Genomic DNA, 42,673 nt, shown 5'->3' with positions numbered 1-42,673 from the left:
CGATGGTACTGCACTGGTGACGGTGTGGGAGAGTAGGACGCAGCCGGACAACCATTCACGACAACCCCGCCAACACCGTTGGCGGGGTTGTCGCATTTCTGCGTCCATTCACGCCACCAGAGCGCCTTTCCCGACGGAAAGGCGCTCTTCTCAGTGTCCGAGCACCCCGGCGGGATCTCGGACGAGCTCGTCCAGGGCGAGCAGGGCGGCCCCCGTGGCTCCGGGCGCGGGGTCGTCCGACGCGATGACGACCCGAGGGCTGACCCAGCGCCCTGACAGCACCCGCCTGCCGAGGATCTCCTCGACTTCCGGGGTGAGCAGGTCACACACCTGCGCGAGGTGTCCGCCGAGGACGACGGTGGGGATGTCGAGGACGTTGACGACGCCCGCGAGGGCGACGCCGAGAGCCCGGGCTGCCGATCGGGTGGCCAACTGCGCCTTCTCGTCGCCGTCTCGGGCCCGGGCCGCCAGCTCGGACGGCGTGGTGGACGCGTCGAGTCCCGCGGCGTCGAGCATGGCGAGCCGGCCGGCATACTGCTCGAGGCAGCCGGTGGAGCCACAGCGGCAGGGGGGTCCGTCGGGGTCGACGCAGACGTGGCCGATCTCCCCGGCCCAGCCGTGGCGGCCGGTCATGACCTCGCCGTCGACGACGACCGCTCCGCCGATGCCCACCTCACCGCTGAGGTAGACGAAGTCCTGGGGCTGGCTGTCGTGCCCGGGCGCCGGATGGGCGTACGCGTGCGCGGCGAGGTCGGCCTCGTTGCCGAGGCGCAGGGGCAGGCCTCCGAGGACGGCCTCGAGCGCGACTCCGGGCACGACATCCTCCCAGCCGAGGTTGGGAGCGCTGAGCAGGCGACCGGCCTCGACGTCGACGATGCCGGGCAGCGCCAGGCCGGCGCCGACGACGTGGCAGCCGAGGGGAGCGCTCTCGAGGACCCGACCGGCCATCGTCCTCAGACGACGCAATGTGCTCCCGGGGCGTGAGCCTGCGAGGTCTGCGGTCAGGAGCCGCTCGGCGAGCACCGCCCCCGTCAGGTCGACGAGGCGTACCGCGAGGTGGCCGACGCCGACCTGGAGGCCGAGCGCGGCGAAGCGACCGGTCGACGCCCGGAGGGGGGTGGCCGGACGACCCGGGCGTCCCGGCCCGCCGACGACCGACTCGACCTCCTCGAGGATGCCGCCGGCGACGAGCTCGTCGACGAGGCGCGAGACCGTCGAGCGGGTCAGGGAGGTCGCGGCCGCGACGTCGGCGCGCGACGGTGGGGAGTCGGCGGCGAGGACGGTGCGCGCGACGAGGGCGAGGTTCGCGTGGCGCAGGCTCGCCTGGCGCAGGTTGGCCATGCCTTGACCCTAGCCGGTCCACGACGTAAGTTGCGTGACAAAACTAATCCCCTCGAGGAGTCGCAATGACGCGCCAGCCCACCCCCGACGACAAGTTCTCCTTCGGCCTGTGGACCGTCGGCTGGACCGGCACCGACCCCTTCGGCGGTCCGACGCGACCCGTCCTCGACCCGTGGGAGTACTCCGACAAGCTCGCCGAGCTCGGCGCGTGGGGCATCACCTTCCACGACAACGACGTCTTCCCCTTCGACGCCGACGACGCGACCCGCGCCCGCATCACCGGCCAGCTCAAGGACGCGACCGACCGCGCCGGCCTCACCATCGAGATGGTCACGACGAACACGTTCAGCCACCCCGTCTTCAAGGACGGCGGCCTGACGGCGAACGACCGCGGCGTCCGCCGCTTCGGTCTGCGCAAGGTGCTCCGGGCCGTCGACCTCGCTGCGGAGATGGGGGCCTCGACGTTCGTGATGTGGGGCGGTCGCGAGGGCAGTGAGTACGACGGGTCGAAGGACCTCCACGCCGCCTTCGACCGCTACAAGGAGGGCCTCGACACCGTCGCCGGCTACATCAAGTCCCAGGGCTACGACCTGCGGATCGCCTTGGAGCCCAAGCCGAACGAGCCGCGCGGCGACATCTTCCTGCCGACCGTCGGGCACGCTCTGGCCCTCATCGCCGAGCTCGACCACGGTGACATCGTCGGCCTCAACCCCGAGACGGGACACGAGCAGATGGCGGGTCTCAACTACACGCACGCGCTCGGTCAGGCGCTGTGGAGCGACAAGCTCTTCCACATCGATCTCAACGGCCAGCGCGGCATCAAGTACGACCAGGACCTCGTCTTCGGCCACGGCGACCTCGTCTCGGCCTTCTTCACCGTCGACCTCCTCGAGAACGGTTTCCCGGGCGTGCCCGACGTGCCGCGCTACACCGGCCCGCGGCACTTCGACTACAAGCCGTCGCGCACCGAGTACATGGACGGGGTGTGGGAGTCGGCCAAGGCGTGCATGGCGATGTACCTCCTGTTCGCCGACAAGGCCGCCGCCTTCCGCGCCGACCCGCGCACCGCCGAGGCGTGGGCGTATGCCGGCGTGCTCGACCTCGCCGAGCCCACCCTGGGTGCCGGCGAGTCGCTCGAGGACTTCCTCGCGACCGACGACGGCTTCGACGCCGAGAAGGCCGCCGAGCGCGACTACGGCTTCGTCCGGCTCAACCAGCTCGCCCTCGAGCACCTCGTCGGCTGAGCTGCCCGAGCGCCGTCGCTGGCAGCTGAGGCGTCCGTCGACGCGGCGGTCGACGGGTCAGCCGACGGGTCAGTCGACGCAGAGGCAGAAGGGGTGGCCGGCGGGGTCGAGGAAGACGCGGAACGACGTGCCCGGCTGGTTGTCGTGCTTGGTCGCACCAAGCGCGAACACCTCCGGCTCGGCCGCGTCGAGGTCCTCGACCATGACGTCGAGGTGCATCTGCTGCGGCACGACCTGGCCGGGCCACTGGGGCGAGCTGAAGTCCTCGACCTGCTGGAAGCAGATGCACTGGCCCGTCTCCGTGTCGCGGATCTCGCCCCACCCGTCGGACGCCTTGACCGTCCAGCCGAGCAGGGTGCCGTAGAAGGTGGCGAGTGCCTCCGCGTCGGGGCAGTCGATGACGAAGCTGGGATAGCGAGCGATGGCCATGGCGAGAACGCTATGACGTCTCCCGGACGAAAGGCGTCCGTATGCCGCGTGCTTCTTCCCCGTCCCACGCGTGGTCCGGCGTCAGCGGGCATCGCTACGCTCGACGCATGGAGCACCGCATCTTCACGACGTCCGTCGGGTCCGTCTACCCCCTCTACGTGAAGAAGCTCGAGCGCAAGGGCCGCACCAAGGCCGAGCTCGACGAGGTCATCGAGTGGCTCACCGGCTTCGACGACGAGGAGCTCGACCAGCACCTGGCCGCCGAGACGACCTTCGAGGGCTTCTTCGACCAGGCGCACCTCAACCCGAAGGCGTCCGCGATCACCGGCACGGTCTGCGGCATCCGCGTCGAGGAGGTCGAGGACCCGCTCATGCAGAAGATCCGCTACCTCGACAAGCTCGTCGACGAGCTCGCCAAGGGCAAGGCGATGGAGAGGGTCCTCCGAGCCTGAGGCACTGGGGCAGCGTGGCGGTGTGACCGTCTACGACGGCGCGCCGCGGCTCACTCGCGCCTCGAGCGCGTCGAGGACGAGGTCGAGGCCGTAGTCGAACTCGAGGCCGAAGTCGTAGCCCGGCAGCAGGACGTGGCCGGTCGTGAACTCGAGCAGGTTGGGGTAGTCGGCGGCGAGGTACTCCAGCATCATCGACTCGGCCACCTCGCCCACGGTCTCCGGGCCGTTGATCGGCAACGAGGCCTCGGACATGGCGAAGCCGTAGACGTAGGAGTCGATGAGGGCGTACGCGTGTGCCGTCAGCGCGAGCGAGAAACCGGCGCCGCGGAGGCAGCCGATGACGGCGTCGAGGTGACGCAGGGTCGCCGGCCCCGGGCTCGTGCGTGACTGGAGCAGCGGGATGGCCCACGGGTGGCGGCGCAGGACCGCGCGCGCGGACGCGCAGCGGCGGTGCATCTCCGCGCGCCAGTCCCCTTCAGTGGCAGGCAGATCCATCTCGCCGAAGACGCGGTCGACGATGCCGTCGATGATCTCGTCCTTGCCGCCGACGTAGTGGTAGATCGACATCGGCTTCGTGCCGAGCTGCTCGGCGACGGCACGGATCGTCAGCGAGCCGAGCCCGCCGTCGTCGGCGACGCGCATGGCCCCGTCGAGCACCCGGTCCCGGCTGAGCGGCGCGCGGGTCGCGGGCGCGGGGCTGCCGCCTCTGCTCGTCGTCACGTCGTGCCTCTCGTCGCTCGTGGCGCTGGCCCTAGCCAGCGTCGTACTAAGTACGCTACCGTGTTCGTACTAAGTACGACGCGACCGACGCGCCGCAGACGAGGGAGAAGCAGTCATGAAGGACCAACCGGCCACCGTCATCGGTGGGAGCGGGTCAGGTCAGTCGCACCGGGTCGCGGGCACGATGCAGGCCGTCGTCCAGGACGGCTACGGCACGTCCGACGTCCTGCGCGTCGCCGAGGTCGCCCGTCCCGTCATCGGGCCGCGCGAGGTGCTCGTCGAGGTCCGCGCCGCCGGTCTCGACCGCGGCACGTGGCACCTCATGCAGGGCAAGCCGCGGCTGCTGCGCCTCGTCTTCGGCCTCCGGTCGCCGAAGCAGCCCGTCATCGGCCGCGACGTCGCCGGCGTCGTCGTCGAGGTCGGCTCCGAGGTGACGACGTTCGCCGTCGGGGACAAGGTCTTCGGCGTCGCCCCCGGCTCGGTCGCCGAGTACGCGGTCGCCCGCGAGGACAAGCTCGCTCACCGCCCGGCCACCGTGACGTGGGAGCAGGCCGCGGTGGTCCCCATCTCCGGGGGCACCGCCCTGCAGGCCGTCGTCGACGCGGGCCGGGTGGCCGCGGGGCAGAAGGTGCTCGTCATCGGCGCCTCCGGCGGCGTCGGGTCGTATGCCGTTCAGCTCGCGAAGGCGGCCGGCGCCGAGGTCACCGGGGTGGCCAGCGCGGCCAAGGCCGACCTCGTCCGTGCCCTGGGTGCCGACCACGTGCTCGACTACGCCGTCGACGACGTCGCGGACGGGACGCGCCACTACGACCTCATCATCGACATCGCCGGCCTGTCCGAGCTCTCCCGGCTGCGGCGCGCGCTCACCCCGAGGGGCACCCTCGTGCTCGTCGGTGGCGAGGGCGGCGGCGACTGGACGGGCGGCACGATGGGCCGACAGCTCCGGGCGCGGCTGTCGTCGGCCTTCAGCGGTCAGCGCCTGACGAGCGTCATCGCGCAGGAGCGGGGCGCCGACTACGTGCGGTTGGCCGCGCTCCTCGAGTCGGGCCAGGTCGTGCCGAGCCTCGAGCGGGCCTACCCCCTGGCCGAGACGGTCGACGCGATGAGGCACCTCGAGGCCGGCCGGGTCCGCGGCAAGATCGCCGTCACGGCACGATCCGGCGCATGACGCAGTTGCCCTGGCCCTTGGCCCGGACGTAGTCGAAGCCGGCCCGCTCGTAGAGGGCCCGGGTCCCGTCGTAGAGGACCGACTTCTTCTTGCCGTCGTTGTCGTGCGGATAGCCCTCGACGACCCCGCCACCGGACGCGGCCACGAGGTCGAGGACGCCTCGCAGCACGAGGTCCGACAGGTGCTTCCGGCGGTGGCGCTTGTCGACGAAGATGCACGTGATCCGGTAGTCGGGCAGGAGGTCGAGCTCCTCCTCGTACTGCTTGCGGTGGTAGATGTTGGGCAGCTCTGCGGGAGAGCCGAACTGAGCCCAGGCCACGGTCTCGTCTCGGTCGAAGGCGAGGGCGGCGTGCGCCCGGCCCTCCTCGACGAGGCGCTTCTTGAGGTCCCGGTTCGCCTCGTACTCGCGCTCCTTCTCCCAGCTCATCGTGTGGAACCACGTGCACCAGCAACCACCGAAGACGCCACCGTGCCGCTCGATCATCGCGGCGTACGCGTCCCACGTCTCGGGTGTCAGCGCCTTGACCTCGTAGTCCGTCATCGTCCCCTCCTCGGTCGGTCCCTAGTCGTCCATGGCCTCGATGCCGAGCTCGGCGAGCTCGCCCATCCGGGAGCGGATGTGCTCGACCATCGCCGCCGGCGGAGGCTCCCAGCCGAGGATCTCCTCGACGACGCGTAGCGGCTCCGTCGTGCGGTAGGAGCGGGTCGGATTGCCGGGGAAGCGCTTGTCGGTGACGTTCGGGTCGTCCTCGATCGTGCCGACGGGCTCGACCCGGTAGACGCGCGGCGGCCCGTCGCCGCTGGCCAGCTCGGCGGCGAGCGGTGCGCCCTCGCGGCCGGCCGTGAGGTAGATGTGCTTCGACTGCCGGCCCGAGCCGTAGTTGGAGCGCCACCCCGGGGTGAGCAGCTCGCCGACGGCGACGTCGGCTCGCGTCCCGTGGAAGAAGGGGCCCGGGTCGTCGACGACGCGGGGCGTGGGCGGCGGGTCGCGGAGCAGGCTGTCGAGCCGGGTCATGAGGGCCGCGACCCGGGTGCGCCCGTGCGGCGCTCGCGGGTAGCGCCCGAGCACGTCGAGCAGCTCGGGCGTGGCCCGCTTCGCGGCAGCCGTCACGACGTACTCCGCGACGACGGGGTCATCGCCCCGGGCGAGCTCGGCCGCCCGGGCGGCGTGGGCCGCCGCCCCGAGGATGTGGCGCACCTGCGTCGCCTTGGCCAGCGGGTGGAGGTATGCCGCCGCGGAGGCGTCGCCCGCAGCGGTTGCCGCGTGCCGGGCGGGCTCGGTCGACGCCTCCTTCGCGGCACGGTGGGCGTCGGTGGCGGCCGTCCTCTGGAGGCGCGAGCGCGGAGCGCCGTCGACGAACGCGCGCGCTGCGTCGAGCGCGGCCGCCGGGCGCGGGTCGTCGGGCTCAGCCCGCTCGAAGAGGAGGAGGGAGGGCTCGGCGCACGACACGGCATACGCCACCACGGCGCGGAGCTCGTCCGTCGTCAGCTCGAAGTCACCGGTCTGCATCACTCCGAGTTTTCCACGGAGGCGGCCCGGGAGCGGGCGCTGCGGCCCGGCGTTCTCGATGTCGTGGCGGCGGGATGTCACATCCGGGGCGCGGCCGGTGTCTTCATGTCGACGCAACCCCGACGTTCCCCCGAGGAGGAACCATGACCACCAGGATCCAGCCGAAGCCGATCACCGGCGCGTACGGCGCTGTCGTGAAGGTCTTCAGCCGCAGGATGTTCGGCCAGGTGCCTGAGTCGCTCGGTGTCATGTGGCACCACGTCCCGGCGCTCAGGGCCGGCATGCGCTTCGGGCAGCAGCTGCAGAAGTGGGACGCCTGCGACGAGGGCCTCAAGTCCTTCGCCCACATGGCCGTGGCGTCGCTCGTCGGCTGCACGTGGTGCCTCGACTTCAACTACTTCATGGCCAAGAACCACGGCCTCGACGTCGAGCGGGCGCGGGAGATCCCGCGCTGGCGCGAGTCCGACGTCTTCACGCCGCTCGAGCGGGAGGTCATGGCGTACGCCGAGGCGATGAGCCAGACGCCGCCCACCGTCACCGACGAGATGGTCGAGAGCCTCGAGGGGCAGCTCGGCAACGCCGGGGTCGTCGAGCTGACGACGGTCATCGGCTACGCCAACCTCACGACGCGCTCGAACGTCGCCCTCGGGATCGAGTCGGAGGGCTTCGCGGCGGCGTGCGGTCTGGGGCCGATGGCCGAGCGCGCCGCCGTACGCTCGACGGCATGAGCCGAGACCCGTTCCTCGACCACCGCAGCCTGCTCTTCACGGTGGCCTACGAGATGCTCGGGTCGGCAGCTGACGCCGAGGACGTCGTGCAGGAGACGTGGCTGCGGTGGGCCGACCTCGGTGACGACGCGCGCGCCGTCGTGCGCGACCCGCGGGCCTACCTCGTGCGCATCGTCACCCGGCAGGCGCTCAACCGGCTGCGGACGCTCGCCCGCCGGCGCGAGGACTACGTCGGCGAGTGGCTGCCCGAGCCGCTGCTCACGAGTCCGGACGTCGCCGAGGACGTCGAGCTCGCCGAGAGCGTGTCGATCGCGATGCTCACGGTGCTCGAGACGCTGACCCCGACCGAGCGGGCGGTCTTCGTGCTGCGCGAGGTCTTCGACGTTCCCTACGACGAGATCGCCGAGGCCGTGGGCAAGGGGACGGCGGCGGTGCGCCAGGTGGCCCACCGCGCGCGCGAGCACGTGGCGGCCCGTCGCCCCCGGGTGGCCGTCGACCGGTCGGAGCAGGAGCAGGTGCTCGAGCGCTTCATGGCCGCGGTGACGAACGGTGACGTGCAGGCGCTCATGGACGTGCTCGCCCCGGACGTCGTCCTCGTCGCCGACGGCGGCGGGCTGGCGCAGGCCGCCCGGCATCCGGTCACCGGTGCCAAGAAGGTGGCGAACTTCCTGTCGGCCTTCCCCCGCGTCAGCGACGGTGCGCAGATCGCGACCCTGTCGCTCAACGGCGGGCGCGCGGTGCGGATCGACCTGCCGGCCTTCGGGACGACGGTCGTCAGCGTCGCCGTCGTGGACGGCCGGATCACGCACGTCTACGCGATGCGCAACCCGATGAAGCTCGAGCGGCTGGGGCAGGAGGCCGAGCTGACCCGCTGACCCCGCCTCACGGCATACGCGATCGGTGTCGGGCGCGTATGGCTTCGGGAGCGCTCGCTGCTGTCCCGGATGGGGCATGCTCGGTGCATGGTCGAGCCTGCTGACTGGTTGCTGACCCGGGCCGAGCGCGGCAACCCGACGACCCGGGTCGACGCGCTCCACGGTGACCGGGCGTGGTCCGAGGGCAACCACGTGCGTCCACTCATCCACGGCGCGACGTACTTCCGCGCGCTGCACGACGCACTCGAGGCGACGGGGCCGGGCGACCTCGTGCTCTTCACCGACTGGCAGGGCGACGGCGACGAACGGCTGACCGGCGAGCCCGGCAGCGAGGTGGTCGAGGTGCTCTCCCGCGCGGACCGGCGCGGCGTCGTCGTCTACGGGCTGGTGTGGCGCTCGCACCTCGACCAGACCGGCTTCTTCGCCACGGAGAACCGTCACCTCGGGGAGCAGCTGGCGAAGCGGGGTGCCAAGGTGCTGCTCGACATGCGGGTACGCACGGGTGGATCGCACCACCAGAAGTTCGTCGTCATCCGGCACCGTGACGACCCGACCCGCGACGTGGCGTTCGTCGGCGGGATCGACCTCGCGCACAACCGGCGGGACGACGCGACGCACGAGGGTGACCCGCAGCCCCAGCGCCTCGCCGACGAGTACGGCGCGCACCCGCCGTGGCACGACGTCCAGACGGCGATCCAGGGGCCGGCGGTCCACGACGTCGAGACGGTCTTCCGGGAGCGGTGGGAGGACCCGACGCCGTTGACGCGGGCCCCGTGGCGACGCGCGGCCGACCAGGCCCGAGGCCTGGCCAGCTCGCCGGCGCCGCTCCCCGAGCAGTGGCCGCCTCCGCCGCCCGCCGGAGACCACACGGTGCAGCTCCTCCGGACCTATCCCGACCTCAGGCACGGCCGCGACTATCCCTTCGCCCGGGGCGGGGAGCGCAGCGTGGCGCGCGGCTACGCCAAGGCCGTGCAGCGGGCGGAGCGTCTCGTCTACGTCGAGGACCAGTACTTCTGGGGCCACGACGTGGCTCGCGTCTTCGAGGAGCAGCTGCGGACGCAGCCGGGCCTGCACCTCGTCGTCGTCATCCCGCTCGTCCCCGACCTCGACGGGGTCAACCGCGTGCCGCAGCTGCTCGGTCGTGACCGCGCGATCGCCCGACTGAAGGCGGTCGCTCCCGGCCGGGTGGCGGCATACGGCCTCGAGAACCGTGCCGGCGTGCCCGTCTACGTCCACGCCAAGGTCTGCGTCATCGACGACACGTGGGCCGGCATCGGCTCGGACAACTTCAGCCGACGCTCGTGGACGCACGACTCTGAGCTGTCGGCCGTCGTGCTCGACGAGGCGTATGCCCGCGACCTGCGGCTCACGCTGGCCGCCGAGCACCTCGACCGGCTGAAGGCGGTGGGCGACCATGGTCTCGAGGCGGCGATGGACGACTGCCTCGATCCGGCAGGGATGTTCGAGGCCTATGCGAGCCGTGCAGCAGACCTCGAGGCCTGGCACGCGGGCGGCAGGTACGGCGCGCGACCGCCCGGGCGGTTGCGCCTGCTGCCGATGCCGCAGCTCACGGCCCGTCAGCGGGCGTGGGCGCCGCTGCCGCTCGACCTGATCCACGACCCCGACGGCCGGCCGAAGGCGCTGCGAGAGACCGACCGCTACTGACGTGGGTCGGTGCCGCCGCGGCGACGCCCCGGCGGGGACGCCCGGGGTCAGGCGTGACCGCTGAGCTGGCCGAGGCGGGTGGCGAGGGCGTCGACCATGGCGCCGGCGCGCTTCTCCGGGAGGGGCGACTTGCGGTCGCCGCCCTGGCTGGAGACGGGGAGCACGTCGATCGAGAGCTTGGCACCGCCGGCGAGGGCGCGCAGCGCGTCGACCTTGTCGCCGAACGGCGTGCCGCTGCCGGGCGAGTAGTAGTGAACGGCCTCGTCGACGTCGTCGGGGTAGAGGTCGGTCTTCGTCACGGCGATGATGAGCCAGATCGGCTTGCTGCGGCGGACGGCCAGCGAGGCGATGCGGTGCGAGGTGATGGTCCAGTCCTCGAGCTCGGCGGCGAGCTGCTCCTCGCGGGTCGCGGTGGCGACGCCGCTCGTGCCGCCGGCGCGGCGCGGGGTGGCGTAGCCGTTCGCGACGACGTGGATGAGGCCGTCGACCGGCTCGTCGTGGAAGACCTCGTCGAGGGCGGCGAGGCGGGTGGCGGCGTTGTCGCCGGGGACGACGAGGAAGCGGAAGCCGTGCAGCTTGGCGCCCTTGCGGGTGCGGCGCTCCATGGTGGCCGAGCCGACCTCGGCGGCGGCGTCGTCGGTCGAGCGGCGTGAGAGGCGGTCGACGAGCTGGCTCTTGCCGACGCCGGTCATGCCGGTCACGGCGACCATGGGGTAGCGGTCGCGCAGCAGCCGGCTCAGGCGCTCGGGGGCCTGGGCGAGAGCGGTCAGCAGACCGGTGGCGACGGTCGCGCCCAACGCGGTGCGACTCGACGTCGGCAGGATCGTCCTGATCCGGGATGAAGTCTGAGACACGGTGCCTCCTCGGCGTGCTGGTCTGGGGCCAGTTGACCCTAGAGCCTACGTTCCGTACCCCCGGTGGCGCTGTCCGCACCGGCGGGCAACGCGCAACACCCCGTCCTGGCGAGAGGACAGGGTGTTGCGTCTCCGACTCTAGCCGTACGCCGTGGGGTCGTATGCCGTGCCCTCGTATGCCGTGGGGGTCGTATGCCGTGGCCGCGGGTCACGTGGTGGGGTCGACGCGTGCGACGGGGGTCGCGAGCCGGCCGCGGAGGGCGCGGCCGACGGAGGAGCCGACGAGCAGGCCGAGCGAGATGGCGATGGCCACGCCGAGCAGGCCGAGGGCGACGTCGGTGGCGGACTCGCGGCCGGCGGCCAGCTCGGTGACGCCGACGAGGCCGAGGCTGCCCGGGACGAGGAGCCAGAAGGCGGGGAGGAAGAGGACGAGGCGCGGCAGCTGCGGGCGGCGCAGCTCGACGACGCTGGCGCCGAGGCTGGCCGCGATGGCGCCGACGAAGCCGCCCAGGGCGATCGACCCGAGCTCCTGGCCGGCGACCTGCGCGCCGAAGGCGAGGCTGAGCACGAGCAGCACCCAGCCCTGCATGCGCAGTGGGACGCCCTCCATGAGGCAGATGCTCGCGCCGATGAGGAGCAGGCCGACGACGGCTCCGGCCAAGCCGATCTCGTCGACGCGGAGGTTGACGAGGGTCTGGGTCGGGATCCGGAGCAGGGCGGTGGCCATGAGCAGGCCAAGGGCAAAGAGGCCGAGCTGGGTCAGGCCGTAGGCGAGTCGGGCCGAGCCGGCCTGCATGTGGCCGGAGGCGAGCTCGGACATGCCGTTGACGACGAGCGCGCCGGGCAGTAGGACGGCGAGCGGGGGCAGGACGGTGCGTAGCGGCCCCTCGAGCAGGCCCGCGTTGGCGGCGCCGAAGACGACGAGCGACACGGCGAAGGCGGCGAGGGTCGGGAGCAGCGCCTTGACGACCTCGTAGCGCTCGGCGAGCTGGACGAGGGCGAGGACGATGAGGGCGCAGGCCGCGGCCGCGGCGATGTTGGCCCAGCCGGGTTGCAGGATGAGGGCGATGCCGACGGCGAGGACGGGCCAGGCGAGGGCGACGAGCCAGGCCGGCTGCTGGACGGGGCGCCTGGCCGTGGCGGCGAGCTCGTCGCGGGCGGCGGCGATGGTCAGCACGCCGGTGACGAGCTGGTGGCGGATGAGACGGACGCTCGCCGACTGGTGCAGGCGCAGGCCGGGAGGGGCCGAGCGGAAGGTCGACGGGCCACCCGGGGTGAGGCTGACCATGAGGCCGGTCGGTCCGACGGCGGCCTGGACCTCGGGGAATCCGAGGCGGACGCTCACCTCGGCGAGCTCCTCCTCGATCTCCTGCACCGGCTGTCCGGTGGCGATCATGGCGGTGCCGAGCTCGGCCAGCAGGGCGCGGGTCTCGGTCTGCCGGTCCGCGTCGTCCTGCATGGTCGTCATCATGTCAGCGGTTGAGCCGCCCGGAAGAAAAGTCCGGGCGGACTGCATCCGGACGCATCCCCCGTGCGGAATAGGTGTTGATGGGTGACTCGCACCCACCAACAGAAAGGGATGTCTCATGAAGCGCATTCTCGCCACGGGGTCCATCGCCGTTCTCGCCATGGTCGGCTTCGCCGGCAGCGCCAACGCAGCACCGTCCACTTCGGCGTGCTTCGGCCAGGTGCACAAGACGGTGAACAGCGGCGGCGTCCCGGGATTCGAGAACGTGGGGCAGCTCGTTCAGGCCGTCGGCGGGGGCCAGGCCAAGAACGCAGTCGCGAAGTCTCTCTGCTGAGAGGCCGGCTCCTCACCACGTGATCGACAGCGGCGGCTCGGATCCTGACCCTCGGACCCGAGCCGCCCCTTCGCATGCTCACGCGAGGCGGTCCCAGAACCGGCGGAGGTGGGAGGCCAGGGCCTCAGGCTGCTCCAGCGGGACCAGGGTGCGAGCTCGCTCGACCGTCACCGCTGCGGCGTCGGGTGCCACAGCGGCGGCATCCTCGGCATTCTGCGGACTCCAGTCGCCGCGGTCGTCGGACGCCACGAAGAGGCTCGGGACCGTGAGGTCTGCGAGCTCAGCGGTGACATCGACCCGGTTGAGGATGAAGGAGCGGACGGCCAAGGCCATGCTGCGGCGGGTGGGCCGCGCCAAGGACTCCTCCACCACCTGACGCAGAGGCGCACGGTCTCGGGAGGCATCGGTGAGCATGGCCGCGAGGATCGCCGTGCGCACCGGCCCCACGGGACCTGCCGTGCGAAGGATCGGGAGCAGGAGCGTGATCTGCCGACGCAGCGGGGCGTCGACCGGCTGGGCCGGTGAGCTGACGGCCACGAGACTGCGGAGCAGCCCGGCTCGCGCGGCGAGCTTGAAGCCGACGTGCCCGCCGAAGGCGTTGCCGACCCAGTCGACCGGGCCGTCCACGCCGAGTCCGGCGAGCAGGTCGGTGGCCGCGTTTGCGGCGCCGGCGATGTCGCTGGCCTCGCGCAGGGGCTCGCTCAGGCCCAATCCGGGCGGGTCGACGAGCGCGTACCGGCGCCCCTGAGGCAGCAGCGGCAGCACAGGGTCCCAGGTGTGGCTGTCGACGAACATCGACGACCACAGCACGGTCGTGGGCCCGTCGCCGACGAGACGCACGTGAAGCCGGCCGAGCCGGGTGGGCACGAGGGCGGTGCTCCCGGCGAGCGTGCCTTCGCTGCCGGAGGCGGGGGTGTAGTGGTCCATCGAGTGCTCCTTGGGTGAGTTGATCTTAGTGAGACTGACATGAATATATTGAGGTTAGCATTGCTCGCATGAAAGATGGGGCGGCTCGTGCGTACCGGATGACGGCCCGGGCGGAGGCGGCCGAGCGGACCGGCCAGCGGATCATCGACGCGATGCTCGGCCTCTACGCCGACGTCCCGTACGACCGCATCCGGCTCGAGGACGTCGCCGCCGCGGCCGAGGTCACGGTGCAGACGGTGATCCGGCGCTTCGGCACGAAGCACGGGCTCCTGGCCGCAACGGTCGAGCGTGAGCTCTCGCGGCTCGCCGCCGACCGCGCGGCCGCAGTGGGGGAGAGCCCCGAGGGCACGCTGCACTCGCTGGTCCGCTACTACGAGAACCACGGCGCCCTCATCCTCAAGCTCTACGCCGAGGCGGGGCAGGCGCCCGGTGTGCCGGAGCTCGCCGCCCGCAGCCGCGGCTACCACGTGAGCTGGTGCCGCGAGGCCTTCGCCAAGCACCTCGAAGGCGTCCACGACAAGGCGGCTCGCACCCGACGACTGGCCCAGATCATCGCCATCTGTGACGCCACGACGTGGCGGATCCTCCGGTTCGACGGTGGACTCTCGGCCAGGCAGACCGAGGAGGCGCTCCGCGAGATGCTGCTCCCCCTGCTGCTGTCACGTGCTGCGTGACCGGCGCTCCCAAACGGTGTTCCGGCATCGGTGATTGGATCGGGGCATGCGCATCTTCTTCACCGGCGGCAGCGGCAAGGCCGGCAAGCACGTCTCGACGTTCCTCGCCGAGCAGGGGCACCAGGTCACGAACGCCGACCTCGTGCCGCTGCGGCATACGGCCGTCGACGACCTCCGCGTCGACCTGACCGACGCCGGCGAGGTCTACTCGGCGCTCGCGGGACTGGCGCGCTTCGACGAGCTGGACCTGCCGGCTAAGCCGGCCTACGACGCCGTCGTGCACTTCGCCGCAGTGCCGGCGATCCTGCTGACGTCGGAGGCGAAGACGTACGCGACGAACGTGCTCAGCACGTACAACGTGCTCGAGGCCGCGACGCGGCTCGGCGTGCGCAAGGTGATCTTCGCGTCGTCGGAGACGACGTACGGCGTCTGCTTCGCGCAGGGCGAGCGGCGGCCGCTCTACGTGCCGGTCGACGAGGAGCACCCGACGGTGCCGGAGGACTCCTACGCGATGTCCAAGGTCGCCAACGAGGTGACGGCGCGCTCCTTCCAGGCCCGCACCGGCTTCGACATCTACGGCCTGCGCATCAACAACGTCATCGAGCCGCACGAGTACGCCGAGATGTTCCCGCCGTTCCTCACGGACCCGGCGCTGCGGCGGCGCAACATCTTCGCCTACATCGACACCCGCGACCTCGGCCAGATGGTGCAGCGATGCCTCGAGGTCGACGGTCTGGGCTACGAGGTCTTCAACGTCGCCAACGCCGACATGTCCGTCGCCGCGACGACCGACGAGGTGCGCGAGCGCTTCTACGACGGGGTCGAGCTGCGGCGGCCGATGGGACGCAACGAGACCTTCTACTCCATCGACAAGGCGCGCGACCTGCTCGGCTACTCGCCGCAGCACTCGTGGCGCGACGTCCTGACGGACCCGCACGCGTCGTGAAGGCCGTCGTCTACGACGACTACGGGCGTATGCCGGAGCTGCGGGACGTTCCGGAGCCCGAGTGTCCGTCGGGCGGGGTCGTCATCGCTGTGAAGGCAACGGGCGTATGCCGTTCGGACTGGCACACGTGGAAGGGGCACGACCCCGTGTCGTTGCCGCACATCCCCGGTCACGAGCTGGCCGGTGTCGTGGCCTCGGTCGGGACTGGCGTGCGGGACCGGGCTGTCGGCGACCGGGTGACGGTGCCCTTCGTGTGCGGGTGTGGTGTGTGCTCGTGGTGCCTTGCCGGCGAGGCGCAGGTGTGTCCCGACCAGACGCAGCCGGGCTTCACGGGTCCGGGGTCGTTCGCCGAGCTCGTGGCGATCCACGGGGCCGACACGAACCTCGTGCGGCTGCCCGACTCGGTCGACTTCGTGACGGCCGCGTCGCTGGGGTGTCGTTTCGCGACGGCGTTCCGGGCTCTGACGACGCACGGTCGTCTTGAGTCTGGTCAGTGGCTGGCGGTGCACGGGTGTGGCGGAGTCGGTCTGTCGGCGGTGATGATCGCGGTGGCTCTTGGTGCCCAGGTCGTCGCTGTCGACGTGAATCCTGCTGCGCTGGAACGGGCCTCGTCGTTGGGCGCGTCTGCGGTTGTCGACGGCGGGGCTGTTGAGGACGTGGCTTCGGCGATCCGGGCGGTAACGGGAGGCGGCGCGCATGTCTCCATCGACGCCTTTGGCTCGCCCGAACTGGCGGTCGCCTCGGTGCGTAGCCTGCGTCGGCGTGGACGACACGTGCAGGCCGGACTGCTGCTCGGCCCGAACTCGACCGCGCCGCTCCCGATGGACCTCGTCATCTCCCAGGAGCTGGAGATCTACGGCTCCCATGGCATGCCTGCCCGCGACTACCCCGCGATGCTCGCCCTGATCGAGGCCGGCACGCTGCGCCCCGCCGACCTCGTGGGCCACGTCATCGGACTCGAGGAAGCCGGCACAGCTCTCGCCGCCATGGACCGCCCCTCGAGGGTGGGGATGACAGTCGTGAGCCTTGAGTCGTCCTCGCCCGGGAAGGCGTAGGCGCGTGGACGTCCGGGTCGGCCTGTGCGGTTGGACGGTCTCGCAGGCGTCGTACGTGCGGCGCTTCCCCGTCGTCGAGGTGCAGAACACGTTCTACGACCCGCCGGCGGACGCCGTGCTCACGCGCTGGCGGACCCAAGTACCGGACGACTTCGAGTTCACGATGAAGGCGTGGCAGATCGTCACCCACGAGTCCAACAGCCCGACCTACCGCCGATTGAAACAGCCTCTGCCGGACAGCGCCCACGGCCAGGTGGGAGGGTTCCGGACCACGCCTGAGGTCCTTGCGGGTTGGGAGCGGACTCTCGAGTGCGCCCGCCTGCTGCGGGCCACCGCTGTCTTGCTCCAGTGCCCGAAGAGCTTCCGCCCGACGGCGGAGAACGTCCAGCGCCTGCGTGGCTTCCTCTCGAAGGTGCAGCGGCCGGCCGGTCGGCTGCTGTGGGAGCCCCGCGGCGAGTGGCCCACGTCGCTGCTCAGGGAGCTGTGTGCCGAGCTGGACTTGGTGCATGTCGTCGACCCGATGCAGACCGAGACGGTGACACCGGAGCAGACCTACTACCGCCTGCACGGCACGACGGGATCGCGGCACGTACACACGGATGACGAGCTGCGTCGCTTGCTAGACCTGGTCGACGGCCGCCCACGGCCATACGTCATGTTCAACAACCTGCCCCGCACCGGCGACGCAGAACGTTTCCTCGACCTGCTCTCTGGCGAAGGTGCGTGAAAGCGCGATCTAAAGATGCGGCGAATGGACGCAACGCTTTGTGCGGTCGAAGTGCCCGGTTACCGGACGCTGCGGATGCCACCCGAAATAGCCGTCGGGGGCGGCTCGACGCTGGGATCTGCCCAGTCGAGTGCAGTGCGCACGGAGGGTTGGCCGAGCCCGGCACCCACCGTGAGAGGTCAACCGTGGCATCCCGGCTCCCGGCCGCCGCTGCTGCGCGAAGATGATGGACATGAGCCCTACTCGGCATGACGAGGTTGAGCGCAAATATGACGTCGACCCGACGATGGTGTTGCCGAACCTGGCCGAGGCCGAGGGCGTGGGCTTGGTCCCTCCGCCGGAGGAGTTCCGGTTGGACGCGGTGTACTTCGACACGGCGGGTCTGGATCTGGCCCGCCGAGGAGTGACCCTGCGACGACGCAGCGGCGGCGCCGACGCCGGCTGGCACCTCAAGCTGCCCGTCAGCGGGGACACCCGCACCGAGCTGCAGGTTCCACTCGGGCAGGCAGAGGAGACGGTGCCCGCCTCGTTGCTCACGCACGTGCGGGCCATCGTGCGGGACCGTCTGCTTGGTGCCGTCGCATCGGTGAGCACGACCCGTCGTGAGTATGTGTTGTGTGGCTCTGACGGCGCCGTCCTTGCCCGGGTATGCGACGACCATGTGCGGGCGCACAGATTGGTCGACCTGAGCCCGGAGCAGTCGTGGCGGGAATGGGAGGTCGAGCTCGACGGTGCGTCCCCGACATTGCTGGACGCCGTGGAGGCGCGCCTCGTGGCTGCGGGAGCCTCACCGGCGCGGGTGTCCTCGAAGTTCGCCCGCACCGTCGGTGAGCTCGCATCGGCTCTCCCGGCTCCGCCCTCGAAGGACGACCTGGCCGGAGGCACGGTAGGGCAGCTTTTCGTCGCGCTTCTGACGGAACAGACGGCCAAGCTGCAACTGCGGGACGCTGGCGTGCGGGCCGGGCAGGCCGGGTCGATCCATCGCATGCGGATTGCCGCGCGCCGGCTCCGGTCCGCGCTGACCAGCTTCGCCCCGATGCTCGAGCGTGCCGCGACCGATCCGGTCCGAGCGGAGCTGCGCTGGCTCGGTGAGTCCCTCGGGCAAGCCCGCGACGCGCAGGTCCTGCGTGAGCACCTGACGGGGGTGCTCGGACAGGAGCCCCCAGAGCTGGTCGTCGGCTCCGTCGCCGCGCGGATCGACGACGAGTTGAGCGCTGCATACAAGGCCGGACGCGAACGTGCCCTAGAGGCCCTCGAGAGCGAACGGTACCTTCGGATGCTCGACGCCCTCGACGACCTGGTCGGGGCTGCGCCGCTGAGCCCGGACGCCGACGCGGCCGCGGAGGAGGGCGTACGCCGGCTGCTGCGCCGCGACGTCAAACGGCTGGATCGGGAGGTTCGTGCGATCACGTCTGCGCCGGATCCCGAGGCCCGCGACGTCGCCTTTCACGAGGCGCGGAAGAAGGCCAAGCGGCTGCGCTACGCCGCTGAGGCCGCCACACCTGTCGTCGGCAAGCGAGCCCGCTCCCTGGCAGCCTCCGCCAAGAAGGTCCAGGAGGCCCTCGGGGTCCGTCAGGACTCGGTCGTCGCCCGTCAACGGCTACGTGAGTACGGGATGCAGGCCCACCTCGACGGCGACAACGCCTTCACCTTCGGCCGCCTGCATGCCCTGGAGCAGGCCCGCGCCGACCGAGCCACCGCTGACTTCGCCACCGCCTGGTCGACGTTCCACAAGAGGCAGATACCCCGCTGGGTGGGCTAAGGACATCGGCCGGTTCGAGTTCCAGGCTGGGGAGTGCTGCCCCGCTCCAGCGGCCGGACTGGCGTGCCTCTCCTGGCCCAGATGCTCGGTGATCTGTATCCCGCGGGACGCCGGCGATGCTCGTGCTCGTCTCGTTGACCACCCGAGTGTCGGCGTCAGGGATCTGGGGGAGACGTCTACGTCACGACGGCTCCCGGGGTGACGGATCGGCTCAGGGGGCCACGCGGCGCGTGTAGTAACCCGACGGTGCGACCATTCAGCTTCGACCGTTCCGGAAGTAGACCGTCCTCTTTGCTGGGTACCTTGAAGGCAAAGCTCGTGAGAGGACCAGAAGGATGAAGATCATCAGGCAGGTCACGGTCTTTGATGCGGCCGACATTGACGCCGAAAGCGCATTCTGGGCTGGCCTCGTGGGCGGGCACGTCTTCGGAGACAAGCAGTTCCACTGCGTCATCGACGAGGCCGGCAACTGGCGAATCGGCGTTCAGCACGCCCCGAACCACGTCCCACCGCAATGGCCCGACGGATCCCCCCAGCAGATGCACCTCGACCTGCACGTGGAGGAGCCAATTCAGGCTCATGAGCGAGCCATGGCGCTCGGAGCAAGCCTGCTCATGAAGGCTCCTGACCTCACGAGCGAAGAGGGACACCAGGTCTACGCCGACCCCGCGGGTCACCCGTTCTGCATCGGATGGGGTCACCCCTCGCAAGAGGTAATCGCGGCCTTCGTCGCCCAGAAACACGAGTGATCGAAGCTGAGCGGAGCTGCCGCTCACGGGAGGTCGCCTCGCGGCGGAGTGACGCAGATGGTGCAGCCGCTTTGCGTCGAGTGCACTCGGTGCTCGGCGGCGAACAATGCCTCGCGAAGGTCATCTGTACTGAGGTCGCCCCTGCTGTCGGTGGCGATTCAGAAGACGCCCCCGCCTCCTCCGGCGCGGATGTACCGAGGCGTCGAAGTGGTTGCGACCGCAGAGAACGCAGACCCGTTCGCGCATGCCCGCGACGGTGGTGGGCTGCCAGCGGTGGCGGCCGATAGTGCATCTCAAGCTCTTCTTCGTGTTCATGAGTTGAGAGTGCGCCGGGGGCTCGGGGATGTCTGTGCGCTGCGCGACATACAGGGCTAATCCCGGACTCGTGCCAGGGGAGATGCGCCTGCCAGGCGGCGAAAAGACGCACGCTGCTCCGTGCCCGTGCCGACGAGTGCAGACATCTGGTGAGGTCCGTGATCTAGCGGATCTGCCGGACTCGTCGGACGGGCCGTCGGCACCCGTGCCACGATGACGGTGTGACGTCCGCGGGCGAAGCGACACCGCCGGCCGCGCGGCAACCAGAATCCGCGGGACCGGATGCGGCGCGCCCCAGCGGCATCCACGGCCACCATCACAGCAGCGGCAGGACGTTTCCGCTGGCGCTTGGCGCGCTGGGCATCGTCTTTGGCGACATCGGCACGAGCCCGCTCTATGCGATGCAGACGGTCTTCAGCATCGAGCACAACACGGTGCGGGCCAACCGAAGTGATGTTCTCGGCGTGATCTCCATGGTCCTGTGGTCGATCACCCTCGTCGTGTCGATGAAGTACGTGTCACTCGCCATGCGGGCCGACAACGACGGGGAGGGCGGCATCCTCGCGCTCGTCGCGCTCCTGCGCCGCCACCTGCAAGGCACTCGTCGGCTCGCAGCGGTCATGGCGATGGGCCTGCTCGGCGCCGCCCTGTTCTACGGGGACGCGGTGATCACGCCCGCCATCTCGGTCCTGTCGGCGATCGAGGGACTCGAGGTCGCCAACCCCACCCTGGTAGACCTCGTGCTGCCGATTGCCCTCGTCGTGCTCTCCGGGCTGTTCGTCATCCAGCGTTGGGGCACGGGCGTCGTGGGCAAGGCCTTCGGTCCGGTGATGGTCCTCTGGTTCACGGTGCTTGCCATGCTCGGCCTGCCTCACATCGTCGCGAACCCCCTGATCCTCCAGGCCATCTCGCCGACGTACGCGTTCATGTTCGTCGCTCAGCACCCGTTCATCGCGTTCGTCGCGATGGGCGGGGTGGTGCTGACCATCACCGGCGCCGAGGCGCTCTATGCCGACATGGGTCACTTCGGCGCCCGCTCGATCCGCCTCTCCTGGTACGTCGTCGTCTTCCCCGCGCTCGCCGTCAACTACCTGGGGCAGGGTGCGATGATCCTCGCCGACCCGTCCGTCGTGTCGAACCCCTTCTTCCTGTTGGCCCCGTCGTGGGCCGCCCTGCCCCTCGTGCTGCTCGCCACGGTGGCCACCGTCATCGCCTCGCAGGCAGTCATCTCGGGCGCCTTCTCGGTGTCCCGGCAGGCCGTGCGACTGGGGATGCTGCCCCGGCTCGCCGTGCGGCACACCTCCCGTGAGGAGGGCGGCCAGATCTACGTGCCCGTCATCAATTGGATCCTCTTCGTCGGCGTGCTCGTGCTGACCGCGGCGTTCCGGAGCTCGAGCCGGCTCGCGGCGGCCTACGGGCTCGCGGTCACGGGCACCCTGCTCCTGACGAGCGCACTCTTCCTGCTGCTCGCGAGGTACGTGTGGCAGGTCCAGACGTGGAAACTCGTCGTGTACATCGTGCTCGTCGTCGCCGTCGAGCTGACCTTCCTCGGCGCCAACCTCACGAAGATCGTCAACGGCGGCTGGCTACCGCTCGTCATCGCGGCCCTTGTGGTCGCGATCATGACGACGTTCAGGCGCGGGACCGATGCGCTCCATGCCGAGGAACGAGACCTCGAGGGCCCGCTCCAGCTCTTCCTCAAGGTAGTTCGCGACCACCCCGAGCTCGTCCGGCGCGTTCCCGGGGTGGCCGTCTTCCCGCACCCCAATGCGACGACGACGCCGCTCGCCCTGCGGGCCAACGCCGACTTCAACCACGTCGTCCACGAACAGGTCATCCTCGTACAGATCGTCAACGAGAACGTGCCCCACATCCGCCACGTCGACCGCGTCGAGGTCGACGACCTGGGCGACGCCACCGACGGGTTCGTGCACGTCAAGGTGCACGTGGGCTTCACCGACAGCCAAGACATCCCCAAGGGACTGGCACTGGCCGTCGGAACATCGCGTGCGCTCGACGTCGATCTCGATCAGGCCCACTACTTCCTGTCGGTGCTGACCGTCCAGGCGACGGGCCACCGTGGGCTACGCACGTGGCGCAAGCGCCTCTACGCCTGGATGTACCACAACGCCGCGAACCGGACGGAGGTCTTCCACCTGCCACCCGAGCGCACCATCGTCATGGGCGCCCACATCGAGCTCTAACCGGAAGGTGGTTCGGGACACGGCGTGGTGGATGACCCCGCGTTGTCCCCGCATCCGCGCCGGGGTTCTGGTCCCGCGGCAGGGGCCGTATCGCGCCTTCTGGGGCCGCAGCACCTTTCCACCGTGCCGACACACCAGCCAGCAGGCCGAACACGCGTATCAGTGTGTGCCCCGCTAGCGGCGAACTGACGCAGACGGGTAGTCCTAGCGACCGCCCCCTCGCGAAGGTCGCGGTTTACCCGGTGAGGGGAGACCGCGCCAGCAGCGGCGCCTCTCAGACAGTCTGAGTCGTGGGCTGGGGTTGTACGTCTGTCTTTTCTACGAGCTGTTCGACGACTTCCTCAGCCAGGTTCTCGTGGCGGGCCGCTTGGGCTTCCTCGTGCTGCTTCACCTCGACACGAGCGGCCTGCCACGCGGACCAGTGGCCCGAGACGAGAGCCCACAACGACAGCGCTGACACGTACACCACGGAGTTGACCCAGTGCGTCACCAGCGACACCGGGATCATCACGAGCCAGAAGATGGTGAACCAGCCGTTGACCCGGCGCATGAAGACCGGGTCGCCCTGAACGCTGGCCCAGAGGGACTTGATGACCGTCACCGAATGCCTCCACTTCGCAAAGGGCTGCGCGGCCGCAGCGAGCAGAGATTAGGGCGAGATGCTGAGAGTCCGCTACATGTCCGTCTGGGAAGTCCGTCGCGTCTTGTTCGACCTGCAGAATGAGGTGCGGCCCGGCACGCGGCGATGGGACGCAGCCGCCTCGGCATTCACGGACCTTCTAGACGGGACCCGCTCCCGGGTCGAGCGGGCGATGTCGCGTCCCCCGGTTGAAGCATGGCTTGGCGCTGCGCGTCGTGATGTGTGGGGCCGACCCCGAAAAGGTTGGCGCCCGATGGGAGGGGTGGTCCGGGTGCTGACCAAGCGATGGATGATCGCAGGACTTGTGGCAGTCGCTGTCGTGCTGGTCGTTCTCGTGATCGTCTACGGCGGTGCCGGTGGCGGTGGTGGTGGGGAGAGCGGCTATTAAGCCGCCGCATGAACTCGCTCACGGCGTCAGCCCAGGATCGATACGGTCCTCGGTGCCTATGGAGCCCGACGTGTGGACGATCGCGGCTACTAGACGATTGTCGGTAGGGCCGGTGTCTGGCCAGACTCGGTCCAGGTGATCGGCGGGCAGCTCTCTTTGCGGCTGCCCACCAGCGTCACCGGTGTGGCTCTCTATCGGTCTGCGGCCCGCCGGTCACCGTGACGAGGCGTGGCTCAAGAAGGGACTGCCCTGCTCGTAGTAGCACTGCCCACCTCGTCGTCCACGTCGGCACGAGCACAGGTGGGAGCACGGGCATGGAACGGGTCATCATCGGGGTCGATCCCCACAAGCTGTCGGCGACGATCGAGGTCGTGGACGACCATGAGCGCCGGCTCGGTCACGGCCGGTTCACCACCGACAAGGCCGGCTACACCGCGATGCTGAGGTACGCGAAGGCGTGGCCGGCGCGGACCTGGGCGGTCGAAGGAGCGAACGGGGTCGGTCGCCCGCTGGCGCAGCGGCTGCTCGAGGCTGGCGAAGATGTCGTCGATGTCCCGGCGAAGCTCGCCGCGCGGGTCCGGCTGTTCGATACCGGTCACAACCGCAAGACCGATGCCCATGACGCGCACTCCATCGCGATGGTCGCGGTGCGCACCCAGGGCTTGCGGGTGCTGCGGCCGGACGGTGAGCTCGAGGCGCTGCGGATGCTGGTCGACCGGCGTGAGGCACTCAGCAGGCGGCGGGTGCAGACCGTGGACCGGCTCCAGGCGCTGTTGGCGGAACTGCTTCCGGGACAGGCGAAGAAGGATCTCACCACCGGGCAGGCCAAGCGGATGCTCGCCTCGGTCCGCCCGCGCGACATCGCTGGCAGGACCCGGCGCCGGATCGCGGCCGAGGAGCTCGCCGAGCTGGTCGCGGTCGAGTCCAAGATGGAGAAGGCCAACGCCGAGCTCAAGGCGATCGTCCTGGCCCGCGGGTCGCACCTGATGGACCTGCGTGGTGTCGGCCCGGTCGTCGCGGCGCGGGTGTTGGCGGACGTTGGGGACGTGGCCCGGTTCGCTGACCGGAACAGGTTCGCGTCGTGGACCGGCACGGCGCCGCTTGATGCCTCCTCGGGCGAGCATTCCCGCCACAGGCTCTCCCGGGCGGGGGGGACCGGCGGATTAACCACATGATCCACATCGCTGCGATCTGCCAGATCCGACTGGACACCGATGGGCGGGCCTACTACCGGCGCAAGCGCGCCGAGGGCAAGCGGCCCCTGGAGGCGATCCGGTGCTTGAAGCGCAGGATCTCCGATGCCATCTATCGCCAGCTCGTCACCGACGCCGCAGCCGCCTCGGCCGCCGCGGCGGTCAAGGCAAAAGACACGGGCCCGGGAGGGCACTGCGGGGCGTCTCATGTATCCAGCGCGGCCGGCTCGAACCCGCTCACCAGCGCTTCGGATCAGCCACTTCCCGGACCCGCGCCAACGACGCTACGCCGCACAGCCACCCCGCGGAAGACCCACCTCCACGCGACCGGTTGACAACAGAAGGGAGCCGATATGACTCGGGCTTCCGGCGCACCGCTCACTGTGTCTGTCCGGTGGCCCTTGGGGTTGAGGATCGGGTGACCAGTGCAGCGTCTTTAGCACGGATGGCTGGATGGGGCTGTGAGGGAAGTCGGACATGCCAGGTGTCGTGAGGGCGGGTCCGCAGCCAAGATCGTCATACAGCCCTCGGGAGGGTGTTGCTCGCGGCGGGCCGGCGGAGGCTCAGGCGTCGACGATGACCGGGATGATCAGGGGGCTGCGGCGGGTTTGTCGGTAGGCCCAGTTGGACATTGCCTGGCGGACGAGTTCCTCGATCTGCTCGATGTCCTCGATGTTTTCTTTGGTGGCGGTCGTGAGTGCTTTCTGGATGGCGGGCGTGGCCTTGGCGAAGTCGCCTGGGGCGTGTTCGAATCCGTGGGCGAGGTAGTCGGGCTCCTCGGTGAGTTTGCCGGTGTCGGGATCGACGATGCAGACGACTGTGATGACTCCTTCCTCGGCCAGGGTGCGGCGCACGTGGAGCGACTCCTCGGTTGCTCCACCGACGGTCATGGCGTCGACGTAGACGAGCCCGGCAGGGACGGTGCCGGTGATCCTCGCCTGGCCATCGACGAGGTCGATGACGGCACCGTCGTGGGCGATGAGGGCGCGTTTGGGGTCGACGCCTGTCCGGATGGCGATGTCGGCGTTGGCCCGCAGGTGACGCCACTCACCGTGCACGGGCAGCACGCTGGAGGGTTGGACGATGTTGTAGCAGTAGGCGAGCTCGCCGGCGCTGGCGTGGCCGGAGACGTGCACCTTGGCGTTGCCCTTGTGCACGACGTTCGCGCCCCAGCGGGTCAGTTCGTTGATCACGCGGTAGATGGCGTTCTCGTTGCCGGGGATGAGGGAGCTGGCGAGCAGCACGGTGTCGCCCTCGGTGACGCGGATGGGGTGGTCGCGGTTGGCCATCCGGGACAGGGCGGCGAGCGGCTCACCCTGCGATCCCGTGCAGATCAGCGCGATTTGGTTCGCCGGGCGGCGTTCGAGCTGCTTGAGGTCGATGACCAAGCCCTGCGGGATGTCCAGGTAGCCGAGGTCCGCGGCGATGCCCATGTTGCGCACCATCGACCGGCCGACGAAGGCCACCTTCCGTCCGTGGTCGCGGGCCGCGTCGAGCACCTGCTGGATGCGGTGCACGTGGCTGGCGAAACTCGACACGATGACCCGGCCTGGCGTCGTCCGAAACACGGTCTCGATCGCGGGGGAGAGCTCGCCCTCTGACACCGTGAAGCCGGGGACCTCCGCGTTCGTCGAGTCGACGAGAAAGAGGTCGACGCCTTCTTGGCCGAGGCGAGCGAACGCACGCAGGTCGGTGACCCGACCGTCGAGGGGGAACTGGTCCATCTTGAAGTCGCCCGTGTGCAGGACGAGACCCGCCGCGGTGCGGATCGCAACGGCGAGCCCGTCGGGGATCGAATGGTTGACGGCGATGAACTCGCAGTCGAAGGGACCGAAGGTGCGCCGGTCGTCCTCGCTGACCTTGACGGTGACGGGGGTGATGCCGTGCTCTTTGAGCTTCGCCTCGAGGAAGGCGAGCGTGAGACGCGAGCCCACGACCGGAATGTCCGGTCGCTCGCGCAGCAGGTAGGGCACGCCGCCGATGTGGTCCTCGTGGCCGTGCGTGAGCACGATCGCGTCGACCTTGTCGAGACGGTCCCGGAGCCAGGAGAAGTCCGGCAGGATCACGTCGACACCTGGCTGGTGCTCCTCAGGGAACAGGACGCCGCAGTCGACGATGAGTAGCCGCCCGGCGTGCTCGAAGACCGTCATGTTGCGGCCGATCTCACCCAAGCCCCCCAGGGGAACGATCCGAAGGCCGTCGCGCGGCAGCCCGGGAAGATCCTGGGACCGCCGAGAGGCGCGTCCCCGCCCGCGGGTCTGAGGTCTGCGACCGCCGCCGGCGCTCATAGCCCACGCCTCGAACGGTCGAAAACCGGCGAGTCAGCCGAACTGGACGGGGCCGGGTTCGGGCTTGTCCGGTCGGTTCTGGGACTCCGCTGCGCTGCCATGGTGATCCTTGTCGTGCTGAGCATGGGACTGAGTCTCTCAGCACCTGCCCCACCGTCGCCGCCTGGGCGTACGCGGCGTTGGTCATTTGACGTTCTTTCTCCCGCCGGGTCGTCGGCTGGAGAGTAGCCGCGTCGCCGGGTGGCCGTGCCTGAAACACCTCGGTGCGAACGCCCCCCATGGACGGATCCGGTAACTCGACGCGCCCCGCAAGCGGCGGGATGACGCAGCGGTGAGCCGGTCACGGCTCGATCGACCGGTTCGTGTCACGCGGGTGCGTCGGCGGCTCGCTGCGGTGAGGCGTGGGACTTATGTGGGGTGGCCGGTTGCTCAGGCATGAGCTGCCGGTAGGTGTCGGCGTAGTACGGCGCGATCTGCTCAGGGGTGAAGCGTGCGGCGTAGACGCGCCCCGGTGTGGGGTCGGGTACCCCCCGTCCGTGCAGGAGCTCGTCCATGGCGCAGGCGAGCTCTTCGGGGTCCTCGGGCGGGACGAGCACACCGCGGCCCTGTCCCAACGTGACGGGTAGCCCTTCGACGGCGCTGGCAAGGACGGGCACCCCCAGGCCGAAGGCGAGGACGGCACTCTGGGACCAGGCTTCCTCGCGGGACGGGACGACGTGCAGGTTGGCTCCTGAGATGTAGGAGCCAGGCGAACGCACCCATCCCGGCAGGAGAACCCGGTCGGACAGGCCGAGGGCGTGCGACCGGGCAGTGAGGGACTCGCGCAGCGGGCCGTCTCCGAGGAGGAGCGTCGTCGGCGGATCGGGGAGCAGGGCCAGTGCCTCGAGCAGGACGTCGACACCCTTCTCGGGGTGCAGGCGCCCGGCGAAGGTCACCCTGAGGCTGGGCAGGCCGGGCAGCGGTCGCGCATCGAAGCCGTCGACGATGGAGCGTCCCTCGAGCATCCGGCTTTCCGGGACGCCGAGTGATTCGGCGAAGCCGCGGGCGGCGGGGCCGTGGGCGAAGAAGGCCGCAAGGCGTCCGGCGGCGGCGCGGGCCTGGGCGACATGGTCGCCGTACGGCCAGGTCATGGCGTTGTGCTCGGAGGCCACGAGCGGAACCCCGTCGGGCACGGCGGCGGCTGCCGCCCACCAGGCCCCGAACATGTGGGCGTGGACGAGGTCGGCGTCGGCCAGGCGGGGGCGCAGCCATGCTGCGAAATCGGTCGAGGGCACCCATTGCAGGTGTGCGTCCCGAGCGAAGGTCTCGACGGGCACGTCGAAGGCGGCCGCGAGGGCGATCCCTTCGTCGGTGGCGTCCCCGGCGTACAGGCGGGTGTCGAAACCCTCGGAGCGCAGGGCGGCGGATAGCCGCAGCGCGGAGAGCTGGGCCCCGCCACGCTCCAGCACTCCGATGATTCGCGCGATGGTGAGCGGCCGCCGGCCCGTCGAGGTCGGGTCAGCCATGGCTGGGGCCCGTGGCCTCGGCGGCCTTCCGGGCCACGGCTACGCCTCCACGCTCGGGGCTGCGGTCGAAGGTGAGGCCGGTCTCGTGCTCCCACCGGCGCAGGACCTCCTGCTCCCCGGGACGATCGGTGTCGTCGAGAACGAGGCTGGCGCCCGGGGCAAGGAGGTCTGCGAGAACCGGCAGGGCGGGGTAGCGGGCCAAGCCGTGGCCGGTGGCATGAGCGGGCGGGCCGTCCACCAACAGCAGGTCGATCGAGTCTCCTCGTAGCGCTTCGCGAAGTCCCTGGGCCAGGGCCGCCTCGTCGTACCAAGCGAGGCCGGGGTCGGCGCGGGCGTGCGGCACCAACGGCGCTGGAACGATCGTGACATCGGTCCCCATGCCTTCGCGATCGAGCTGGTCGCGCACCCACCGGGCCCAGACCGGGTCGTGCTCGACGCTCGCCATGAGGAAGCCACCGGGCGGTGGTCGCTGGTGCAGCAGGCGGGCCAGCAGAACGGTGCTGACACCGCTGCCCAGTTCGACGATGCGACGCCGCTCGTTCAGGACGATGTCGTTGCACACGGTCACGAGCCCGGCGGGTCGCATCGCGCCCGAACTCCACGGCAAGTACGGGCCGGACAGTGCAGCAAGCCCGTGCAGGGCGGCCCCGTCAGAGAAGCCACGACCTGCCGGCGTCGAGAAACTGGTCACGGCCACAGGCCGACCGTAGCGCGTGACGGACCCACAAGCGGAGGTGTGTCATCGATCTGCATCGTGTCCGCCGAGTGCTGGTCAAAGAGGTAACCGATGACGTCCAATGGCCGCCCGGGAGGGCGCGCTCGTAACGCGACGGCCCGAGCGAGCGCAGTCAACTGACCCTTGCAACGGTGGCGACTCGGCACGTCCGGAACACGGCAGGCGCCCCCTCACGCGGCGGTAGGAGGTGACCGCTTGGCGGCGAAAGGACGCAGGCCCTTGGCGCAGGCCTGACAGGATCGAGGCATGACCGCGTTGGAGGGACCGGGACATGAGGGCTGTCGTATACGAGCGCTACGGGGGCCCCGACGTGTTGCGTATGGAGGACGTCCCGACTCCGTCCCCCGCTGCCGGGCAGGTCCTGGTGAAGATCGCGGCAACGTCGATCAACCTCAGCGACTGGGAGGGCCTTCGTGGCTCGCCCTTGTACGCGCGCATGGGTGGGCTGCGCGCGCCGCGACGTCCGACGCTTGGCTCGGATATCGCCGGGCTTGTCGAGGCAGTCGGCCAGGGCGTCACTCGATTCCATCCGGGTGACGAGGTCTACGGCGACAACCTGCAGCTCATGGGCGGCTTCGCCGAGTACTCGGTTGCCCGCGAGTCGGCCCTGGCTTTCAAGCCAGCGGAGCTGACCTTCGCCGAGGCGTCGACGATCCCGCAGGCCGGCGCGATCGCGCTTCAGGGCACGGCCCGCGCCTCGACCGGGAGCCGAATGCTCATCAACGGTGCGGGCGGCGGCTCTGGTTCCTTCGCGATCCAGCTAGCCAAGCGCTCAGGTGCTCACGTCACCGGCGTCGACAACGCACACAAGCTGGAGTTCATGCGGACCCTCGGTGCCGATGAGGTGATCGACTACCGCCGCGATGACTTCACCCGGGGCCACGAGCCGTACGACCTCATCCTGGACCTCGTGGCCCACCGGTCGGTCTTCGCTTACCGTCGCGCGCTCGCTCCCGGCGGCTGGTACCGATGCGTCGGCGGGTCCGTCCGATCACTGCTTCGGGTGCTCACGATCGGTGCGACGGTAGGCATGATCACGGGCCGCCACCTCGGGGTGCTAGCCGTGAAGCCGGGTCCGGCCCACTTCCAGCCTTTGACCAATCTGTGCCTCGCCGGTCACGTGGGTATCCACATCGACCGCACCTACCCACTCGATGAGGTACCGGAAGCGCTGGCCCACGTCGGGCAGGGCCGCGCCCTCGGCAAGGTCGTCATCACCCCAACCTGAACACGGCGCGCTCGGGCCGTCTGAACGGGGACGCCTCGCCGCGGACGGCCACATAAAGAGTCACCCTGAAGAGTCATCGCAACCGCGCGGGCGGATGACTTGGAGTTCATCCGCAGATCCGGGTGGCCTTAGCGACGGAAAGACACAAGATGCTGTTGGAGCCCCTGGTACGACGCGTCGCGAGCTGTATATGACAGCACCGGAACGTGAGAGGTGGGCGGGCGACAGTGCCCAACTACGTCAAGGTCACGTTGTGACAGGCGGTCAAATAGGCGCCCCTCCCGCACGCTCTCGAGGTCGGGGGGCCGGTGCCCTAAGTGGGGACGTAGGTCTCCCCGGACTCTGCGGGTCCGGGGAGCCCTACGTCGAAGGGGAAAACTACTCGTTGGCCACCTTGGGCTTCGCCGGCGGGAACTGGGTCACGTAGATCGTGGCGGGCACGTTGTACCCGGCGCTGTCCGTGTTCACCTGCGAGCCGTCTTGGCGATAGAGGGAGTACGTGCTGTTCAGCACGTACATGGCGATGGCCGTCATCGGAGGCACGACGTATGTCGTCTTCTTCGAGGTCTCGCTGCTCCACCCGTTGGAGCTGGAGGTCGTATACGTGAACTTCTGACTCAGCTTGACGCTGCCCTTGACGAGCTTGCTGAACCCGTATTCGAAGCCCAGCTCGATACCCGTCTCGGATGCGAACGAGGTGGCGCTACTGCCGTTCACTCCCACGGTGACCTGCAGTTCCCGGGTGATGGATTCCGATTCGTCGTTGAACCAGAAAGCGTCGTCCAAGGCCCATTTGTCGGTGCGCTCGAGCCGGTAGGTCGGCGACTTGACCATGCTCTGTAGCGCCGGGTAGTCGGGGTCATTGACGGCGAACCACGGCAGGCTGCTGGTGACGGTGGCTGCTCCCGCGCCGAACGGTCCGGGGTTCACGTTGCTCGTCAGCGCCGGGTAGGCGGGCGGCGCCGGTTCAGGCTGCTCGGGAAGGGCCACCGCGAAGGAGTAGAGGGTCGTCGGCTCGGCCCGCACGGTGTTCTCGTCATAGGACCCTGACCCACAGAACGTGCCGGGGGCCAGCGACAGCGTGCCCGGCGCGGCGGCGGGCGGGAGGACCTCCCACGAGCCGAAGTCGCCGTGGGCGCCACTGCCCGCGTCGCACCACACCGATGCGCCTGGGGTGGCCCGGTGGACCAGCGACTGGGAGACGCAACGGACGGCGTCCAGAGACGGCTGGTTGTAGCCGCCGACGACGACCAGTCCCATCGCGATGTAGCCGTCGGGAGCGATCGGTCGCCAGACGGAGCCGTCGTTGTTACCGCCGGAGCCGTGGTCGGCCCAGATCTGGGTGTAGCCGGTGGGGGCGGCCAGCGCCGTGCCGGTCAAGTCCTTGACGACGACGATGGCCCGGTCACCTGACGGGTTGTAGTTGTAGTTGCCGCCGTTGTTGACCCCGAGGCTGCCCAACGACCAGTAGCCAGGCATGCCCGAGACGTTGGGCTGCCAGAACGAGCCGCACGCGGCGGCGCCGGTGCCCTTGTCGTCGTAGACCCAGTCGAAGGTCGTCGTGAAGCCGATCTCGAGAGCACCCCCGACCAGCCATGTGGTTGCTTCAGTGTCCGGTGCGATAGCGGTCATCGTTGCTCTCTTCCCTGGAGACACTCAGCTGCCGTGACTCGGCACCGGGTGTGGCCGAAACGTTACATTTGTCCGATATGTGCCGCAGCGAAATGGGCAAAGTGGCCGATGCCGCCTGGGTCGGTTCCTTTCCCCAAGCTCGGTCCACGGAACGTCCGGTCTTGCGCAGAGTGGAGTGCCGAGGAGCGGTCACGTCGCGCGTTCATACGGAGAAGGTGTCTTGCTCCGCATCACGAAACCTCAAGGTCCTCGGGCCGTCCCCGCGCCCATGAAGGCTTCGAGCGCAGTTTCAGCACTTTCGCGCAACTGCTCCCAAACCTGGACAAGCCCGGACGTCGGGCAGCGCGAGTAGTCCTCAGGGATTACCGACGCTGCAACGTCAAGGTCCCCCTCAATCCGGGCAGAGGCTCTCGACCTCCGGGCGGTCCCTCTCTGTAACCAGCCAAGACCGTGCCGGCCGTGGCGCTCTCATATCTGCCTGACATCTCCCAAGACCGCGTGATCTGGCGCTCCCGCAAGCTGAGTCGGCGGCTTTGGCCGCATGCCCATCGCATCGTTCACGTCGGGTCACGGTCGACTTGGCAGAATATATGTGCGCTCGACCATGGTGAGCGCGCATTGCCGAGCGGTGATCCTTGACGGGCTCACGCAACCGACAAGCGGCGGATAGACGCTCACTGCAGAGCCGCTCGGGACGCGTCTGTCCGGAGCGGGTATGTTCAACGGTCCACTGCGCCGACGAGCCCAACCGGACGAGGTGTGCCGGACATTGTGCTCGAGGAGCACAGGTTGGGGGAGTCCCCTCCGTCACCGCTCCATTCGAGGCTGTGATCGGCAACACTTGAGAACTAGGTGCTAGCACAGCGTGGCAGGGGGTTCGGATGTCCGACGTGAACACGGCGGTTGAGCAGGTGGCCGACTCATTGGGCACGGAGGTGTACGAGATCGTCCCTGAGGGGGACTACTTTCTGGGACCCGAGATTCTGACGGCCGTGGCTGGCATTCTCGTGGGGTCCTTCATCCAGGGTCTCGAGGCGAGCGCTCGGGACGAGCTCGAGAGTTGGGGACGACGGGCTGGCAAGGCGCTGATCGAGCACATCCGGTCCGTCATCAAGAAGCGTGAAGTTGTGGACCCACCAGGCGAACTGCCGCTTGACGCGGACGGAGTCCGGACCGAGCAGATGTTTGTGGTGGTTCTCGGAGAGGCGGGCATGTCCTTGCGGGATGCCGAGCGGGTCGCTGGCACCTTGCGGACCGCATTGGAAGGTGTGGATCGGTGAGATGGGCTTGTCCGACCGGTGTCTGAGAGTTGCTCAGGCCCTGCGACAGGCAACGCCCCCCTGCTCGAGATGACCGTGGACCTGTCGGCGCAGCGTGAGCAATGGATGGCCGCGACTGGGGAGACACTGCTCGATCGCTGGCACGCCGTCGAGCATTTGGACGGTCGAACACGGTTCATGCGAGAGAGTGAGCAGTTCGGCGCGTCATCTTGGGACCGGCCAGTCGAGCCCATCGTGGCGACTTTCCAGATGCGGCCGGAGTCCGCGCCGATATCACGCTGGTTGCACGCGCAATTACCTGCATTGGACGCGGAGGCGCGCCACGCGGAAACAAGCAAGTACTCGCAGGTCGTCACGGTTGCGCAGGACGCTGCCAGGGCCAGCAGGCTTGACTTCAACACCGACACCTTGGTTTCTCTCAGCCAAGCACGAATGCCCGCGGCCTGGGGCATCAGTTGGCCCGCTGGCGGCAGCGCCCCCGTCGAGTTCCTCCGGTTGTGGGCTGAGGACCAACGCACTGGACTCGCCATCGACGGGTCCTTGATGGCCGCTGTGGCCTTCGTCATCGATGCCGTCTCTCACGCGGGAAACGACCGGGCGGCGATCGGTCTCGCTGCACCGCTCCGGGACGGCGCGGCGCCCGAGCTGATCCGTCGGATTGTTCGAAAGGCGCTCGAGCATGATCACCTAGACATGGTGTTTGAACTCTTCGACGCCTACTACGACCACGCGACCAGCAACGTGCCACTCGATGCAGCGAGCGTGGACGAGTTCCACACGCAGATCTACGACCTGATGCCGACGCTCATCATGGCGGTGGAGATCGGTTGGATGTTGACCGAGCCGGAAACGCCCTTGGCCCCAGATGACGTCGAGCTGCTCGGCAAACGAACCCGACGCATGGAGGAAGTCAGGGTTCGCCTGCTGGAGTCGACCGACAACCGCGTCCACAACCTGATCGGCAGCAACGCCGCGCGACAGCGTCACGTCCGGCAGATCCGAGCCTCCGGTGCTGTCAGCCAAGAAGCCGTCGGGCGAGCAGTGGATCGACTGATCGAGCAACGTCTGTTCTACCCCCGAAGCGCCCGAGAAGGATTGATCGCTGAGGCGCAGGGCTGAGAAGACTGCCGACCTTCCCACGTGCCGGCAACGTCAACGTCCACTCGGCGAAACACGTTGACACGCGTCGGTGTGACGCGTGGCCGATGTTGCTCCCAGAGCCTTCGTGATGACGCGGTGCTTGCTCGGCGATCTTCAGCAAGAGGATTTGTGTTCGCCACCTTGGCGCCTTCAGAGCGCAGGGTGTCCTCTGGCTCACGGCCCTACGTCCCATGGCCTCAGCGTCGCCCGCCTGAGCCGTTCACTGCTGCACGAAATTCTGCTGTGGGGCGAAAACCTACTGCGGTCTTATTCAGTACGAGTGTCCCAAGTCTCGGAATGCGCGAGTAGCCGTGCGATTTCAGCTCCTTGAGGGAGAGGAAACTAATGGCTTCGACGATTGCTCCGAGCTGCTCCGCAGTGAGACCGCTTTGCTCAGCAAGATGCTTAATGGTCAAGTCAGCACTCAACTCGCTCTCGCCGCCATCGAGAGAGAGGCGCTCGGCAGTCGACGACTCTTCACTGAACACCCGCTCGGAGGCCCGTCGTGCGGCGCGGGACCTTCGAGGCTTTGCGGCTCGGGCCGGTTCGTCGCTGGCCAAGAATGGCGCCGATTCCCCCTTCGAGAGCCGATTCAGAATTTCCGCCCACATCGAGCGATGCACACGTGCGATTCGCAAAGACTTGAATGCCGAGAAGGCCTCACCTGCAATCTCCGTGATTTGGTCCAGTCCCAACGCCTCGCTGGTTGAATCGACAGCCGACCCTAGAGACCCGAACCCGCCGCCCAGTTTTTCAACGACTTCGGCCCATCCAGGCTCCTCTGCCGGAGCACTGACCTCCTTGAGGTTGACATAGCGGGGAGGTGTGAGAACGACGGTGTGGTGAGACTCGCCATCATCCAAGCGCATGCCGACAGTCCCGGTCCATGCTAGAGGGTGTCCCTTTACCGTCACGCGCGTTCCATCCATCATGAACCGCACCTTCCAGCCACCGAGTAACTTCTCCTGGAAGAAGACAAGCTTCTGCGACACCACGGCCAAACGTCCCGCGACGCCCCAGCCTGTCCACGCCGGCGTAGAAGGTAGCAGCGTGAGGTCCTCGCGCCACTCTTCGTAAAGCTGTTCAAGCGCCTGGAGATCTTCCCTCTTGATGGCTGCGGTCAAAGATCGCAGGGCGGCCCGACGCCCTGACCACAGTGCCGCGTAGGCCTTCTCTTCGGACGCGGCCCGTAGCGACGCCGCGCCGGATGTGGGAGAAATGGCCACCTTCCGCTCCATGGCCGACTCCGTCGCTTTGCTCATTGGCACCACCTCAAACTGCGCAAGTTCGACTGCCGGTCGACGCCGTGGAGTCGACGACACCGAGGTTCACCTCAAACAGTGCAAGCACCAAGCCGCATTGATACAAGGCCCACGCACGCTTGGCAGTTGCGGCGCAAGGGTTCCCCAACACGGAGGCTGTGTCGCTTTGTGCCGCATGACCATCCGAGCTTCGCTGCATCAGCGGCGCGTTAGACCTGCCGTCTGGCGGAAGACGTCGGCGTCCGACCTCCGCTTAAGCGGCAGCGCCTGGCTGCCAGCTCGCACACGTCGAACCGCGGCTAACAGAACTCGCGGCGAAGTGACGCGGCTGCTGGACTACGGCCTTCGCGCCGAGTGGGTGTGGTGCATCCACGCTGGTGCCCTTGACCCCGTCGGTTGCCACGAGTGATCTTGGCCACGTACGTGCGCGACAGGCAGGCCTTGTCATTAGGGTCCAGCACATAGACCGGATTTCCCGTCGCGTTGGCGCTCATGCCGATTCGGTAGAACTCGCGCGACGGCGCATCGGCATAGGTGATCGTTAGGTTCTGTAGCCAATTTGGGGTTGGCCACAACACGGATCCGGCAAGTTGGTGGAACGCTCCAAATGCGCCATACTCAGCGCCTGGCGCGGTTGTGACTCGTCAGCGCCGACCACAGCATCGTCTGAATCGCTCGCTCCGGGTGCGGCGAGCAGCGCCTGCACAAACTCAGCAAATCCGGCGCATGCCTGAATTGGCGCGCGTACCGTCAAGAGGCATGGCCGCACAAATGGTGGGTGTTGCCGAGGACACCAGCAATATCACCCTGCAGACATATCGCTACCTGCGGATGATCCTTGTCCTGCCGCCCGTCTTCCTCATGCTGGCAACCGTCGGGGAACGGCTCACCCGCGGCGTGTGGCGTGACTCGATCAGCGACTCGTACGCGGGCCCGGTGCGCGACGTGTTCGTCGGCGCCCTCATGGCCACCGGGGTGTGCCTGATCGCGTACAAGAGCAGCTCCAAGCTCGAGGACTATGCGCTCAACTTCGCCGGCTTCAATGCGTTCTTCGTCGCCCTGGTGCCGAACAACTTCACGCCGATGCTCGTGGCCGCGCCGGCGCGACCCTCATGACCTGGGTGTGCTAACCCAAGCCCAGATCTTGGACAACCTGCGGGTCGTCCTTTGGGCCTTCCTCATCAGCGCGGCCCTATTCACCTTTTTCGACTGGCGCCTCATGCACTGGCGGTCCTTCCGCTGGGGACAGGACGAGGCCAAGTTCGCCAGCGTCCTGGTCGGGATTTCCTGGGTCGCTGAAGTTGTCTTCCTGCTGGTCATCGTCGGTGGCTTCCTCCTCTTCGGCCGCAGGACACTCGTTGGAGATGTGAGCATCTTTGGCGTCCTGCACTTCACTGCGGCGGGGTTGCTCATTGCGAACCTGTCCTTCGCGGCCGCAAGCCACGCGTTTCCGCTTAGCCTGCGCAGCGAAGCGGACCGGTCCGCAGCGCCGCCAACCTCGAACGGCGCGCTACTCACAGACCGGCTGATCACTGGCCTCATGTGGGCGGGCCTGCTCATCGGTGGCTTCTGCATCTGGCGGCAGGTGCCGTACTCGGTCATCCTTACCGAGTACTTCGAGATCGTGATGTTCCTGGCGTACTGGCTCGTCGCCACCCGACGCGACTGGTCCAACCCCATTTAGGGCTACAGATGCCCTGAATCGTTCTGGGGAACCACGAAATTCAGTGAAGGGGCTCGAGCGCGCATCTCGGAGCTCTCCAGGACCTACTTCGCAAGAGCTATCGCGAGGCTGGCCTCGCGGCCCGTCGGACCTTAGGAAATGGTGGTCTTCCCGCTGAAGTCGGGCCCTGATATTGCGAATAGATTCGTCCCCTGTCGATGCGTCTAGGTCACGATGCTCTTAACTGCGCTGAGGAAATCGGGCAGCGCGAGCAGCACGGCGGCTGACAGTGCGACCTGAACGATTCGCCGGCCCCGTTCCCGGACGAGCGCGCCGAATCGGGGATTCCGCTCACACGTCAGGTAGATCAGACTGCCGGCCAATACGATGACCAGGGCCTGCCAAGACCCCAGCAGTGCTCCGATGGCGAGCAGCCCGCCCGGGACAAGCCAGCCGACCGCCCACCACCGCGGCGCCGGAAGGGCCGCCGCGATCCGTCCCGCGACAGGTGCTGTGAGCGCGCCGGTGGTGAGCGCCAGTGAGGTAAATGTGACCACGGACAGCCAGCCGGGTCCGACGATCTCAAAGTCTTGGTTGGCGGCGCGCAGCGGATCAATTCGACTGGCGAAGAGCACCAGAAGCACGGCGCCGAAGATGACGCCTCCGAGCATCCCTCGAGGCAGGACGAAGGCCGCGAAGACGTAGACCAGCCCAACAGCGACCCCCGAGAGCAATCCAAATCCGACGACGAGGAAGAGGGTGCCACCGACCGTGATCTCCCCGACGGTTGCTCCGAAAGTGGTATCCGCACCTTGCGCCTGGGGTGGAGAGGCCGCGGCAATGAGCCGCATCGCGAGCCGGGCTGCCGGCCCTAACACGAGAACTCCGATGACCATGCCGGCTAGCAAGCCGACGCTGAGCAGCCAGCAGAGGTCTGCACCCGGGGCTGCCGTTGTGCCGTCGTCGCGAGGGCTGCGTTCTGGCATCGCCAAGCCATAGTGGCGCCACCGCACGCCGAGCGCCCCTGCCAGGCAGAGGGCCGCACCGCAGGCGAGCATCAAGAGCATCTCGTCACTGTGGACCTGAACGTCGCCTCCCGTCTGTGCGCGCGACGACACAGGCGAACGTGCGACGACGCCCCCTTCGCCCGCCGTCCACTCGAAGCTCGTCCCGCCGGCATAGATTCATTTGCCCTCGGTGACCTAACAGACCGTCGCGCACGGGCGTTGTGGGCACAGGTGTCTCCCTCCCGACACGCGGTCGGATGCCTGCGAGGAAGACCGGCCACCGGTGAGCTCGTGAGTCCCACCGACCTAACTGTCGAGGGGCAGTACACGGCAAAGCCCGGCGACAGGCGGTGGCGTTCCAAGTGCGGCCGCGCACGCGCGAAGTGTTGTTGCGGGCACAGACGCGGCGCCGACGCTCGGTAAATCTTCGTATGACCGCTGGGAGGGCCAGCGGCTCACGGTAGGAGACCACGATGTACTCCACGACCACATCGCGCCGCCGCGGATATTTTGCCGTAGGGGCAGCCGCAGCAGCACTGGCGCTCACACCCAGCGCAGCACATGCAAACTCCGCTCCCATCGTCTGGACCTTCGACAAGTGTGCAGTCGGGCCCGGCGTCTGGGAGGGCACGGTGTCCCGACAGGGAGCCACGGCCAGCCTTCGTACGCGCCTCACGAGCGTTCGCGCGGGCGGGACGGTCCTACATGTCACGTTCGACTGGGAGGTCGGTGAGACGTTTATCGCCCCGCTCACTGGCACGCTCAACCAGTCCACGGGTGCGGTGGTTATGAACGGCGTAGTCGCGGAAGGCGCCCACGCGGGCAGCCAGGTCCATGAGCAGGGTCAGCTCTACGACCCGGACCGATCCTGCTTCACCGGCACCATCCAAGTGATGCCAGCCACGAGCTGACCAACAGGTCACGAATGCGTCCGACTCGAGTTGCCCTCGCCATCCTGATCGGGACTCTTCCGCGTGCGTCGGTAGCTGGGCTGGATTGCCTGGTGCGCCCTGACGCTGCGGCATTACAGTTGTCTCCAGAGGTCAGTCGTTAGGGATCTCACTGCTCGCGCCTTGGGGATCCAGCACGCGGGGGTCCATCCATTAGGAACTGCCTTTCCGGGTTTTGAACACCCGGCCCGTTTGGCGACCTCTCGACTGGCCGCGGGCCGATATCGCGGCCCGGGCCAGTTCTTGACAAGCCCGTGGTCTCATCCTGACCCCGGCTCGTGCATCTGATAAAAGATCTCGACACGCCCGGGCGAGGGATCGCTCGAGTGCTCCGCGAGAAGCTGCTGCACCGTGGACGCTCGGCCGATCGCATAGCTGTTATCCCAATCCTGACTCGGTAGGCACCGCCTCCCTGCCGCATAGACATCTACGATCGAGAGTTCTTGGCTGGGAGAGCGCCGATAGCCACTGCGCTCGCGCAGGGCCTCCGCGGCACCGAGCAGCCGTGCCGCATCCTGGTGGTGACCGAGCGCCGAAAGGATCGCGCCGTAGTCCTCGGCCAAATGGATGAGTCTGTAGGTGTTCGGATCCCGGAGGATGGCCGGGATCAGAAGGCCCATTTCATGCCGGGCATCCTCGGCTCTCCCCATCTCCCTGAAAAGGCATGCTCGGTTGTACTGGTAAGCACCCGCCGCGGTGGAGTGCCCAGCGGCCTCTGCGAGCCCGATTGCCTCGTCGTACAGCTCCAGAGATCTCGAAAAGTGGTGCTCGACGGCCTCAAGCGTGGCGAAGTGGTCCAGGATGCGGTGGTAGGGCCCCTCGGTCCTTGAAGCATGCCCGACCTCCAAGGCTTCCTGAAGCAGAAGCCTGGCTTCACCAGCGTCGCCGCACTCCCAGGTTGCCAACGCAAGCGCGCGCAGTGCTTGGGCGAGCCACCACCCAGATTGGTGGAGATCCCGGTACATCTGGACGGCGCGTCGTGCGTGACGCTTCGCCTCGTCCGGCTCGCCAAGCGCGATCAGACTGTCCGCCAGGACCGCCAGACATTGTGCGAGCGCCACATTCTCAGTCGAACCCGCCCGCGCGACGACCGGTTCCAGCCACCGACGGGCTTCGCTGAAATGGAAAGCGCCTGTCCAGTAGCCGCAAAGTCCCGCACACAGCCTAAGTGCCAAGGAGTGTCTGTCTTCGGTTCCACTCATGCTCTCCGGTGATGACAGGCACCAGCTCAACGCTGCTCGGATGTTGTTCTGTTCGGCGTCGAGTTCCTCGCGCGCCTGCCAGAATCGGTCTCCCTGAAGTCGGGGGCCGACGCGGTTCACCACGCTCAGGTAATGCCGTGCGTGCCGACCGCGGACAGTGTCCAGGTCGGCCGCTGCAACGAGCCGGTCGACGGCGAACGCCCGCACGGTCTCGAGTAGGAGGACGCGCGGCTCGCCGTCGTGGTTCTCTCTGATCGTTACCAAGCTGGCGTCGACGAGGCTGCTCACCACGTCTAGTGGCTCCGTTCCGGTCAGGTCGGATCCGTCGTCGAGGACCGCAGCGACAGCGCGCAGGTCACAGCCGCCATCGAAGACCCCGAGTCGCGTGAATGCCGCTTGGAGCTCGGTTGGAAGCAGGTTGTAGGACCAGCCTATTGTCGCTCGGACTGTGCGCTGCCGGCTGGCAACGCCGCCCACTGACGAGGACATGTCCAGCCCGGTATTGACACGCGCGAGCAGAGCACGTGGTGAGAGAATTTTGGCTCGGGCGCCGACGATCTCGATAGCTAGGGGCAGGCCGTCCAGTCTCCGACACAGGTCTGCTACATCGGCGGCATTCTCTGCGTTGAGGTGGAAGCTGGGCCGTACCCTCCTCGCCTGTTGCACGAACAGCTGCACGGCGGGAGAGGCCTGCGTCGCAGCAAGAGTGTCGTCGGCCGGAACATCAAGGGGCGACACCGGGTAATCCTGTTCCTCAGCAAGGTGCAGGGGCCTGCGTGAGGTTGCGACCAGCGCCACATCTCGCGTGCCGTGGAGGATCTGCGTGATCACACCGTCCGCCTCGGGCAGCTGCTCGAGGTTGTCGAGCAGCAGGAGCACTTCCAGGGTGCTCAGACGTGCGAGGACGTCGGCGGCTCCGCGTTGCGTGCCCAACGTCTCGGCGAGTGCGTCCCACATCTGGTCCGGACCGTGGGACTCTGCAAACGGCACGAAGTGCACGCCGTCCGAGAAGTCGTTTACGCACTCGCGAGCGAGTTCGAGGGCGAGTCGCGTCTTGCCGGATCCACCCGCGCCGGTGAGGGTCAGCAGGCGCGCCTGGCGTGCTCTCAACCGGACGCCCAAGTCCGCGATTTCCGTCGCGCGCCCGATGAGTGGTGTCGGCGGCACGGGTATCCGAGATATGGCGCCGATGGACTTCAACGGCGGGAACTTCGCAGGCAGGTCGTCGGCCTGTACCTGGTACAGGTGGTCAGGATCGGGCATGTCCTTCAATTGGTGCAGCCCAAGGTCGCGCAGCGTCACGCCGGGAGGCAGATTGCCGTTGCCTAGTTGGGTGGCGGTGGCAGCCGAAACTACGACCTGACCACCGTGCGCCGACCCCGCGATTCGGGCACACCGATGCACGTCAATTCCCACATAGCCCCCGTCGTAGGCCGTTGGTGCCCCGGTATGCAGACCCATCCGCACACGAACCTGCTCCCTCAGGGGCCAGCGAGAAGCCGCCAGCTCACGCTGCCCTTGAACAGCGGCGGACACCGCCGCCTCGGCTGTCTCGAATGCGACGAAGAAGCTGTCTCCCTCGGTGCCCAGTTCCGTGCCCCCATTTGTCGTCCATGCCGACCGGAGCACACGCCGGTGCGTGCCCAGCGTGGCGGCGTAGCCAGAACCCAGACGACGCACCAGCTGGGTTGATCCCTCGATGTCGGAGAACAAGAGCGTCATGGTCTTCGACGGCAGCGTGCCCATGACTCATTGAACGCCTTCAATCGCAGGCAGCGACACCACGACATCCACACGACCTGACCGGATGAGCCGTCAGCTTCCCGAGGCCCTCACTCGCGGCCACTCGGCGAGCGTCCTCCCGGCGCGCTCCGTGCCAAGAGACCTGCCCGCTCCGGGCGGCACATGCGTCCAAGTCGACGGGTGTACGGAAGACAACGGCGTTCTCGTCGAGGCCTACGCCCGCCAAAGAAAGCTGAAGGGCGCGCAGATAAAGAAGATCAACCAACACGTTCTCAAACGAGCCTTGCCTCAGGCAAGAGCGGGCTCGCCGATTCGCGCGCCATCATCGCGCTTTCAAGTGAGGAGGCCCGCGCCTCCATCACCTTTTGGATTCGCGGCGCAGCTGAACAGTTCGGTGTGGGCTCTTTGTGGTGGACATGCCCGACGCGCTCCGTGATGAGATCCGCCCGCTCAGGCCAATCAGGTCATAGTCAACATCGAAGTGCCTGTCGACGAGCTGGCCGACGACGTCACCACCGAATCGAGTTGAGCGAGGCCGGATAGGACCACGGGCCAAACCCGTTCTCGCAGGTGAACCGCCCCGGTGAGTCGGGAGACTCAGTGGTTTGAGAGCTCCAGATCCTGCTGGGCCTCGTTTTGAGCGTAGTAGGCCGCTTCGAGGTCGACCGG

At 68.4% G+C, this 42,673-nt stretch carries 37 protein-coding genes; 21 read left to right on the top strand and 16 right to left on the bottom strand.

Annotated elements, in window-relative coordinates:
- Positions 1 to 150: 150 nt before the first annotated feature.
- A complete protein-coding gene (locus tag ASE25_RS06450) occupies positions 151 to 1,341 on the bottom strand; it encodes an ROK family transcriptional regulator (RefSeq protein WP_056824063.1) in 1,191 nt (396 codons plus the stop codon).
- Positions 1,342 to 1,406: 65 nt separating this feature from the next.
- Here ASE25_RS06450 and xylA point away from each other — a divergent pair, with 65 nt between their 5' ends.
- Complete coding sequence (gene xylA, locus ASE25_RS06445) at positions 1,407 to 2,585, top strand: xylose isomerase (protein WP_056824060.1); 1,179 nt, start codon at positions 1,407 to 1,409, stop codon at positions 2,583 to 2,585.
- A gap of 69 nt (positions 2,586 to 2,654) precedes the next feature.
- Here xylA and ASE25_RS06440 read toward each other — a convergent pair whose 3' ends face one another.
- A complete protein-coding gene (locus ASE25_RS06440) occupies positions 2,655 to 3,014 on the bottom strand; it encodes a VOC family protein (RefSeq protein ID WP_056824056.1) in 360 nt (119 codons plus the stop codon).
- A gap of 107 nt (positions 3,015 to 3,121) precedes the next feature.
- Here ASE25_RS06440 and ASE25_RS06435 point away from each other — a divergent pair, with 107 nt between their 5' ends.
- A complete protein-coding gene (locus ASE25_RS06435) occupies positions 3,122 to 3,466 on the top strand; it encodes a DUF2200 domain-containing protein (protein ID WP_056824053.1) in 345 nt (114 codons plus the stop codon).
- A gap of 30 nt (positions 3,467 to 3,496) precedes the next feature.
- Here ASE25_RS06435 and ASE25_RS06430 read toward each other — a convergent pair whose 3' ends face one another.
- On the bottom strand, positions 3,497 to 4,186 hold the full coding sequence (locus tag ASE25_RS06430) for a TetR/AcrR family transcriptional regulator (RefSeq protein ID WP_235508573.1): 690 nt from the start codon (positions 4,184 to 4,186) through the stop codon (positions 3,497 to 3,499).
- A 115-nt stretch (positions 4,187 to 4,301) separates the two neighbouring features.
- Here ASE25_RS06430 and ASE25_RS06425 point away from each other — a divergent pair, with 115 nt between their 5' ends.
- A complete protein-coding gene (locus tag ASE25_RS06425; RefSeq protein WP_082622733.1) occupies positions 4,302 to 5,354 on the top strand; it encodes an NAD(P)-dependent alcohol dehydrogenase in 1,053 nt (350 codons plus the stop codon).
- On the opposite strand, the gene ASE25_RS06420 is transcribed toward ASE25_RS06425, so the two are convergent.
- Both ASE25_RS06420 and arr read right to left on the bottom strand, forming a co-directional pair.
- Positions 5,332 to 5,895 carry a hypothetical protein gene (locus tag ASE25_RS06420; protein ID WP_056824050.1) on the bottom strand — a complete coding sequence of 188 codons (564 nt, stop codon included), beginning with the start codon at positions 5,893 to 5,895 and terminating at the stop codon, positions 5,332 to 5,334. The genes ASE25_RS06425 and ASE25_RS06420 overlap by 23 nt on opposite strands.
- Before the next feature lie 21 nt (positions 5,896 to 5,916).
- On the bottom strand, positions 5,917 to 6,864 hold the full coding sequence (gene arr, locus ASE25_RS23765; RefSeq protein WP_056773357.1) for an NAD(+)--rifampin ADP-ribosyltransferase: 948 nt from the start codon (positions 6,862 to 6,864) through the stop codon (positions 5,917 to 5,919).
- Between the two features lie 143 nt (positions 6,865 to 7,007).
- Here arr and ASE25_RS06410 point away from each other — a divergent pair, with 143 nt between their 5' ends.
- The 3 genes from ASE25_RS06410 (at position 7,008) to ASE25_RS06400 (ending at position 10,132) form a co-directional block, all read left to right on the top strand.
- Positions 7,008 to 7,592 carry a carboxymuconolactone decarboxylase family protein gene (locus ASE25_RS06410; RefSeq protein WP_056824047.1) on the top strand — a complete coding sequence of 195 codons (585 nt, stop codon included), beginning with the start codon at positions 7,008 to 7,010 and terminating at the stop codon, positions 7,590 to 7,592.
- Positions 7,589 to 8,467, top strand: a complete 879-nt coding sequence (locus tag ASE25_RS06405) for an RNA polymerase sigma-70 factor (protein ID WP_056824044.1) — start codon at positions 7,589 to 7,591, stop codon at positions 8,465 to 8,467. Before ASE25_RS06410 ends, ASE25_RS06405 begins: the two co-directional genes overlap by 4 nt.
- Positions 8,468 to 8,554: 87 nt before the next feature.
- On the top strand, positions 8,555 to 10,132 hold the full coding sequence (locus tag ASE25_RS06400) for a phospholipase D family protein (RefSeq protein WP_056824041.1): 1,578 nt from the start codon (positions 8,555 to 8,557) through the stop codon (positions 10,130 to 10,132).
- Between the two features lie 47 nt (positions 10,133 to 10,179).
- Here the strand turns inward: ASE25_RS06400 and ASE25_RS06395 are convergent, their stop codons facing one another.
- A complete protein-coding gene (locus tag ASE25_RS06395; protein ID WP_056824038.1) occupies positions 10,180 to 10,986 on the bottom strand; it encodes a GTPase in 807 nt (268 codons plus the stop codon).
- Between the two features lie 208 nt (positions 10,987 to 11,194).
- Entirely contained in the window at positions 11,195 to 12,445 is a 1,251-nt protein-coding gene (locus ASE25_RS06390; protein ID WP_235508572.1) for a threonine/serine exporter ThrE family protein, read from the bottom strand.
- 127 nt (positions 12,446 to 12,572) lie between these two features.
- Here ASE25_RS06390 and ASE25_RS06385 point away from each other — a divergent pair, with 127 nt between their 5' ends.
- Positions 12,573 to 12,788, top strand: a complete 216-nt coding sequence (locus tag ASE25_RS06385) for a hypothetical protein (protein ID WP_056773374.1) — start codon at positions 12,573 to 12,575, stop codon at positions 12,786 to 12,788.
- A 78-nt stretch (positions 12,789 to 12,866) separates the two neighbouring features.
- On the opposite strand, the gene ASE25_RS06380 is transcribed toward ASE25_RS06385, so the two are convergent.
- Complete coding sequence (locus tag ASE25_RS06380; protein WP_056773377.1) at positions 12,867 to 13,715, bottom strand: alpha/beta fold hydrolase; 849 nt, start codon at positions 13,713 to 13,715, stop codon at positions 12,867 to 12,869.
- A gap of 68 nt (positions 13,716 to 13,783) precedes the next feature.
- Here ASE25_RS06380 and ASE25_RS06375 point away from each other — a divergent pair, with 68 nt between their 5' ends.
- The 7 genes from ASE25_RS06375 (at position 13,784) to ASE25_RS06345 (ending at position 22,147) form a co-directional block, all read left to right on the top strand.
- Entirely contained in the window at positions 13,784 to 14,389 is a 606-nt protein-coding gene (locus tag ASE25_RS06375) for a TetR/AcrR family transcriptional regulator (RefSeq protein WP_082622731.1), read from the top strand.
- A 46-nt stretch (positions 14,390 to 14,435) separates the two neighbouring features.
- The gene (locus ASE25_RS06370; protein WP_056824030.1) at positions 14,436 to 15,335 is read left to right on the top strand and encodes an NAD(P)-dependent oxidoreductase; all 900 of its coding nucleotides are present in this window, start codon (positions 14,436 to 14,438) and stop codon (positions 15,333 to 15,335) included.
- Positions 15,332 to 16,390 (top strand): zinc-dependent alcohol dehydrogenase family protein, encoded by a 1,059-nt coding sequence (locus ASE25_RS06365; protein ID WP_056824027.1) that lies wholly within the window; start codon positions 15,332 to 15,334, stop codon positions 16,388 to 16,390. Before ASE25_RS06370 ends, ASE25_RS06365 begins: the two co-directional genes overlap by 4 nt.
- A 4-nt stretch (positions 16,391 to 16,394) precedes the next feature.
- Positions 16,395 to 17,117 (top strand): DUF72 domain-containing protein, encoded by a 723-nt coding sequence (locus ASE25_RS06360; RefSeq protein WP_056824025.1) that lies wholly within the window; start codon positions 16,395 to 16,397, stop codon positions 17,115 to 17,117.
- A gap of 232 nt (positions 17,118 to 17,349) precedes the next feature.
- Complete coding sequence (locus ASE25_RS06355) at positions 17,350 to 18,879, top strand: CYTH and CHAD domain-containing protein (RefSeq protein ID WP_082622735.1); 1,530 nt, start codon at positions 17,350 to 17,352, stop codon at positions 18,877 to 18,879.
- A gap of 335 nt (positions 18,880 to 19,214) precedes the next feature.
- Positions 19,215 to 19,628, top strand: coding sequence for a VOC family protein (locus ASE25_RS06350; RefSeq protein ID WP_056824019.1), 414 nt, complete (start codon positions 19,215 to 19,217; stop codon positions 19,626 to 19,628).
- 536 nt (positions 19,629 to 20,164) lie between these two features.
- Entirely contained in the window at positions 20,165 to 22,147 is a 1,983-nt protein-coding gene (locus ASE25_RS06345) for a potassium transporter Kup (protein WP_255358380.1), read from the top strand.
- A gap of 274 nt (positions 22,148 to 22,421) precedes the next feature.
- Here the strand turns inward: ASE25_RS06345 and ASE25_RS06340 are convergent, their stop codons facing one another.
- Positions 22,422 to 22,748 carry a hypothetical protein gene (locus ASE25_RS06340; RefSeq protein ID WP_056773404.1) on the bottom strand — a complete coding sequence of 109 codons (327 nt, stop codon included), beginning with the start codon at positions 22,746 to 22,748 and terminating at the stop codon, positions 22,422 to 22,424.
- Between the two features lie 741 nt (positions 22,749 to 23,489).
- Here ASE25_RS06340 and ASE25_RS06335 point away from each other — a divergent pair.
- A complete protein-coding gene (locus ASE25_RS06335; RefSeq protein WP_369793466.1) occupies positions 23,490 to 24,350 on the top strand; it encodes an IS110 family transposase in 861 nt (286 codons plus the stop codon).
- Positions 24,347 to 24,703 (top strand): hypothetical protein, encoded by a 357-nt coding sequence (locus ASE25_RS23760; protein ID WP_369793465.1) that lies wholly within the window; start codon positions 24,347 to 24,349, stop codon positions 24,701 to 24,703. The genes ASE25_RS06335 and ASE25_RS23760 overlap by 4 nt, the downstream gene beginning before the upstream one ends.
- A gap of 228 nt (positions 24,704 to 24,931) precedes the next feature.
- Here the strand turns inward: ASE25_RS23760 and ASE25_RS06330 are convergent, their stop codons facing one another.
- The 3 genes from ASE25_RS06330 to ASE25_RS06320 all read right to left on the bottom strand — a co-directional run bounded on the left by ASE25_RS06330 (position 24,932) and on the right by ASE25_RS06320 (position 28,858).
- A complete protein-coding gene (locus ASE25_RS06330) occupies positions 24,932 to 26,656 on the bottom strand; it encodes a ribonuclease J (RefSeq protein ID WP_200959011.1) in 1,725 nt (574 codons plus the stop codon).
- Positions 26,657 to 27,021: 365 nt separating this feature from the next.
- Positions 27,022 to 28,161 (bottom strand): glycosyltransferase, encoded by a 1,140-nt coding sequence (locus ASE25_RS06325; RefSeq protein ID WP_056824016.1) that lies wholly within the window; start codon positions 28,159 to 28,161, stop codon positions 27,022 to 27,024.
- A complete protein-coding gene (locus ASE25_RS06320) occupies positions 28,154 to 28,858 on the bottom strand; it encodes a class I SAM-dependent methyltransferase (RefSeq protein ID WP_157623353.1) in 705 nt (234 codons plus the stop codon). Before ASE25_RS06320 ends, ASE25_RS06325 begins: the two co-directional genes overlap by 8 nt.
- Positions 28,859 to 29,261: 403 nt before the next feature.
- Between ASE25_RS06320 and ASE25_RS06315 the strand changes: the two genes are divergently transcribed.
- Complete coding sequence (locus ASE25_RS06315) at positions 29,262 to 30,125, top strand: NAD(P)-dependent alcohol dehydrogenase (RefSeq protein WP_235508570.1); 864 nt, start codon at positions 29,262 to 29,264, stop codon at positions 30,123 to 30,125.
- 378 nt (positions 30,126 to 30,503) lie between these two features.
- Here ASE25_RS06315 and ASE25_RS06310 read toward each other — a convergent pair whose 3' ends face one another.
- Positions 30,504 to 31,757, bottom strand: coding sequence for a Vps62-related protein (locus tag ASE25_RS06310; protein ID WP_056773433.1), 1,254 nt, complete (start codon positions 31,755 to 31,757; stop codon positions 30,504 to 30,506).
- A gap of 881 nt (positions 31,758 to 32,638) precedes the next feature.
- Between ASE25_RS06310 and ASE25_RS06305 the strand changes: the two genes are divergently transcribed.
- Positions 32,639 to 33,037, top strand: a complete 399-nt coding sequence (locus ASE25_RS06305) for a hypothetical protein (RefSeq protein ID WP_056824005.1) — start codon at positions 32,639 to 32,641, stop codon at positions 33,035 to 33,037.
- Between the two features lie 69 nt (positions 33,038 to 33,106).
- Positions 33,107 to 34,156 (top strand): hypothetical protein, encoded by a 1,050-nt coding sequence (locus ASE25_RS06300; protein WP_157623352.1) that lies wholly within the window; start codon positions 33,107 to 33,109, stop codon positions 34,154 to 34,156.
- 218 nt (positions 34,157 to 34,374) lie between these two features.
- On the opposite strand, the gene ASE25_RS22675 is transcribed toward ASE25_RS06300, so the two are convergent.
- The gene (locus ASE25_RS22675) at positions 34,375 to 35,439 is read right to left on the bottom strand and encodes a hypothetical protein (RefSeq protein ID WP_157623351.1); all 1,065 of its coding nucleotides are present in this window, start codon (positions 35,437 to 35,439) and stop codon (positions 34,375 to 34,377) included.
- A gap of 759 nt (positions 35,440 to 36,198) precedes the next feature.
- On the opposite strand from ASE25_RS22675, the gene ASE25_RS06295 reads away from it, so the two are divergent.
- Positions 36,199 to 36,555 carry a hypothetical protein gene (locus tag ASE25_RS06295; protein WP_157623350.1) on the top strand — a complete coding sequence of 119 codons (357 nt, stop codon included), beginning with the start codon at positions 36,199 to 36,201 and terminating at the stop codon, positions 36,553 to 36,555.
- Positions 36,556 to 36,583: 28 nt separating this feature from the next.
- Complete coding sequence (locus ASE25_RS06290) at positions 36,584 to 37,123, top strand: hypothetical protein (RefSeq protein ID WP_157623349.1); 540 nt, start codon at positions 36,584 to 36,586, stop codon at positions 37,121 to 37,123.
- A 203-nt stretch (positions 37,124 to 37,326) separates the two neighbouring features.
- Here the strand turns inward: ASE25_RS06290 and ASE25_RS06285 are convergent, their stop codons facing one another.
- Positions 37,327 to 38,169 carry a hypothetical protein gene (locus ASE25_RS06285; RefSeq protein ID WP_157623348.1) on the bottom strand — a complete coding sequence of 281 codons (843 nt, stop codon included), beginning with the start codon at positions 38,167 to 38,169 and terminating at the stop codon, positions 37,327 to 37,329.
- A 1,150-nt stretch (positions 38,170 to 39,319) separates the two neighbouring features.
- Positions 39,320 to 42,007: an adenylate/guanylate cyclase domain-containing protein gene (locus tag ASE25_RS06275; protein ID WP_056823989.1), complete on the bottom strand. Its 2,688-nt coding sequence runs from the start codon at positions 42,005 to 42,007 to the stop codon at positions 39,320 to 39,322.
- Between the last annotated feature and the right edge of the window lie 666 nt (positions 42,008 to 42,673).

This window comes from Terrabacter sp. Root85, assembly GCF_001429185.1.
In the GTDB taxonomy this organism is placed as follows: domain Bacteria; phylum Actinomycetota; class Actinomycetes; order Actinomycetales; family Dermatophilaceae; genus Terrabacter.
The sequence above is the reverse complement of the archived record's forward strand: the minus strand, read 5'-3'. Positions and strand labels throughout refer to the sequence as shown.

Excerpts from the sequence above, each read along its gene's own strand:
- ASE25_RS06310 (WP_056773433.1), bottom strand. The coding sequence starts at position 31,757 with ATGACCGCTATCGCACCGGACACTGAAGCAACCACATGGCTGGTCGGG.
- ASE25_RS22675 (WP_157623351.1), bottom strand. The coding sequence starts at position 35,439 with ATGAGCAAAGCGACGGAGTCGGCCATGGAGCGGAAGGTGGCCATTTCT.
- ASE25_RS06385 (WP_056773374.1), top strand. The coding sequence starts at position 12,573 with ATGAAGCGCATTCTCGCCACGGGGTCCATCGCCGTTCTCGCCATGGTC.
- ASE25_RS06295 (WP_157623350.1), top strand. The coding sequence starts at position 36,199 with ATGGCCGCACAAATGGTGGGTGTTGCCGAGGACACCAGCAATATCACC.
- ASE25_RS06405 (WP_056824044.1), top strand. The coding sequence starts at position 7,589 with ATGAGCCGAGACCCGTTCCTCGACCACCGCAGCCTGCTCTTCACGGTG.
- ASE25_RS06440 (WP_056824056.1), bottom strand. The coding sequence starts at position 3,014 with ATGGCCATCGCTCGCTATCCCAGCTTCGTCATCGACTGCCCCGACGCG.
- xylA (WP_056824060.1), top strand. The coding sequence starts at position 1,407 with ATGACGCGCCAGCCCACCCCCGACGACAAGTTCTCCTTCGGCCTGTGG.
- ASE25_RS06410 (WP_056824047.1), top strand. The coding sequence starts at position 7,008 with ATGACCACCAGGATCCAGCCGAAGCCGATCACCGGCGCGTACGGCGCT.
- ASE25_RS06435 (WP_056824053.1), top strand. The coding sequence starts at position 3,122 with ATGGAGCACCGCATCTTCACGACGTCCGTCGGGTCCGTCTACCCCCTC.
- ASE25_RS06370 (WP_056824030.1), top strand. The coding sequence starts at position 14,436 with ATGCGCATCTTCTTCACCGGCGGCAGCGGCAAGGCCGGCAAGCACGTC.
- ASE25_RS06390 (WP_235508572.1), bottom strand. The coding sequence starts at position 12,445 with ATGCAGGACGACGCGGACCGGCAGACCGAGACCCGCGCCCTGCTGGCC.
- ASE25_RS06400 (WP_056824041.1), top strand. The coding sequence starts at position 8,555 with ATGGTCGAGCCTGCTGACTGGTTGCTGACCCGGGCCGAGCGCGGCAAC.
- ASE25_RS06420 (WP_056824050.1), bottom strand. The coding sequence starts at position 5,895 with ATGACGGACTACGAGGTCAAGGCGCTGACACCCGAGACGTGGGACGCG.
- ASE25_RS06375 (WP_082622731.1), top strand. The coding sequence starts at position 13,784 with ATGAAAGATGGGGCGGCTCGTGCGTACCGGATGACGGCCCGGGCGGAG.
- ASE25_RS06450 (WP_056824063.1), bottom strand. The coding sequence starts at position 1,341 with ATGGCCAACCTGCGCCAGGCGAGCCTGCGCCACGCGAACCTCGCCCTC.
- ASE25_RS06355 (WP_082622735.1), top strand. The coding sequence starts at position 17,350 with ATGAGCCCTACTCGGCATGACGAGGTTGAGCGCAAATATGACGTCGAC.
- ASE25_RS06380 (WP_056773377.1), bottom strand. The coding sequence starts at position 13,715 with ATGGACCACTACACCCCCGCCTCCGGCAGCGAAGGCACGCTCGCCGGG.
- ASE25_RS06425 (WP_082622733.1), top strand. The coding sequence starts at position 4,302 with ATGAAGGACCAACCGGCCACCGTCATCGGTGGGAGCGGGTCAGGTCAG.
- ASE25_RS06300 (WP_157623352.1), top strand. The coding sequence starts at position 33,107 with ATGACCGTGGACCTGTCGGCGCAGCGTGAGCAATGGATGGCCGCGACT.
- ASE25_RS06350 (WP_056824019.1), top strand. The coding sequence starts at position 19,215 with ATGAAGATCATCAGGCAGGTCACGGTCTTTGATGCGGCCGACATTGAC.
- ASE25_RS06275 (WP_056823989.1), bottom strand. The coding sequence starts at position 42,007 with ATGGGCACGCTGCCGTCGAAGACCATGACGCTCTTGTTCTCCGACATC.
- ASE25_RS23760 (WP_369793465.1), top strand. The coding sequence starts at position 24,347 with ATGATCCACATCGCTGCGATCTGCCAGATCCGACTGGACACCGATGGG.
- ASE25_RS06335 (WP_369793466.1), top strand. The coding sequence starts at position 23,490 with ATGGAACGGGTCATCATCGGGGTCGATCCCCACAAGCTGTCGGCGACG.
- arr (WP_056773357.1), bottom strand. The coding sequence starts at position 6,864 with ATGCAGACCGGTGACTTCGAGCTGACGACGGACGAGCTCCGCGCCGTG.
- ASE25_RS06285 (WP_157623348.1), bottom strand. The coding sequence starts at position 38,169 with ATGCTCTTGATGCTCGCCTGCGGTGCGGCCCTCTGCCTGGCAGGGGCG.
- ASE25_RS06330 (WP_200959011.1), bottom strand. The coding sequence starts at position 26,656 with ATGAGCGCCGGCGGCGGTCGCAGACCTCAGACCCGCGGGCGGGGACGC.
- ASE25_RS06305 (WP_056824005.1), top strand. The coding sequence starts at position 32,639 with ATGTCCGACGTGAACACGGCGGTTGAGCAGGTGGCCGACTCATTGGGC.
- ASE25_RS06325 (WP_056824016.1), bottom strand. The coding sequence starts at position 28,161 with ATGGCTGACCCGACCTCGACGGGCCGGCGGCCGCTCACCATCGCGCGA.